The sequence below is a fragment of the Motilimonas eburnea genome (assembly GCF_021295345.1).
GTDB lineage: Bacteria > Pseudomonadota > Gammaproteobacteria > Enterobacterales > CBDFNC01 > Motilimonas > Motilimonas eburnea.
In genome coordinates this window covers 113,633-171,303 of record NZ_JAIMJB010000008.1, presented here as the reverse complement: position 1 = coordinate 171,303, position 57,671 = coordinate 113,633, and the positions used below count along the sequence as shown (strand labels likewise).

Annotated in this window: 53 protein-coding genes, 2 pseudogenes and 1 CRISPR repeat array (1 of these 56 cut by a window edge); of the genes and pseudogenes, 22 read left to right on the top strand and 33 right to left on the bottom strand. The window is 41.8% G+C overall.

The annotated features are described in order from the left end of the window. A protein-coding gene (locus K6Y21_RS10175) for a zinc ribbon domain-containing protein (RefSeq protein ID WP_233071734.1) crosses the window boundary here: on the bottom strand, nucleotides 1-782 show its 5' portion. It extends 721 nt beyond the left edge of the window; only the first 782 of its 1,503 coding nucleotides appear in the window; it begins with the start codon at nucleotides 780-782; its stop codon lies off the left edge, out of view. Nucleotides 783-841: 59 nt separating this feature from the next. Further along, nucleotides 842-1,229: a CRISPR direct-repeat array (repeat unit 28 nt; unit sequence CTTACTAGCCACACACCCGATAGTGCAC). Between the two features lie 360 nt (nucleotides 1,230-1,589). Beyond that, entirely contained in the window at nucleotides 1,590-1,832 is a 243-nt protein-coding gene (locus tag K6Y21_RS10170) for a hypothetical protein (RefSeq protein WP_233071733.1), read from the bottom strand. Nucleotides 1,833-2,058: 226 nt separating this feature from the next. On the opposite strand from K6Y21_RS10170, the gene K6Y21_RS10165 reads away from it, so the two are divergent. Both K6Y21_RS10165 and K6Y21_RS10160 read left to right on the top strand, forming a co-directional pair. After that, nucleotides 2,059-2,205 (top strand): hypothetical protein, encoded by a 147-nt coding sequence (locus K6Y21_RS10165; RefSeq protein WP_233071732.1) that lies wholly within the window; start codon nucleotides 2,059-2,061, stop codon nucleotides 2,203-2,205. 124 nt (nucleotides 2,206-2,329) lie between these two features. Then, nucleotides 2,330-3,115: a hypothetical protein gene (locus K6Y21_RS10160; protein WP_233071731.1), complete on the top strand. Its 786-nt coding sequence runs from the start codon at nucleotides 2,330-2,332 to the stop codon at nucleotides 3,113-3,115. 312 nt (nucleotides 3,116-3,427) lie between these two features. Here K6Y21_RS10160 and K6Y21_RS10155 read toward each other — a convergent pair whose 3' ends face one another. From K6Y21_RS10155 to K6Y21_RS10140, 4 genes are all read right to left on the bottom strand, one after another. Beyond that, nucleotides 3,428-4,183, bottom strand: a complete 756-nt coding sequence (locus K6Y21_RS10155; RefSeq protein WP_233071730.1) for a hypothetical protein — start codon at nucleotides 4,181-4,183, stop codon at nucleotides 3,428-3,430. 67 nt (nucleotides 4,184-4,250) lie between these two features. Continuing rightward, nucleotides 4,251-4,787, bottom strand: a complete 537-nt coding sequence (locus tag K6Y21_RS10150) for a hypothetical protein (protein WP_233071729.1) — start codon at nucleotides 4,785-4,787, stop codon at nucleotides 4,251-4,253. An 87-nt stretch (nucleotides 4,788-4,874) separates the two neighbouring features. After that, nucleotides 4,875-6,176: a site-specific integrase gene (locus K6Y21_RS10145; protein ID WP_233071728.1), complete on the bottom strand. Its 1,302-nt coding sequence runs from the start codon at nucleotides 6,174-6,176 to the stop codon at nucleotides 4,875-4,877. A gap of 68 nt (nucleotides 6,177-6,244) precedes the next feature. Further along, entirely contained in the window at nucleotides 6,245-6,832 is a 588-nt protein-coding gene (locus K6Y21_RS10140) for a DUF2913 family protein (protein WP_233071727.1), read from the bottom strand. A 665-nt stretch (nucleotides 6,833-7,497) separates the two neighbouring features. On the opposite strand from K6Y21_RS10140, the gene K6Y21_RS10135 reads away from it, so the two are divergent. From K6Y21_RS10135 to K6Y21_RS10105, 7 genes are all read left to right on the top strand, one after another. Further along, nucleotides 7,498-7,758, top strand: coding sequence for a hypothetical protein (locus K6Y21_RS10135; RefSeq protein ID WP_233071726.1), 261 nt, complete (start codon nucleotides 7,498-7,500; stop codon nucleotides 7,756-7,758). A gap of 209 nt (nucleotides 7,759-7,967) precedes the next feature. Further along, on the top strand, nucleotides 7,968-8,945 hold the full coding sequence (locus tag K6Y21_RS10130) for an aKG-HExxH-type peptide beta-hydroxylase (protein WP_233071725.1): 978 nt from the start codon (nucleotides 7,968-7,970) through the stop codon (nucleotides 8,943-8,945). Next, a complete protein-coding gene (locus tag K6Y21_RS10125; RefSeq protein ID WP_233071724.1) occupies nucleotides 8,942-9,922 on the top strand; it encodes a YcaO-like family protein in 981 nt (326 codons plus the stop codon). The genes K6Y21_RS10130 and K6Y21_RS10125 overlap by 4 nt, the downstream gene beginning before the upstream one ends. After that, the gene (locus K6Y21_RS10120) at nucleotides 9,922-10,611 is read left to right on the top strand and encodes a GNAT family N-acetyltransferase (protein WP_233071723.1); all 690 of its coding nucleotides are present in this window, start codon (nucleotides 9,922-9,924) and stop codon (nucleotides 10,609-10,611) included. The genes K6Y21_RS10125 and K6Y21_RS10120 overlap by 1 nt, the downstream gene beginning before the upstream one ends. Next, entirely contained in the window at nucleotides 10,593-12,056 is a 1,464-nt protein-coding gene (gene tcuA / locus K6Y21_RS10115) for an FAD-dependent tricarballylate dehydrogenase TcuA (RefSeq protein ID WP_233071722.1), read from the top strand. Before K6Y21_RS10120 ends, tcuA begins: the two co-directional genes overlap by 19 nt. A 191-nt stretch (nucleotides 12,057-12,247) precedes the next feature. Then, entirely contained in the window at nucleotides 12,248-13,492 is a 1,245-nt protein-coding gene (locus K6Y21_RS21410; protein ID WP_233071721.1) for an HlyD family secretion protein, read from the top strand. Nucleotides 13,493-13,573: 81 nt separating this feature from the next. Next, nucleotides 13,574-15,664, top strand: a complete 2,091-nt coding sequence (locus tag K6Y21_RS10105; RefSeq protein WP_233071720.1) for a peptidase domain-containing ABC transporter — start codon at nucleotides 13,574-13,576, stop codon at nucleotides 15,662-15,664. Nucleotides 15,665-15,755: 91 nt separating this feature from the next. On the opposite strand, the pseudogene K6Y21_RS10100 reads toward K6Y21_RS10105, so the two are convergent. After that, a pseudogene (locus K6Y21_RS10100) lies at nucleotides 15,756-16,118 on the bottom strand (integrase core domain-containing protein); the annotation flags it as partial. Nucleotides 16,119-16,121: 3 nt separating this feature from the next. Between K6Y21_RS10100 and K6Y21_RS10095 the strand changes: the two are divergent. Continuing rightward, a pseudogene (locus K6Y21_RS10095) lies at nucleotides 16,122-16,443 on the top strand (IS66 family transposase); the annotation flags it as partial. On the opposite strand, the gene K6Y21_RS21260 reads toward K6Y21_RS10095, so the two are convergent. Next, the gene (locus K6Y21_RS21260) at nucleotides 16,433-16,561 is read right to left on the bottom strand and encodes a hypothetical protein (RefSeq protein ID WP_285229734.1); all 129 of its coding nucleotides are present in this window, start codon (nucleotides 16,559-16,561) and stop codon (nucleotides 16,433-16,435) included. The pseudogene K6Y21_RS10095 and the gene K6Y21_RS21260 sit on opposite strands and share 11 nt — an antisense overlap. Before the next feature lie 69 nt (nucleotides 16,562-16,630). Beyond that, complete coding sequence (locus tag K6Y21_RS10090; protein WP_233071719.1) at nucleotides 16,631-17,104, bottom strand: hypothetical protein; 474 nt, start codon at nucleotides 17,102-17,104, stop codon at nucleotides 16,631-16,633. A gap of 354 nt (nucleotides 17,105-17,458) precedes the next feature. Here K6Y21_RS10090 and K6Y21_RS10085 point away from each other — a divergent pair, with 354 nt between their 5' ends. After that, nucleotides 17,459-18,151: a hypothetical protein gene (locus tag K6Y21_RS10085; RefSeq protein ID WP_233071718.1), complete on the top strand. Its 693-nt coding sequence runs from the start codon at nucleotides 17,459-17,461 to the stop codon at nucleotides 18,149-18,151. A 267-nt stretch (nucleotides 18,152-18,418) separates the two neighbouring features. Here the strand turns inward: K6Y21_RS10085 and K6Y21_RS10080 are convergent, their stop codons facing one another. The 6 genes from K6Y21_RS10080 to K6Y21_RS10055 all read right to left on the bottom strand — a co-directional run bounded on the left by K6Y21_RS10080 (nucleotide 18,419) and on the right by K6Y21_RS10055 (nucleotide 26,694). Continuing rightward, complete coding sequence (locus tag K6Y21_RS10080) at nucleotides 18,419-21,613, bottom strand: efflux RND transporter permease subunit (protein WP_233071717.1); 3,195 nt, start codon at nucleotides 21,611-21,613, stop codon at nucleotides 18,419-18,421. 2 nt (nucleotides 21,614-21,615) lie between these two features. After that, nucleotides 21,616-22,818, bottom strand: a complete 1,203-nt coding sequence (locus K6Y21_RS10075) for an efflux RND transporter periplasmic adaptor subunit (protein WP_233071716.1) — start codon at nucleotides 22,816-22,818, stop codon at nucleotides 21,616-21,618. A 265-nt stretch (nucleotides 22,819-23,083) separates the two neighbouring features. After that, nucleotides 23,084-23,887, bottom strand: coding sequence for a hypothetical protein (locus tag K6Y21_RS10070; protein ID WP_233071715.1), 804 nt, complete (start codon nucleotides 23,885-23,887; stop codon nucleotides 23,084-23,086). Between the two features lie 15 nt (nucleotides 23,888-23,902). Continuing rightward, a complete protein-coding gene (locus K6Y21_RS21405) occupies nucleotides 23,903-25,072 on the bottom strand; it encodes a radical SAM/SPASM domain-containing protein (protein ID WP_233071714.1) in 1,170 nt (389 codons plus the stop codon). Further along, on the bottom strand, nucleotides 25,072-26,091 hold the full coding sequence (locus tag K6Y21_RS10060) for a radical SAM/SPASM domain-containing protein (RefSeq protein ID WP_233071713.1): 1,020 nt from the start codon (nucleotides 26,089-26,091) through the stop codon (nucleotides 25,072-25,074). Before K6Y21_RS10060 ends, K6Y21_RS21405 begins: the two co-directional genes overlap by 1 nt. Before the next feature lie 45 nt (nucleotides 26,092-26,136). Continuing rightward, nucleotides 26,137-26,694, bottom strand: a complete 558-nt coding sequence (locus K6Y21_RS10055) for a hypothetical protein (protein ID WP_233071712.1) — start codon at nucleotides 26,692-26,694, stop codon at nucleotides 26,137-26,139. Nucleotides 26,695-27,147: 453 nt separating this feature from the next. Here K6Y21_RS10055 and K6Y21_RS10050 point away from each other — a divergent pair, with 453 nt between their 5' ends. After that, entirely contained in the window at nucleotides 27,148-28,242 is a 1,095-nt protein-coding gene (locus K6Y21_RS10050; RefSeq protein ID WP_233071711.1) for a coiled-coil domain-containing protein, read from the top strand. A gap of 4 nt (nucleotides 28,243-28,246) precedes the next feature. Next, nucleotides 28,247-28,744, top strand: a complete 498-nt coding sequence (locus tag K6Y21_RS10045) for a hypothetical protein (RefSeq protein WP_233071710.1) — start codon at nucleotides 28,247-28,249, stop codon at nucleotides 28,742-28,744. A gap of 202 nt (nucleotides 28,745-28,946) precedes the next feature. Here K6Y21_RS10045 and K6Y21_RS10040 read toward each other — a convergent pair whose 3' ends face one another. The 5 genes from K6Y21_RS10040 to K6Y21_RS10020 form a co-directional block, all read right to left on the bottom strand. Further along, a complete protein-coding gene (locus K6Y21_RS10040) occupies nucleotides 28,947-29,282 on the bottom strand; it encodes a hypothetical protein (protein WP_233071709.1) in 336 nt (111 codons plus the stop codon). 127 nt (nucleotides 29,283-29,409) lie between these two features. After that, on the bottom strand, nucleotides 29,410-30,117 hold the full coding sequence (locus K6Y21_RS10035; RefSeq protein ID WP_233071708.1) for a hypothetical protein: 708 nt from the start codon (nucleotides 30,115-30,117) through the stop codon (nucleotides 29,410-29,412). 64 nt (nucleotides 30,118-30,181) lie between these two features. Further along, nucleotides 30,182-30,700, bottom strand: a complete 519-nt coding sequence (locus tag K6Y21_RS10030) for a hypothetical protein (RefSeq protein ID WP_233071707.1) — start codon at nucleotides 30,698-30,700, stop codon at nucleotides 30,182-30,184. 14 nt (nucleotides 30,701-30,714) lie between these two features. Further along, nucleotides 30,715-31,170, bottom strand: a complete 456-nt coding sequence (locus tag K6Y21_RS10025; RefSeq protein WP_233071706.1) for a hypothetical protein — start codon at nucleotides 31,168-31,170, stop codon at nucleotides 30,715-30,717. Between the two features lie 7 nt (nucleotides 31,171-31,177). Further along, nucleotides 31,178-31,861 (bottom strand): hypothetical protein, encoded by a 684-nt coding sequence (locus K6Y21_RS10020; protein WP_233071705.1) that lies wholly within the window; start codon nucleotides 31,859-31,861, stop codon nucleotides 31,178-31,180. A 537-nt stretch (nucleotides 31,862-32,398) separates the two neighbouring features. On the opposite strand from K6Y21_RS10020, the gene K6Y21_RS10015 reads away from it, so the two are divergent. Continuing rightward, nucleotides 32,399-33,499: a hypothetical protein gene (locus K6Y21_RS10015; protein ID WP_233071704.1), complete on the top strand. Its 1,101-nt coding sequence runs from the start codon at nucleotides 32,399-32,401 to the stop codon at nucleotides 33,497-33,499. 51 nt (nucleotides 33,500-33,550) lie between these two features. Here the strand turns inward: K6Y21_RS10015 and dsbC are convergent, their stop codons facing one another. The 4 genes from dsbC to K6Y21_RS09995 form a co-directional block, all read right to left on the bottom strand. Beyond that, complete coding sequence (gene dsbC / locus K6Y21_RS10010) at nucleotides 33,551-34,261, bottom strand: bifunctional protein-disulfide isomerase/oxidoreductase DsbC (protein WP_233071703.1); 711 nt, start codon at nucleotides 34,259-34,261, stop codon at nucleotides 33,551-33,553. Nucleotides 34,262-34,344: 83 nt separating this feature from the next. Further along, nucleotides 34,345-34,782: a hypothetical protein gene (locus K6Y21_RS10005; protein WP_233071702.1), complete on the bottom strand. Its 438-nt coding sequence runs from the start codon at nucleotides 34,780-34,782 to the stop codon at nucleotides 34,345-34,347. Further along, nucleotides 34,779-35,201, bottom strand: coding sequence for a hypothetical protein (locus tag K6Y21_RS10000; RefSeq protein ID WP_233071701.1), 423 nt, complete (start codon nucleotides 35,199-35,201; stop codon nucleotides 34,779-34,781). Before K6Y21_RS10000 ends, K6Y21_RS10005 begins: the two co-directional genes overlap by 4 nt. After that, nucleotides 35,183-36,217, bottom strand: a complete 1,035-nt coding sequence (locus K6Y21_RS09995) for a hypothetical protein (RefSeq protein ID WP_233071700.1) — start codon at nucleotides 36,215-36,217, stop codon at nucleotides 35,183-35,185. Before K6Y21_RS09995 ends, K6Y21_RS10000 begins: the two co-directional genes overlap by 19 nt. Before the next feature lie 526 nt (nucleotides 36,218-36,743). Between K6Y21_RS09995 and K6Y21_RS09990 the strand changes: the two genes are divergently transcribed. Next, nucleotides 36,744-37,511, top strand: a complete 768-nt coding sequence (locus K6Y21_RS09990) for a hypothetical protein (RefSeq protein ID WP_233071699.1) — start codon at nucleotides 36,744-36,746, stop codon at nucleotides 37,509-37,511. Nucleotides 37,512-37,515: 4 nt separating this feature from the next. Here K6Y21_RS09990 and K6Y21_RS09985 read toward each other — a convergent pair whose 3' ends face one another. The 9 genes from K6Y21_RS09985 to K6Y21_RS09945 form a co-directional block, all read right to left on the bottom strand. Beyond that, a complete protein-coding gene (locus K6Y21_RS09985) occupies nucleotides 37,516-41,700 on the bottom strand; it encodes a conjugal transfer protein TraG N-terminal domain-containing protein (protein WP_233071698.1) in 4,185 nt (1,394 codons plus the stop codon). Between the two features lie 16 nt (nucleotides 41,701-41,716). Continuing rightward, nucleotides 41,717-43,099: a conjugal transfer protein TraH gene (locus K6Y21_RS09980; protein WP_233071697.1), complete on the bottom strand. Its 1,383-nt coding sequence runs from the start codon at nucleotides 43,097-43,099 to the stop codon at nucleotides 41,717-41,719. A 70-nt stretch (nucleotides 43,100-43,169) separates the two neighbouring features. Then, nucleotides 43,170-44,162: a conjugal transfer protein TraF gene (traF, locus tag K6Y21_RS09975; RefSeq protein WP_233071696.1), complete on the bottom strand. Its 993-nt coding sequence runs from the start codon at nucleotides 44,160-44,162 to the stop codon at nucleotides 43,170-43,172. Between the two features lie 259 nt (nucleotides 44,163-44,421). Further along, entirely contained in the window at nucleotides 44,422-45,135 is a 714-nt protein-coding gene (locus K6Y21_RS09970) for a hypothetical protein (RefSeq protein ID WP_233071695.1), read from the bottom strand. A gap of 183 nt (nucleotides 45,136-45,318) precedes the next feature. Then, nucleotides 45,319-45,843 (bottom strand): hypothetical protein, encoded by a 525-nt coding sequence (locus K6Y21_RS09965; RefSeq protein WP_233071694.1) that lies wholly within the window; start codon nucleotides 45,841-45,843, stop codon nucleotides 45,319-45,321. Continuing rightward, entirely contained in the window at nucleotides 45,843-46,274 is a 432-nt protein-coding gene (locus tag K6Y21_RS09960; RefSeq protein WP_233071693.1) for a hypothetical protein, read from the bottom strand. The genes K6Y21_RS09965 and K6Y21_RS09960 overlap by 1 nt, the downstream gene beginning before the upstream one ends. Before the next feature lie 9 nt (nucleotides 46,275-46,283). Continuing rightward, complete coding sequence (locus tag K6Y21_RS09955) at nucleotides 46,284-46,616, bottom strand: hypothetical protein (RefSeq protein WP_233071692.1); 333 nt, start codon at nucleotides 46,614-46,616, stop codon at nucleotides 46,284-46,286. Nucleotides 46,617-47,156: 540 nt separating this feature from the next. After that, nucleotides 47,157-47,621, bottom strand: a complete 465-nt coding sequence (locus K6Y21_RS09950) for a hypothetical protein (RefSeq protein WP_233071691.1) — start codon at nucleotides 47,619-47,621, stop codon at nucleotides 47,157-47,159. A 126-nt stretch (nucleotides 47,622-47,747) separates the two neighbouring features. Then, nucleotides 47,748-48,845: a ParM/StbA family protein gene (locus tag K6Y21_RS09945; RefSeq protein WP_233071690.1), complete on the bottom strand. Its 1,098-nt coding sequence runs from the start codon at nucleotides 48,843-48,845 to the stop codon at nucleotides 47,748-47,750. A 623-nt stretch (nucleotides 48,846-49,468) separates the two neighbouring features. On the opposite strand from K6Y21_RS09945, the gene mobI reads away from it, so the two are divergent. Genes mobI through K6Y21_RS09910 form a run of 7 tightly spaced genes read left to right on the top strand, consistent with a single transcriptional unit; the run spans nucleotide 49,469 to nucleotide 57,442 of the window. Further along, a complete protein-coding gene (gene mobI / locus K6Y21_RS09940) occupies nucleotides 49,469-49,951 on the top strand; it encodes a conjugative transfer protein MobI(A/C) (protein WP_233071689.1) in 483 nt (160 codons plus the stop codon). Beyond that, the gene (locus K6Y21_RS09935; protein WP_233071688.1) at nucleotides 49,941-50,750 is read left to right on the top strand and encodes a hypothetical protein; all 810 of its coding nucleotides are present in this window, start codon (nucleotides 49,941-49,943) and stop codon (nucleotides 50,748-50,750) included. Before mobI ends, K6Y21_RS09935 begins: the two co-directional genes overlap by 11 nt. After that, nucleotides 50,747-53,161 (top strand): MobH family relaxase, encoded by a 2,415-nt coding sequence (mobH, locus tag K6Y21_RS09930; RefSeq protein ID WP_233071687.1) that lies wholly within the window; start codon nucleotides 50,747-50,749, stop codon nucleotides 53,159-53,161. The genes K6Y21_RS09935 and mobH overlap by 4 nt, the downstream gene beginning before the upstream one ends. Then, entirely contained in the window at nucleotides 53,158-55,050 is a 1,893-nt protein-coding gene (gene traD, locus K6Y21_RS09925; RefSeq protein ID WP_233071686.1) for a conjugative transfer system coupling protein TraD, read from the top strand. Before mobH ends, traD begins: the two co-directional genes overlap by 4 nt. After that, on the top strand, nucleotides 55,047-55,619 hold the full coding sequence (locus tag K6Y21_RS09920; RefSeq protein ID WP_233071685.1) for a hypothetical protein: 573 nt from the start codon (nucleotides 55,047-55,049) through the stop codon (nucleotides 55,617-55,619). Before traD ends, K6Y21_RS09920 begins: the two co-directional genes overlap by 4 nt. 21 nt (nucleotides 55,620-55,640) lie before the next feature. Further along, entirely contained in the window at nucleotides 55,641-56,330 is a 690-nt protein-coding gene (locus K6Y21_RS09915) for an IncC plasmid conjugative DNA transfer DtrJ family protein (RefSeq protein ID WP_233071684.1), read from the top strand. 14 nt (nucleotides 56,331-56,344) lie between these two features. Continuing rightward, nucleotides 56,345-57,442, top strand: a complete 1,098-nt coding sequence (locus K6Y21_RS09910) for a S49 family peptidase (RefSeq protein WP_233071683.1) — start codon at nucleotides 56,345-56,347, stop codon at nucleotides 57,440-57,442. The last annotated feature ends 229 nt before the right edge of the window (nucleotides 57,443-57,671 follow it).

The window sequence follows — 57,671 nt, the reverse complement described above, 5'->3', positions numbered from 1 at the left end:
TGAAATAGCACACTGACCATCAAGAAAAACCGCCCATCTTCGGTTGCAACTAATTTAGCCGTTTGCGCTTGACCCTTAGACAAGGCATCACGTTGTTTTTCAGAAAAAGAAAGAGGAACTAGCATACCTAAGGAGGTACTTTCTTGGCACCGCTCACCACTCTTAGTATCTATCATGTCCATTTGGATTTTGCTGGCACGCTTATCATGGCTGTTCCACAAATTAAGAAAAGCAAACAATCGGCCTTTATCATCTTGGTAGATCTTGAAACCATCACCTATGCGGTGTTTCTCGAACGATAGCGGTCGGTATTTCGAATAGTTTTTCATTGAGAGTGCGTCTCGTGCCTCACTCTCCCTTTCAAGGTCCACAGATAAAAGAAGCTGATTCAGCCAAAACTCATAATCAATGGCATGGCTTTCCTTTGATGGGTACCCGGCATTCTGACCAGAAAGTTTTAGTTCAACATAAGAACTGACTTGCTGCTTTACCGTTTCAATGACCGATGCTTTTAATGCGCTACCAAAAGGTAGGGGTTTCACTATAGCTTGTAGTTTTTTTTGCAGTTGACCAAAACGCTTATTTTTCTCACTCTTAGTCTCGAGCGTTAATATGTGGTTAGCATCTTCTTCGCAAAGCGCTAAGGCTTTGTAATAAGCCATGTCTGATTGGACGAAGGTTTTGTAAAGAGATCGTACCTTAGATTTAGACAAATTATGCAGCTCAAATCGGTAGGCCTTATATACGCTGACCATGCCTTTAGGCGTTTTAGTTCTCGGCATATACACCTCCCACACCCGATAGTGCACGTGAGGGGGATATGAGCAAAGTTGAGCCTACACTTACTAGCCACACACCCGATAGTGCACCGTTTTGCTTGCCGGACACGCTCACCATCATACTTACTAGCCACACACCCGATAGTGCACGCAAGTGGTGTTGGTGTAGAAAATTGCTGTAACTTCCTAGCCACACACCCGATAGTGCACACGATAATAATCCTATCTTTGGCGATGGTGATCTTACTAGCCACACACCCGATAGTGCACATTGACGTCGGGAGGCAATAAAAGCACACTGCCTTACTAGCCACACACCCGATAGTGCACCGGGAGTTTTCGGTTGACTTCATCACCATGTTCTTACTAGCCACACACCCGATAGTGCACTGCAAGGTTACAACGGCTCCATGCAAATGCTTCTTACTAGCCACACACCCGATAGTGCACTGAGTAAATTCACCAGAATAATGAGCTAGCACAGTTGGTTAGCTATCTATATCCAATTTAACCAAATTTCTAAAGTGATAGATAAGAACCTATAAATACAATAACTTAACTATCAAGATAAAAATATGGTTGTTAAAGAACATGCACTATATGGTATCAACTCGGCGGATTACGTCCTAAACCTCAAAGCATTGCAAATCGGCATTTCAAGTTACGGCTTTCTGCCCACTCGAAGTGTTGAAGTAGCGAACTATTCCAACAACATTCGATGCAGAACAAGGGCGGTAAGGTAAGTCAAAATGACCCGCGCCCATAGTGAAGTATAGTTATAAAATGATTGTAGTAGTAACCTGAAATCTGTTATTTGTACTTTGCTTTAGCATATCGGTTGGGAGTCTCCTGCGGCTTAGGGCGGCGTTCGACAAAAAAATTATCAGGCAAAAAGTCATGCTCAGACAGATAGCCACTAGAACGTTTAAGTTTTTGCGTGCGACCTCGCTCGTAGTCGTTAAACTCGTTCGAATCCTCTGGATAAGGATTTCGATAGGGAGTGTTTAAACAAGAGTTAAACCCTTCCTCAAATGCCTTGCTGGTTGCTGACATACAAGCTCCATTGGCTCAATAAGTGCCACATCGGCGGCGAAAACATCAAAGAGAAATCATATACACATTAGCCAGCGTATCCAAGAAAATTCCAATTTAATCATCATGTTTGACGCCAATCACTCAGAATCACTAAAAATCATTGAATAATCACTTATCAATCATCGTTGCCAATCTTCGAACCTGTATAAACTTACCTCATTCATTAAATGAAGGAGAGCAAACTATGAGCAACACACAAAACAACCACAAAGCAAATCAAGCCAATAGAAACAAAGGTACTTCTGGTCACAACGACGCATATCAGAAAGCGTTAGACAATCGAGCAAACCAGTTGAACCCTAATAATCCACGTTACAACGGCAAAAAGTAATTGCTAGTCCATGACTGGGCGATAGTTCACAACCTTTACGACCAGGATGGCTTAGTAGATGACTTAATAAGATACCGATGGTTAACTACCCATCGGTTTATTGTTTAATTACATATGGTTAATCATGAAGGAAACGACTAAAAAGTATAAGCATACGAGGCAATTGCTAAAAATTGCCAAGCAGGAAGGTGGTTATACAAACAAAGACATCGAAAAAAAAGCAGGTTTACAAGGGTCTTCCAGTTCATTAGCCTCTCGTTGGCTCAATGGACACGCATTAGCCACTGAGCGTCAAATGCGATACTTCATCAATAACTATGGCCAGCACCTTAAGCGTCAACTTGAGCACCTATTCATACAGTCCCTTGTCGATGAGCATGGAGTTGAGCAGAAGAAATATATGAAGTTTACTGGCGATATTATTTTCAAACATCAGATTAAGCTAAAGCTAATTACTCCATTTCATGGTAGATATAAGACAGCTAGCGTGGTGCGCGTAATCATTCTTGAAAACCAAGGAACCTTTAAGATACTACTGCAATGCCGAGCTGGTTTCCTTCGACTATCAACAATGGATCAGACAAATTTTCAAGAAAATACATTCGCTCCCACTCGATTTAGTGCAATAAATGGTGAAACTAGAAATTTGGAATGGAGTGATATTGAGGAAGCCAATTGGCATTGCATTCAGGTGACCGACTGTGCAAGCATCAACACCCTAGTGAAGGATTTTACTGCATTAACGAGTAGTCTAGCTGATGGGAACAACATTTTTGATTACATACTGGATCCAGAATCTGCCAAGACTAAATCCAAATTATTTAATAAGCATATACCAAATACCATGGAGTTTGCCTTCTATCAAAAAATAATGAAATTAGGCTTGCAAAGTGAATTGTTGCCATTTTAATATTCGATTTCCCCAATAGCTAAATTGAGGTGCTTAATCCTCAAGCCAGAGCTGTGTTCCAGCTCATGACATGGGTACCTTTCAATTTGAGCACCACCCCAACTCAACATAAGGCAGGGGTCGTGTATGGGTATCATTCGGACGACCTTGTAATCGGTCATAGACTAGGTGAAAACGCTGAGGCAAGTAACTGAAATGATTCAAGGTACACTAGGGTCAGGGGTGGGTAAGGCCGAACCATTATAGCTATTAAGCTATATCGTTCGGTCTTTTTACTTTGCAGGTTCATAACGCATAATCACATCTCGACACCTATTCATTTTTATAAAAATCTGCACTATCAATAGATGAGGCAGAGGTTGTATAAAATTGTTGAAGAACTTTTGCAAAGGAGCGAGAGTCCCTTTCTATTGAGTGGATAGATATTGGGGAGCTCTCGCAAGAGTTGCTTTTTTTATTATATTGTTTTATGTGGGCAACCTTATCATCATAAATAAACACATTCTTTGTCGGTACCTCATCAATAAATCTAACCGATATAGTATGATTTTTTTTCTGTGCTTCTGGAATAATATCCTCATCAAGCTTCCTCATTGTTAACTCTAGCTTTTTGTTATGATCAATCTCCCAGTCAGTCCTTGGTTGATCAAAGGGCCGTAAAAATAAAAAATCTATCTTTTCAATGCCATGGATAGCCTTTACAAAGTCATCTCTAAATAAAGCTGTATTTACCCTCAATGCTTGAACCTTAAGATTCTTACAAGCATTCATAGAAGCAACCTGTATATCAATATGGCCAGTTAGAAAAGAATCTTTTCTAGGGAAAACCTCCCTGAGCAATGCCTGGGTTACTCGAATAAGACCTGATAAAGTAAGGATACAAAACAAAAAGAGAAGCGACCAATTACTGAGAATATCGATAATTGGCTTAACGTCAAGCATAGGTAATAACGAGAAAAATGCAGTAAAAAAGTAAGCGACTAAGAATACAATAACTATCTTAAGGCAATCGCAAATCATCAAGACGAAGAAATTCCAAACGCTTAATAGTTCACTTTTTACATCCATTTTATACACCTATAAATCCAGAATATCCAAAGTACCCACACAGAGATACATGGCGAAGATAAACGTTTTAATACTCTATTCCATGCCTCTTATAACGCTCCGCCAATGTTTCAGGTATCCAATCCACTTTTACAATCCCTGCAGCTTTATGCCGTTGAAATGGGTCATCGCCATAGCACCAACCTTCAGGCATTTTGCTTCTCAATCCAGTTTGATCTAATTTTCTATCTTCATCTTTTGTTACAACTACGATGATGAGTAGCTCACTGAGCAGATCATCAACTTTTTTGGGGGTAATGCGTTTAATCTTAAGAAGCTCATTAAAAATAACAGTGCGAGGTACTAAATGCTCTCTAATTAATCCTTTGTATCGATCTCTCTTATTTATAGCCCCATTTTTTACATTTTGTTTGTAGGTTTTCTCAGCCTTACGAGAAAACCAAATTGCATCAGGTGGTAGATCGTCATTGGTATAAACTCGTGGGCGGTATCGGCCCCATAGTAATTGCTTTTCCAATATGTTCTTTTTCATATCCATGGACCAATCCGATTTGATCACATCGCAGATTACCATTGCAAGTTCACCTTTTTTGATTGAGCTCATAATTGAATGGCCTTGAAGTGTCATTAATTAAAATCAATATATCAATTTTTATATCGACACGTATGGATTTGAATCACAATAGAAAAGTCATTTTTTATGCGATCGGCGCCTACCCATGGCATTCTTCTGCTGGAGAATGCCGCGGCCATAGTAAGTGATCATACCGGCATCGGCCCAACGTCCGGCCATTTGCACATCAGGCACTAACTCACCAGCGGCCAGTAAGTCTTGGCAAGCGCCTACACGCGCACTGTGGCCTGACCATGGCTCAGGTGGCCGCCTAATTTTGCCCACCAATGCGCCAACGGGTAGATTTTGTCGGTAAATGACTTTATCCGCATTTTCATCAGTGACCTTTTTGGGATCATTGAACAAGGCTAACCAGCCCTTTTGAAAGATCTCATCAACATAGTCGGCATGGATGTGGGGCCGCTGCGGAAGTTGTTCAAACACTTCGGCGCCAGTGGCATCCACGCCAACTGATTTTGCTTGGATTTCTAATGTCGGCCGCTTGTGACGGACAAACAAAAATCCGTTATCATCCAAGCTTCTGCCTGACAAACGAAGGTAGGCTTCAATCAAATTAATACAGCGAGTCGATAATGGGGCAAAGTCCATTTCCCCTTTTTTCTTCTTAGTTTCATAGATAACAACCCGCCAATGCTCAACCAATTGGCCGTCCTCATCTTTCTCAACTTCACTGGTTATATGGGGGATTTTTATACGCACCAACTCACTTTCCCGGAGCAGCGTTTCATAGGCCACGGTCAGTAAAGTTAGGTTACGCAGCGTATAAATATGGGTGCTTTCGTGCCAGAGTTCATGCAAGGTATCGAGGTAGATTTCACGAAAAGGGGAGGCTTGGTCTGCATCAAAAACCTGCTTGTTGCGCACTCCCACTGCGTCAATATTTTCTTCTGCTCTGCGCTGAATAGCGATATTTTTTAGTAACTTGCGTATTTCTATACTGGCTGTCGGATCGGGTGCGCCCGCCCATTGATGCGCCAATGAAATCATCCAACGATCACGGCCAAGGGTCGCCTTTTTCACATGTTGGCCACGGTATTGTAAATAGTTTTTCACTGTTCCTGTGGTCGCGGGTAACCATGGTACATCCAATTCATCGCAGTATGCTTGAAACAAACCAAGCGCCGATTTAAACGCACGCAGCGAATTTGGCTCAAGGCCAGAATGGATGATCGAGGCATCAAAATTGCGCTGGTACAGTGCCACCAGTTCAGGTATATCACCAACATCGCCGCCTTGTTTGATGAACTCATCAGACATGATCCGTAGGCGTTCGACATTGCCTTCTTCGGCCAACCGGGTCATTAACTGGCTATCAATGACACCGTTGCTGTCTTGTTGTGACACTACCAATTTTGTCATATTTCGACCTCATGCCTTAAATCGACATTCCCTATTTCTGCTGTCAGATTTCCACATCACCTACAATGTCATAACGTGACAGTGGCGGGATGCAGTTGATAATGGGCTTGCTTCGCCTGCTGATTTTCTTCCACCAAACCCACTTTAAACGCCCCAGCACCTTCAACTAACCTCATGATTTCACGATGTTTTCTTGATTCGAGCAACACTGATATAGGGGCAATTTGGTTACTCGCGTCGTCAAAACAATGTTCGATATGCTCGGGCAATAGGTATAACACATCGGCTACCTTGGGCGCCTCAGAGTCCTGAACCAAGTCCGACTGGATCCCATACTCAATGTCCATCTTTGACAGTAAAGCATAGAGGCGATCACAATCATTCAGCTCACTCTTGGGGTGATAAGTTTGATAGAGGGTCAGCAATTCTTTTTCTGCATTGGCGTTAGCACGCCGGCACTGAGCCAACAAAGTTCGACCGCTTTTCTTCACCGGTTGGTAAGCTGACTGGGCTAGCCTTGTTTTTAAAAATTTAATGATGATCGTATTTCGTTTCGCCATCGGCACATAACCATGGCTGCTGGCCACATCCAAATACAAATGAAGCAAACAATTCATCACAAGCTGTCGCATGACTTCAAATTGGTGATCGTTCACAAAGACCTCAAAGGTGCTGGTGGAAAATTGGATAACAGATCGGAGATGGCTGACCGGCACACACGGATTGCCAAAAACAAGCCATTATACCCAAGTCTTTAAGATAGCACAACTTTACCCCTGATAAACACCATTATCAGGGGTAAATTAGATATGAAATATAGTAGGGTAGTTATTCTGGTTAACATTACAGATTTCACAGAAATCACAATCTATACACTGTGGATAGATAACACCTGAGAGGGAAGGGCAAGTAATATCAGGGGCAAGCCACTAACTATACACTGTGGACAAGAAGTGCTTATCAAGCTACTAATTTATCATCAGGGAAAACAACTGCAAAGGCTAACTAAAATAAACTATCCTGCTGTTAAAAGTTAGAACAGAGCACATTGTCAATCAGCAAGGTGGCGCGCTATGTGGTTATTTGCTTTTTAGGTGTTGCGTGCATTGCTACGGTGTTGAGCGATTACAGTTAACGAGCAGAGGCTCTGCAGCAGTAGACTTCAAATATCTCAACTAAAGGTGTCCGATTGCGTTCGACCAACACAGCACCAACCAGCTCCTCAATTGCAAGACCCACATTTGATAAATAACTCAAGCATTTACCATTGCATTGATCCAGAACAAATGATACTATTTTTTTGTAAATAAGTGATAAAACTTTGACACAAAATATTTTGTCACGCGTTTATTTTAAAAATGAAATATTAAATAGTATCAAGGTATATGGAAATATGAAAAAAATAAATAAAGAAGAAATCCAAAAAGTTTCGGGAGGCTTTGCTTCACAAACCGTTTCATCAACTTCTGATTATCAGATACAGTTTGGTAATAAAGTTGATTTGTCATCAGTTGTGGCTGTTGATTTTGTCAATTTAGACTCACTAGCTACCGCCCCTGCTGTAAATATGCAAGAAGACTAGCAATTGAATTTAGGCACTACCAAGTTGGTGCCTTTTCAACTTTAATTAGTGTCTTTAATTTTGTTCAAATTAGAAAAGAACCTTTAGCCATTTTCGCATGCGTAATACCTTTCATACCCACGCTTCCCATTTTGGAATTATAACAGTTTCGAAAACATCCTTTATGTGTAAAAAACTACTTTTATTAATTTTTTAGGACTTTGCCAATAATGGAAATTTTTACTTCTATACCAAACCCTAAGGCAAACAAATCAACAGCAAGGAAGCTTCGTGAATTTCAAGTTGACTTATGGAAGATCTACACTTCGATGTGTGAAACCAAACTGGGTTTAGAATTATCGGATATAAATGAAATACTCGATTCTATCGTTAACGAAAAAAAATTGTCACCGAAGTTCATTTTTGCATTCTATGAATTGTCATGCTCCATGAAGTCTGGTGACATTACAGGAATTCTTGATTCATTATCAAAAATTAAGATTGCAATAGGAAACGAGATAATAAGTGAGAAAATTGAAATATCAAGTATTTGTTCAGAAGATTGGGAGTGGAACTACATAAATTACCTGAGGAGCTATGAGCGAAAAAACATTAGGAATGAATCGACAATCGTTAGACCCATATTAAATAATTCCGAATTGGACTTTCACAAAAAAAATATTGAAGTGGCCTTGAATTTGATAAAGGAGCAGACACCATGTATTTATTCTGAGGTTGAAGCTTACCTAACCGACATAAAGATATTTCAAGGCAGGGTCCTGCGGGGAGATACTTCATCAAAAGTATTCGGTGCAATTTGGCTTAGAGTTCCAGAAAAAGAAGACGATCAAGTAGCTTATTGGATTGAACATATAATTCATGAAGTGTCTCACCTCAAGCTTGAGGCATTATTTCATCTTGATAAACTAACCTTAAACTGTGACGATGAGAAAATATTTAGAGCACCAATCAGGAACGAAATGCGTCCACTGCGAGGAGTGTTTCATGCAACATTTGTATTATCTCGAATGGTACGTTTCTTTAAAACCGCATCTTTAAATGGTTATGATAAAAGGTTTAGAGACAGGTTACAGTTATGCCGCCTACAACTAGAAATAGGGATTAATGAAGTGCTTTCAGATAAAGCAAATTTCACTGAGAATGGCAAGAAGATACGAGACTCCTTTAACGAATGTTCAATGCTATGAAGAGAGTAGAACTGATATTTTATGGAGTCCCTATTGTCTCGTTTATTTATAATCACCCATCAATAAGTAATCTTATTATTGTTGATAGCACTGCTGCAATTACGATTGATAAAAAAACAGAAGCCTTTCATGGTCATTCAGAGGGATACGATGAAGAAAAATGCATTAAAATATCATCGTTTGAAATCCTTGAGAGAATGCTATCGCATGAATGTTTTTTTTCACCTGAAAGGTTATCAAAAGGTTTTGAGGGTCGATGTTATTACTCTGGGTTAAGTGTAGGTTTTACTCCGGCTTCGAATATTTTAATTAGGCAATTTGATAAAGATGGAAAAAGGATAACCTCTGCTAATGGTTTGGCCATTCACGAGGATAGAGATTGTGCCATTGTAAATGCACTCTTTGAAGTTATAGAAAGACACCTGCTGTGTGAAGCTTGGTACTATGAAAAAGGCCTCTACCTAATTGATACTGAATATATCGCACACAACCAAGTTATTAACTATTATATCATAAATGAAAGCATACCTTTTGTAATTGCTTGTTTTATTTGTGATGAAAGAGTATATTTTGGCTCATCTGTGCGAAGTAGCATTAATGAAGCAATGGAAAAATCTAAAGCTGAATCTTTGCATTTATATTGTAATTTTTGCGTAAACATTCCACGAGCTGATCACGGGAACAATAATGAATCATTATTGAAGTTAAATAGAATTTTCGATTTTGAGAGCTCTAAAATACTGCTTGAATTAGATAAGAAAATTAGAGGAACAAAAAACAATGTCGATCGCCACATTGATTTCAATGCAAATACAATTTTAGAAAATACATTCTCCTCCAAGCCAAACATCTCTATCTATGACCTATTTGACAATGAAGGTTTATACCTTTGCAGAGTGAGAATTGCAGAAGCTGAGGATAAGCTAAGTTGTAGGAGAAAGTTTTCTAGATTTACAATTGAAGATCCATTTTGCTAATGAACAAATTACTCAACAACCGTTATTATAACCCTGATGCTAGCCGACTTGAATGGCCACTGAGCGAATCGTTAGTTAGGCATCACAAAAAAAACATAATTATACATAGAGATTGCTCTATAGAAGATCTAGAGAAATGTATTAATATTTTCGCAGTTAATTTTTCCGCTATAGAGTTTCGTGTTGATTTATTAGACTTTGTTTCAGAAAAACTAACCAAGAACAATATTAACAACATTTCAAAGAGTAACATAAAAATTTTTCACAAAAATATTGAAATAAAAAATCATAACAAAAAAGATAACAACTTAGATCGCTCTAAGATTTCCTTAGTAAGAGCATTTTACAATGATGTTTTAAATAGAGAAATAAGTGATATTGATGCAATCAAAGTGCTACAAAAAAACGAGAATGACTTTATATTTTACGAGGAGAAGGGAAGAGCCATTAGCATGGCTGCAGCAACGCGTAGCATTTTTAATTATAGATGTATCAGCTATGTTTATACTAGCCCTCATCATAGAAGACGTGGGCATTCTTCAATTTTATTACAGGAGCTATGTGATAGGAGATTAGCAAATTTCCTACACGTTGATGCAAGAAATGAAACAGCTATTAATCTATATAATAGCTTTGGTTTTATAGAAGTCGGTGAGTTTGTAAGGTTAGAGTGGTCAAAGCAAAAATGATAAAAACTATTAGTTGTGATGTAGTTGTTATTGGTGCTGGTAACGCGGGTTTATGCGCAGCAATTTCAGCTGCACAAAAGGGTAAATCTGTTGTAATTCTCGAAAAAAGCCCTAAAGTAAACAGGGGTGGTAACAGTAGCTTAACAATGAACTTCAGGTTTACTCATTCTAACTTGTTTGAACTATGTGAGTTAACTGATTGCCCAAAGCAAACAGAAATGCTTATTAAGTCGAAATATTACCCATACTCGCCAAGTAATTTTTACGATGATATTATGAAATCCTCGAAGGGTATGGCATGCCAAGAGCTATCTAAAACGTTATCGGAACACTCCTACAATGTTATAAAGTGGTTATATTCTCTCGGCCATAGATGGGAAGTTAAACCGAATATTCTCGAGGGAAGTGTTCCTATAAGGATTAAAGGAGGAGGAGCAACTTTACAAGAAAAAAATTTCTCCGTAGCTGAGTCATTGGGAGTGAAAATATTATACGAAAGCAAGCTTAACAATATCATTTTCGATAACTCAACCATTGCTGGAGTTTCATTTTCAACAAACAACACCATTATTGAAAATAATATTTTATGTAAATCAATAGTGCTTGCGTGTGGTGGTTTTCAGGCTAACTCATTAAAGGTTGCAGAAAATCTTGGTTTTTTGTGGTCAAATGTTCCGGTTCGAGGGGTTCCCTTTAACACAGGCGAAGGGATTTACGCTGCTATAAAAGCCGGGGCAATATTTTACGGAGATAAAAAGGGTTGTCATTCAACTCCCCAAGGAGTTAATATTTCGCCTTACTCATTACCAGGTGATCATGAACAAGTTCAACTCAACTCGAGGTATTGTTTTAATTTAGGAATAACAGTCAACCAAGTAGGTAAAAGATTCTTTGATGAAGGTGAAGATAATCCAAATTTCCTGTATGCAAAACTTGGTGGTGAAATTTTAAAGCAGCCAAATAGAATTTGTTATCAAATATTTGACAGTAGAACAGCCGCCTTACTACCTAAGGGGTATTTTGTGAACAGTGGGATGGTTTGCTCTAATGAATTATCAAAATTAGCTAGTCATTTTGGTATTAGAGAAGATACCTTAGCCAAGGAGATAGATGAGTTTAACGCCTCAATTGAAGTTGAATCCAGTGAGTTTGTGAAGAAAGACGGACTAACTACAAATGGGTTACTTATCCCTAAGTCAAACTGGTCAATAAAAATCATTCAACCTCCTTTTTTCATATGTCCCGTAGTTACAGGGTTAACCTTCACCTACGGTGGAATAAAAATAAATGAACACGCTCAAGTATTATCTTCAAATAACACTCCAATAAAAGGACTGTATGCGTGTGGTGAAATAGTAGGAGGGGCACACTATCATAATTATGCTGGTGGCACCGGATTAATGTTAGGCTCTGTATTTGGGTACATAGCAGGTAAAATTTGCTGATAACCTTACCCCCTTGAGCCTAGGATATGGGATATGGTTTGTAAGATCAGATGGCGAGTATGCAGTTAATACGAAAAATACAGAATAAGGACTCTTGCAATGATAAACATCAAATGAAGATATAATCAAGAGGCAATTTAAAACCTTTATCAAACAGTTAAAGTCACACCTTTTTTCAGGTAGTATACCCTGTGTCATTATTTAGAAAAGAAGTCAGTAAAAATCAGCATGACAAACTTTGGGGCGACGTCAATTTGGCTCAACCTCTAAGTTACAAAGTATTTTTTCTTTTGCTTGTTGTTATGCTAATTACTAGTACAGCATTTCTTACAAGCTCAAACTATCATAAAAAACAGAAAGTCAACGGATACCTAATCCCCAACCAGGGGATCATCAAAATCTTTGCTCCAGGTAGCGCATATGTTTCCCAGATGTTTGTAAAAGAAGGACAGCACCTAGAGGCAGGCCAGCCAATGTTTAAGCTAGAGTACCGTCACCGCACAGCTTCCGGAGATGATCTAAATAATTTGCAAAGAAATGAAATTCATCAGCAATTAGCTATCATTCAGGCACAGCAAAATAAACTACTACTTATTTATCAAAAGCGAGCAAAAGAATACGAAAAAAGAATAAATAACCTGAACACCCAAATCCAGCTTCACCAATTACAGGCTCAGCAAACTCAATCAAGACTTAAACTAGCAAAAAAACAATTAAATCGTTTAGATAATTTGCATGCTGATGGCTTTGCAAATAAACAGATGGTTGAAAACCAGCAGGACCTTTTGCTCTCTCTGGAACAAGAGATCTCGAAGTTTCATTTGAATCAAACAAGATTAGAGCTTGAGAGACAAGAGCTCAACCTTACAACTGAACGATTACCACTTGAGCTGGAAACCGAGCTTCAGAAATTACAATTGAATGAATCCAAAGCTCGGGCACGGCTAACAGCTTTGACTGGCCAGAAAGAGGTGATCATTTCTGCGTCAAAATCCGGGCGGGTTACAGTACTTGATGTTAAGGAAGGGCAGCTACTCAAACCACAGCAATATATGGTAAGCCTGTTACCCGAAGGGGCTGAATTGTACGCTGAGCTTTTCATCCCAACCCGTGCATTTGGCTTTATTGAAGAAGGGCAAGAGACAAAAATCAAACTTGAAGCCTTTCCATATCAAAAGTTTGGCATGCTTGATGCGAACATATTTGAAACATCAGAGAATATTTTACTGCCCAACGAAGTCACATTGCCAATACGTTTTACAGAGCCAGTATACCGGGTAAAAGCAAAACTCAACAAGCAAGGCATTCAGGCCTATGGAAAGGTGATGCCTCTTCAGGCCGGGATGTTACTGGAAGCTGAAATTCTTATTGATAAGCGCTCGCTGGTTGAATGGCTGTTTGAGCCACTGCTTAGTTTACGTGGCATATTAGTTTAGCTGGGCAGGCAGAAAGTGCTGAAATAGCATCAAAAAACAAAGCATTGGAGCAATACCAATCGTATTAGGAAGATTACCCAGTTGAAAACGATTCTACAATCCGAAGCCGCAGAGTGTGGCCTGGCTTGTCTCGCGATGGTGGCAGATCACTACGGTTATAAGAGTGATCTGATTAGTTTAAGACAGCAACACCCGCAAACCTTAAAAGGCATGCATATGCAGCAGCTGATGGGGATTGCAGATGCTCTGAAGCTATCCGGCCGGGCATTGAAACTTGAGCTAGACCAATTAAAACAATTAAAACGGCCATGCATTTTGCATTGGGACATGAATCACTTTGTCGTTCTGGAGTCTGTTTCACGCAGCAAAATTGTTATTCAGGATCCGGCAATGGGAAGGCGTGTGCTCACTCTGGAAGAAGCCAGCAACCACTTTACTGGTATTGCACTTGAGCTTACACCTGCGCCAGGGTTCGAGAAAAAAGATGTACGGAAGCAGATGAAACTGTCCCAGTTTATGTCAAGGGTAACCGGGCTTAAGCCAATATTAATTCAGTTACTTCTGTTATCTATGATCTTACAAATTTTTGCATTGGCTATGCCGTACTACATGCAGCTGGTGCTAGATGAAGTCGTAGTAGGTTATGACCAAAGCCTGTTGACTGTATTAGCACTTGGCTTTTCTATGCTGCTTCTTTTCAATGTGGCGACAACGGCTTTTCGTGGTTATGTGGTGGTGCATTTGGGCGCCAGCCTTAATCAACAACTGGCATTTAACTTATTTCATCACATGCTCCGGCTGCCTCTGGATTATTTTGCTAAACGGCACATTGGCGACGTGGTATCCCGCTTTGGGTCATTACAACACGTAAAGCGGATGATAACCAATGCAATGGTTGAAGCTATCATAGATGGGATGATGGCCATCACTACATTATGTATGATTTTCATATACAGCCCAACGCTTGCTTCGGTGGTTTGCATAGCAATGGGGCTATATTTGGTGATCCGTCTTTGCTGGTATCGCCCACTCAGGGCCTTATCAGAAGAAGTGATAGTTGCGGGTGCAAAAGAGCAATCAAACTTTATGGAAAGCGTGCGTGGCGTTCAAACGATCAAGCTTTTCGGGATAGAAACGTCGCGTCAGGCTTTGTGGCAAAATCACTATATGGAGGCCCTGAACCTGGGAGTACGTATTGAACGCCTAAACATTGGTTATCGTATTGCTAATTCTCTGTTGTTTGGAGTAGAAAACATTTTAGTGGTCTATCTCGGCGCACAGCTTATCATGGCAACTGACACCACACAGACATTTTCGGTTGGAATGCTAATGGCCTTTCTGTCATATAAGGGACAGCTTACTCAACGTTTCTCTTCATTAGTCGACAAGCTGATAGAGTTTAAAATGCTGGGTCTGCACCTGGAGCGATTAGCTGACATTGCAATGACAGAGCAAGAGAAACATCTGGAAGCGGTGTCATCACATACTCTTCAGGGAAAGCTGGCGCTTTCTCAGGTGAGTTTTCGTTATGCCACCGGTGAGCCATGGCTGTTTCAAAATATCGACCTTAAAATCCGTGCGGGAGAGTCTGTCGCAATTGTAGGCCCCTCTGGTGGAGGCAAAACCTCCCTTATGAAAATAATGCTTGGACTTTATCAGCCTTCAGAAGGAAAAGTATTACTGGATGGCCTGCCAGCCAATCAGCTGGGACAGAGACAGTACAGGCAGCAAATAGCCGCAGTTATGCAAGATGATGAGCTTTTATCTGGCTCAATCGCTGAGAATATTGCCCAGTTCGATCCCGGCCTTGATATCCAGCGTGTCATCCATTGTGCCAAGATGGCTGCATTGCATAAAGATATTCAGGCAATGCCAATGCAATATAATTCTATGATAGGGGATATGGGAGCAGCACTATCAGGTGGTCAAAAACAGCGACTTTTACTCGCCAGAGCTCTGTACCAACAGCCCAGAATATTGTTCCTTGATGAAGCCACTTCACATTTAGATATTAATTCCGAACAGCGAGTGAATGAGGTTTTGAAGAGTCTAAATATCACCCGTGTGATTATTGCTCACCGACCGGAAACGATCCGTTCTGCCGACCGGGTTATTCGCCTGGAAAGTGGTGAACTTCAAGAGGTATCGAATAAAGCTGAAGAGCTATACTAGAGCACCGAATGGATAAAAACTAACACTGCTAAACTGTACTAGCTCAGACTTGATCTGACAGTTACCCATTTTTAATGGTGCCGTTGTCAGCTTAGATTTGAGCCAAATTCTTTTCTGCCCAAATCTTTTTACCATCAAGTAATGTTTCTAGTGGCGTTCTGCCACAACATACTTTGCCCTGATGTGTGCGTTCATTATTGTAATAATTCATCCACTCGTCCAGATCCTTTTGCAGCTCTTCGAGTGAGCCATACAGTTTCTTACGGAATGTAACCTGATAGAACTCTTGCAATATCGTCTTATGAAAGCGCTCACAGATGCCATTGGTCTGTGGTGACATTGCCTTCGTTTTTGTATGATCGATATCGTTAATTGCCAAATATAGCTGATAATCGTGATGTTCAACTTTACCGCAATATTCGGTTCCTCTGTCAGTGAGAATGCGTAGCACTGGGCAACTCAACAAGTGATAGAGTCTAGCCCGCTGGGTAAGGCGATAAAATACACGCTCGGCCAATGGCCGTCATCCGCTATATCGATGACGGCCATATATCGATAGACAACAACCGCGCTGAACGCGCAATAAAATCGCTGGTCATTGGGAGAAAGAACTGGCTCTTCTCGACCAACCCTAACGGAGCTGAAGCGAGCACAGCATCGTTGAAACCGCGAAAGCCAACGGTCTCATCCTCTACGACTATATGGTCAAGTGCATAAAAGAGCTGGCAAAAGCGGAGTCAGATATCGATTTACTTCTGCCTTGGAACTTCAAACATTAGCAACATCAGCCCGTGGGATCATGGGGCGTTTACTTTCGGCTGGTGTGGTTTGCTCTGAGCAAGCCACTAGACTGGCACCGAATAATACGGCAAGGCTTAATGTGGTAATCGGCTTCATAATTCGTCCATTGATGATAGCTAAATAAATATGTTTATCCAGCCCAGTCTGGACAGACTCAAAGTGTTTTTAATTTGGGCGAACTTCTCGCTTTTTAGCTTCGGCTACTGGTATACCTACATCACTCTGAACAATGGATATAGACTCAGCACACTCTTTATCAGACATACCTTCGAACGGGCACCCATTATAAAGTTCAATCAAGAATGAACTAGACTCTTTTGCACTTTCGTAGAGCAGATTGCAATCATCCCAACTCCTAAATGAGCTAGTTATTACACCTTGCATATTAGAGTTATGATTTATCGAGAAAGTTTCCGGTCTAGAATTTAACCTAACGCCGCTGTCGGTTTTGATGTTAGCTTTAAACTTAAGGTTGTTGTCTGTGTAGTTTGTTATTTTATAGGGCACATCACAGAACACTTTCCAATTGCTAACTCTTTGATATTGAATTTGAAAGGGGTCAATAGCTATCTCAACCTTACTTCCTCCGCAAGAGGAGAGAGCGATAGGGAATAAGATAACAAGTAGCGTTTTATTCATAACTAATCTCAGCTTGCGTATAAGGCCTAGGCGACAATCTGAAAATCTTAGACGCTATTTTTGTTGACGTCGATGACTTTTGTCACACTTTCTAACCTGCTTGGTATAATACCTAATTTCCTCAGATAAATAGATAAGAAACAAACCTTCAAGGCCGCCAGTCAGTGATGTGATGACGATTGTTATTACATTCCACCGCAGTGGCATACGCGTAAACTAGCTATGATGTTAAGCCTACCCACATTCCTACCCTAGCTTTTTATCTTTCCTAGAATAGCCCCCCGAAACTGTCTAACTTATCACTGTTTGATATTTTTTTTATGGTAATTTATGCCTTTTCACTGGGAGTTTCTGATGAATAAACCACTGATGCTGGCGCTAAGCCTGAGTACCTTGTTGTTTGCGAACAAGGCCATACCCGCCACCATGAATGCGTATAAAAAGGTGACGATAAATAGCACTCAGGTATTTAGTCTCGACCAGTTCCCTTATAAAAACTACTTTGTCTGTATTCGAAAATGGGAGAACGGCGAGGGCTTTTCTGACTATCTACAACACGACCGCCTGTTTCAACAGGCGCTGAGAAAAACCGCCGGAGAAGCCGCAGCCCGCCAATATCGTTACCTGAATGAGCAGCCGGCCAAAGAAAACATAGCCGCGACGGCGGTTAAAAACGACTCCTTTTACAAGAAAGAACAGGTGCCCTTCATCAATGACCAGCGCTATACCTACAGCTGGCACTATTTAACGCCTCGCAAATCCGATTACCAATACGCTACCCAGACCATAGGCATGCTGAAAGAGCGATTTGATTTTAAAACCGAAAAAGGTCGCCACTGGGTGATCACTGAGCCAACCTTTTACCGCCGCAGCTCAGACTATGAGGTAAAAGAGGACAAACGCTTCTCCGGCCTGTTTATTCTGCTCTCAGTAAATGAAAAGGCCATCAAACAGGCCAGCTCAGAGCAGGCGGCTTACCAACAGGCTTACCAGCAGACCAAAGCTTATTACTTTGCTGCTGACCCGGACAACTGCAGCAAGCGTTAGTTTGCACTCATTCTTCTACGCCTTTCCATGAATGTCGCACTTATTATCTGAAATCGGGCTTTTTGGATGATAAACTATGAAAATAAAAAACTAGTGTCTATTGCGCTCTCACTTTCTTTGGGTCTGACCGCATGTGGCACTGAAAGCGCTGCTAAAGATGACACCAGTAGTAAGACTCCGACATTAGGGGATACTCCAACTCATAATTAGAAAAAATTCAATTTCAGAAAAAACTTTAGCTTGAACAGTGTATCTACAGAATTAGATTCAGTGACGCTCTAACAACCCATCTTCTTGATTTTGCTCTGGCTTAATACCACGAATACGCCTCGCAACCTGTTTGATGTCATCAATAAACAGATACAAACAAGGGATCAGGAACAAGGTCACCACGGTTGAGAAGAGTACACCGTAGGCTAGACTGACCGCCATTGGGATCACCATTTGTGCCTGCATGCTGGTTTCCATCATGATCGGCATTAAGCCGATAAAGGTGGTCAGCGAGGTGAGTAAAATCGCGCGAAAACGACGACAGCCCGAGGCCACGACGATGGCCGCCAATGGTTGTGTCGATGTCCGATCCACATGGCGATTCTTGTTTATATCATCCACCATCACCAGCGAGTCATTCACCACTACCCCCGCCGCGGCAATAATGCCAAACAAGGATAACGAGCTTAAATCTATGCCCATAAGCTGATGGCCCGCCACCGAGCCAATAATGCCAAACGGGATCACCGCCATTATCATCAAGGGCTGGGCGTAAGACTTTAAAGGGATAGCGAGTAAAGCGTACACCAACAGCATAGACAAGGCGAAGTTACGCAGCTGCTCATTGGTATTCTCAATTTGCTGAGCTATGCTGCCCGCGACTTCGGTGCTCACCCTAGGGTATTGCAACAATAATTGTGGCAGGAAGTTATCGCGTACATCTTGCGCCAGTTTAAACGGTTCGGCTTGGCTGGCATCAATTGACGCCCACACGCTGACGGTTTGGCGGCCATTCTCACGACGAATTTGGCTTAAGCCATCAACAAAGCTAACCTGCGCCACCTCAGACAAGGGCACTTGCACCCCTTGAGCGGTTTGGATCAAGACCTTGTTAACATGGCTGATGCTATTACGCTGCTGTTCAGGGTAGCGCAACATAACACGTACCTCATCCCCCCCGCGGATCACTCTTTGCAGCTCTAAGCCATAAAAGCTTTGATTCACCTGAATGGCAATATTCGCCAAGCTTAAGCCTAGGCTATGAGCTTGCGGTTTAAGGGTAAACAGCACTTCCTGACTGTGGCTTTGGCTACTGTCGTTTACATTGTTAACCCCAGCTAAGCTGTTTAAATGCTGCTTTAGCTTGGCCACCACCGCATCCATTTGTTGCTGATCTGTGCCTTGTAAACGAAAGCTGATATCACCATCATCGCGCTCATTACCAAATAAGTTGTCTTCTATGGTGAGTGATTTCATCCCCGGCAAGGGCGGGATGGCTTGATGCCAGCGCTCAGCCAAGGCAAAGGTGTTCATGGGTCTTAGCTCTGGCTCAACCAAGCGCACTAAAATCTCGGCTTGTGTGCGGCCACGTAAGTCTACCTGCATGTCAGAGATCATCACTTGGCCAAACTCGGCTTCAAGGTCTTGGTCCACCTGCTTCAAAGCTTGCTCGATTTTTAGCGCCATGTCTAAGGTGGCTTGCTCCGAGGCATCGGCGTTCATGGTCAAACTGATAGTTGGAAAATCATGGGGGATTTTCGGCTGGCCAACAAAGCGCACCACGCCGCCTTGATACAAACCGGCACACACTAAAATCAGGCTGATAAACAGCATGATCAAGGTATAGCGGTAACCGACCGCACGAGTTAAACAAGGGCGATAAACATCGGTTATCAGCCAATTTAGACCCAGATTGACCTTAGCTTGCAGCCAGTTTACCAACAGCCTTAACCAGTCCAAGGGATTACGCGAGCCGGGACGCACTTGCTTCGGCGGTTTCATTGCGGCCAAATGGGCAGGCAAAATTAACTTAGATTCCACCAAGGAAAACAGCAAACACAAGATCACCACATAGCCGATGGCTTGACCAAAGGCGGCAGTCGGGCCGTCATCGAGCACCAAAGGCAAGAAGGCCGCAATCGTGGTTAACACGCCAAAGGTCGCGGGCATGGCCACACGTTTTACCCCGCTGATCACGGCGTCAATATGATGACCATGACGCTGGGTTTCACTGTGGGCACTTTCGCCCATCACGATGGCATCATCTACCACCACACCCAATACCAAGATAAAGGCAAACAAGCTCACCACGTTAATGGTGACGTCTATCATGCTCAAGGGCATTAAGAATAAGGTGCCCAAGAAACAAACCGGTAACCCCATCATCACCCAAAATGCTAAGCGCACCCGCAGGAATAACGCCAACATCAAGAACACCAGCACAGCACCACTTTTCATGCTGTCGAGCATGAGCTCTAACCGGCCCTCAAGGTAGTAGGTCATGTCCACCCAAGGCGCTAGCTCAAGGCCCTTAGGTAACTGAGTTTGCTTGGTTTCGATATAACGTTTAACCGTATCGGCCACCACGGTCAGGCTTTGATCTTCGGCGGCGCCCACGTAAAAGGTGACCGAGTTATGGCCGTTAAAACGCGAATAATGTAGGCCTTGGGCTAGGCCATCGGTGATGTCAGCTACATCACCTAAAGTCAGCACTGAGCCATCACGGTGAGTCAGCAAGGGAATATTGCCAAAATCAGCCGCGCTATAGGCTTGATTGGCAACACGTAAATTAATGTAACCATTTTGCGCACGAATGCCACCCGCCGACATATTGCCGGAATGACTACGCACCGCATTGGCCACTTGATTGAAACTTAAGCCGTATTCTCTGAGTTTGTCCTTACTCAAGGCAATGGAGATTTCATCCTCCAAGCCACCATAAAACTCGGTAATGCTCACGCCCGGCAGTTGGCGGATTTCATCAAAAATCAGCTTACCTGTGTGCTTCAACTCACGCGGGGAAAGATCGCCAAACAAACTGATATACATGACATCTTGGCGCATCTTAATGCGCTCAATTTGCTGGCCTTCCATCTCCGTTGGAAAGTTAGACACGCTATCAAACGCCGCCTTCACTTCGTCCAACACTAAGCTGGCATCATAGTCGTCATTGACCTTGATATAAGTGGTGGCATAACCCAAGTTGGCATAGGCGATAACGCGCTCTAAACCCTGCACTTGCTCGATGGCATCTTCAAATTTGGTGATGATGCCTTCTTCCACTTCTTGTGGCGCGGCACCGGGTAAGGCAGCGGTGAACTTGATCCAATTCACTTCGATTTGCGGAAAGAACTGCTTACGTATCGTGCCCGCTGTGAGCAAACCACCGACGACAATCATGATCATTAACAGATTGGCTGCGACACTGTTACGGGTAAACCAAGCAATGACCCCTTTGTTGGTGTCTAGCATGCTTAACCCTCTACCGTCGTTGCACTGGCGGCATCGCCCGCGAGCTTAGTGTTAGACTCTGGGTTTGGCTCCACCTGCTCTGCACCGCGCTCAGGATCATCGACCCAATCTAGCGCCATGCCCGGTAAGGCATAATCGAGTGCCGAGTTAATCACTTTATCGCCCTGCTCTAAACCTGCGGTGATCACGGCTTCACCGGCATTAAAGCGCAGCACCTCCACCTCACGATAAGCCAAAGTACGCTCCGGCGTTAATACCGCCACCTTGCCGTCGGTCACCAAATGACGCGGCAACACGCTCACCATACCCGCGTTGATACCTTCAATTTCGGCTGTCACATAGCTACCAAAGGGCAAGCTAGCTCCCCCCTTGCTGCGACCATAAGGGTCGGGGATTTCTGCCACCAAATAGGCCATGCGACTGGAATCATCGATGACGCCTTCGTTGCGCACCACCTTGGCATGAAAAATATCCTGACCTAAGGTCAACAGCACTTGCGCGCCCATCCCTTGATTGTCTAAGAAATTAAATTCTTGTTGTGCTAGCGGTAAGCGCACCTCAGCAAACTCGGTGCTTAAGATACGGCCCAATAACGCACCAGGCGCAGCATAACCACCAGGGCCAATATGACGACTGGCAATTAATGCATCGTAAGGAGCACGGATCACGGTGCGGTCAAGGTTACGCTGAGCTTGTTTGAGACTGGCCTCGGCTGACTTTAGACGGGCTTTTTCTTGCTCTAATTGCGGTTTACGCAGGCTCAACTCGGTTGGTAATTTGCTTTTAATATCTGACCATTGCTCCTTAGCCACCTTACCATAAGCCACTTCTTGTACTAACGCAGCTTTAGCGGCGGCCACATTGGCTTTGGCTTGAATTAACGCCACCTCATAATCACTGGGATCAATCTTGGCAAGCACTTGGCCCTGCTGCACCAAACCACCACGAATAAACTCAGGGGCAAGATAAGTTAGCTCACCGCCCACCTGCGCCACCAAATCGGTTTCATACTTGGCTTTAACCACACCGTAAGAGGCAACCGTTAGGGTCATAGGCTGAAATTGGTTTTCAACCACACTGACTTGCACCAATTTGGTTTCCGGCGGCTTTTGCTGCGGCGGTTGCTGCAAAGAAGCGAGGCCCATATAACCTGCAATACCTAACCCTAACACCACAATAGGTAAAATTATCTTAAGCTTATTCAAAACCTTGTCCTTTAACATTCTTACAACAGCCAACCGACAGAAGGAACACAGCAATAAAACCACATTACGGATCAGGGCGTTATCGCTGCTAGGGCAAACACGCGAAAGAACTTAGCGGTTAACGATCTTTTAAAACCCGGCTATCGGTCTCAAGAATGCGACAGTTAAGCCATCACGGATGATTTAATGAAGAGGTGTTACCAAGTCCGCTTTGGTGGTTGTTCATTGTGCATTTAGAGCTAATCAAGGCTAGTGGTAATAAAGCCTAATACTTGCTCAAATCCAATTCAAAACTACTTTGCGTATTCATTGCTCCACATACTCCGCATTCAAGTTCATCTATGTTTATAGGAAACGAACAACGGGAACAATGGTGACTCGAACATCTAATGACTTGATTTAGGTTTAACCTACCAAAGAACTTGGCACTTAATGGTTCTTCATTCAAGGTTGCTAACATTTGCTTCCACTGAAAAATAAACTCCGAAATCATTACTTGTGCTGATGGCTTATGGAAATCAATCGAAACATTTTGAAATAATTCACAACATTTAACAAGTCCAATTTTGTCAATATAAAATTTACAGAAAGAACCAAATTGTAAATCTACACGTACATCATGACGTAAACCATGATATAAACGATTGTTAAGCAAAGTTTCCATTGGTATCAACTTGCTACGAGACATTATCTCTCTGCATAGGTTATGCTGATTGAACCCCAATTTCTTTTCTCTAAAAGTCCAATCAGCCAATGCAACAGCGATACCTTCATTAAAAGCAGCCAAAGGACGGAACCCCAATAGTGAGTTGACTAGCCAATGAATATGCTCGTGCTTTAGCTTGTATGCAATGCTATCGATATCATCATCTAAATGATCAATGCCAATAGTCACTACATTATCAACATACTGACAATTCTTTCCCTCACAAAACAAAACATTAGGAAATGGTTCATTACTAACAACCACATCAAAGGAGAGTGAAAAATCATCATAGAATAACTCGTATGCACATCTAACTTTTTCGGTATACTGCTGGGGCACAAAGTCCAAACTTGAAGTTTTCATTCGATGCCTCTTAAGCTATATTGCGCTATGAAAAAAATTAACATCTTCATTTTCAATTAAGGAAAAATACTTCCTCATATAATTGCAATAACCACTTTTATCATTAAAGGTTTCCAAACTATTGTTTTCCGACTTGTAAACAGGGCAACCCCCATTACAAAATTTATAAAAACTACACTTAAGACACTTACTTTCATTTCTCAGATTGAAAAAAACTTCCTGCAACCTTTGATGCTTTTCGCCAAACATTATGCCTTCAACAGACTCTACAGCAATATTCCCAATTATAATACTTTCAACTTTATCATCAAAGTTTCTAACAAAAGAGTCACATGTTCCATAAACATCACCATTCGTGTCGATCGACCACATGTAGCTATTACAAAGTGATGCGTGATTGTGGCATGACGATGCTGAATATTCATTGCTTTGGATGTATCTTTGGAGGTAAAGTGATTCTCGAATATACACTTTATCTTTTACATTCCTTAAATTATGCTCATACTGAAATTTAAACATTTCCTTTAAGAAATCTATGTACAAATCACCTTTACTGCTAATGCCAAAGTCAAATACGTGTGAGTAATTAAGTTGGAATGCAATTTTCCTTATTCCTTTCTGAATTAGTTTGTCAAACATTTCTCTTGGAGATATATTTCGTTCAAGATCTACTGTAACAAGAACACCAAAATCCACAGCATCCTCCACCAGTCTATCAATGTTATTCTCTATCTTATTAAAAATAAGACGAGACTTTTTCTCTGGCATTTCTTGAATAGTTTCAAAGTAATCTAAATACACATCGTAACTAATGGATAGGTCAAATACATCTGAAAAATCTGATAAAGCGGAAAACCAACTTTCATTGAGTAAAGTACAATTAGATTGAACCCGATTAAAGACTTGAAAGCTGTTATCAGAGTACATTCTCGATAGATCAAATATGTCTCGAAAATACTTAATCCCCGGAAGGGTCGTCTCTCCTCCAATCCACTGTAACTCTAACCTTTTATAGCCGGCATCACGAAACTTTTCGATAGTTTTTTTAATTATGAGTAAAGGCATCATTCTCGGATAACTTGATCCTTTTGATACACCTTTTTGGTAACAATAACTACAGTTAAGATTGCAATCAAAGGTTGACTTCATAATGACGCAAAATGTATTTCCAGTTGAAAAACCCACTAAGACCTCTCCAAAAAATCATTTCTGATACGCTCTACAGACTCCACCCTTTGACTACATATTTCATTTTTTTTTATACTTTTATTATCGCATATGCAGCCACCATTACATGATTTTGATATTGAACATCCCTCAGTGCATTTGGCTCTCTGAGACTGAAGCTTTTGCAAGGTAGACTTATATCTATCCGAATCTAGAATGGTTTTCAAATCATCTGAAAACATATTTCCAATCAAAAAATCTGTATCCCCAATTAATTTGTCACAACAAATATATATATTGCCATTTACATCAACTGAAAGATAATCTTTCCCACAGAAATCGCTTTGATAATGACAAAACCCTTTTCGTCCTACCGGGGAAAACATTGAGATAAGTGTATCAACTTCTCTAATATACGTACTGCAGTCACTAGAAAGCTTATAGGAATATAAATCAAAAACTAGGTTGCTATTTATTACTATTTCTGTAGCATTGAAATCTGCGTTAAGACTGATGCTATCAGGGCAAAAACCCTCAATGAAATCTATCACATCATCCGCAGCGATATCTTTATCACTTACAACACTTACAACGCATAATGGAACATTCCTTTCTCTAATCTTATTTAGATTTTTAACTACCCGGCCTACAGAGCCCTCACCAGACAATAAAAGCCTATTCTTGTCATGCTTTATAAGTGGGATATCAATGCTAATACCTAAGTCAACCCCCTCTTGAATTAATAGATCTAAAAGTCTATTTGGGATTGAAACTAAGTTCGTTTGCATTTTATTGGTAAACTTAGTTTTCAGTTTATTTTGAGCAGAAAAAACAGAACTAAAATAGTCAGCACCAAGCATTGTTGGCTCACCACCATGCCAAATCATTGTTACTTCATCTTTTCCTATCTCATCAATTTGTTTAATTAGTCGAACTATGTTTACAATCGATATTGCTCCCTTATCATTAGTATCTCTATAACAATAGGAACAACTTAGGTTACATTCATTAGTGAGCTTAACAATGATGGTCAGCATAAAAATTGGGGGCAATATATTGACCCCACTCCATATGTATGAAAGTTATGAGAACAAGCTACTAAAATAATTTTTGAACTGATCAAATAAATCAGGATCTGGATTTACTTTATTTGGGAAGTGAGCACCATGCTGTGGCCAAATCGTGTCCGTAGCAGCATACTCGGTAATCACCAACTTACCTGTGTGCTCATACACGATTTTTTGAATATAGTTATGAATTTCCGTGATTTCTTTACTGAAATCTTGCTCTTGATTTCTTTCTAATAATAAGTTGTGCGCATTGCCAATCGTTTGACTTAAGAGCAGCTGAACATTGATATCTTTATTTGAAAATTCAGTAGACACAGCTTCTGTAAATCTCGCAAGAAAATCTTTAGTCATCTTTTCTTTACTTTCATCTGTTGCATCTTTCCAGCTGGAAATATAATCCATTACAAATGAAGCATTAGTTCTTGAAAATTCAAACACTTCTTTTTGTTGCTTCAGGGTATATCTTTCAATAATGTTGCTTGAAAGACCTGACTCCACAACTGTCGTTGCTTGCGCCGCTGTCAGTCCAGTCAAAGCTATGACGCCAGCAATAATTGATGATGCTTTCATATTTTCTCCATTTTTTAACATTAATGTCAACAGTGTTCGCTACTATAGTGCGACCCACTCTACCCACCCTGATCTAAATCAACTTATCACAATATTATAAAATTTTAGTGAAATATACTTAGTGTTTTCGCACAATATAGTCAGTACACACCTAGAGAAGTTGATCAGGCACTTACAGCAATCGGTACAATTAAGCTTGTACACTAACGAGAATTGTGGGCTTGGTATTGCCTTAAGTTCCCCCCCCGTCCTGCAAAAACCACAGAACCTAACACTATGTTTTGTATTCAGTTTGTAATTGGCGTGCAAACTGTATTGTTCCTAAACAGCTTAGCTACCTTCTCTAGCAAGCTAACACCCCAAAAGAACGAACACTGTTCGTTCTTGTTCTATGTTCGGTGATGGTGTATATTTTGTCATAACGTGAATATCTTCCTTCAAGGCAGGCCATCAATGAGTGACAAACTGAATTCGGATACGCTGCAAGATAAAGTAACCTCTATCTGTAACGATCTGTATAGCCAGGGCACGAAGCCAAGCGTTCGACTTGTGCTCAATATGATCCCAGAAGTCAAAAGCACCAGTACCATTCATAAATACTTTGCTAACTGGCGTGATGAGCTGGAAGCTACTCAAAAGTCCCTCTATGACAAACTCGGTTTTTCGGCCACATTCACCAAATCATTCATGGAAGAAATTTCTCGCTTCAGTGTTGAAGCCGAGCAGCGATATAAAGATAAAGCGGATAGTGCCATTGAGCAGCGCGATGCCGCCCTTGATGATCTGAGCAAACTTGAAGATAAACACATCAAGCAATCAGCTGTGCTAGAGCAAAAAGAGAAAACCATCGTCGAACTTGAGCGAGAGCTGCAACTGATGGCTGCCAAGGCCAAGCAAGATTTAGAAAAAGAGCGAGAAGCCAACCAAGCTACCGTTAACGAGTTACGCCAACAACTTAATGAAAGCAAAGCAAGCAACCAAACGCTATCTCAAACAAACGAGCAGCTTAGGACCGAGGTTGCTAAGGCAGAATTGCGAGTTGAAGGAAACGAAAAATACGTTAACGAGGTTAAGCTTCAATCTGAGTCTTTAATGTCACAGAACAAAGCTGCGAACGACACTATAGCCTCGCTGAACAAAGAAATTGCACGATATGAGGCCACGCTTAAGGGCAATCAAGAGCTCATCAACAATTACAATGAGCAACAAACCAGCTTGCGCGCAGCATTAGCCAAAGCGGAGCAAGCCAGTCAGAACGCCAGCAATGAAGTAATTGCACTGCGAAAAGATCTGGATAACGCTAAGAGTAATACTGCATCTTTGATGTCCCAGCTTAACAGCGAAACTAAGCAAGTTGACGAGCTTAAAGCCAAGCTGACTGAGCAGGTACGGGAAGCAGATAAAACCATTGCCCGTTTTGAAACAACCATTGCCGGCAATGAAAAGCTGATCAAGCAATTGGAGTCAGCCAATGATAGTGCCCGCGATAAGATTTCAGCCTTGGAAGAGCGCCTTACTGACCTTGCTAAACAAAGCAAGGAGAGCTAGGTAAATGCATTACTGGCACGGCAATGGCAAGCTATCCATGCTCAATGTTGACGAAATTGATGTCGCTTACAGCATCATTAGCAATATGCTGATCAATGTCGGTGTGCGTCGAAAGAACCACGGCCGGGTTTATTATTACAAACCTGAGTTTCGAGACCGCTCAGACTATTTACTATTTGAGCCCCAGTCAGAGCTTAAAGCTGCTTGGGATAAACTCATTAAGCACTCATCAAAGCGGCAACGTGACGAGCCCGCACTGGAAGCAGCTTTGGATGACTTTAATGGATTGCTCTACAAATACATGGAAGAAGACGGATGGCGAGAAGTTCGCAAGCAGATAGCCAGAAAACGGGTAAAGCTAACGAAAAAGACGATTGAAATCAGTGCAGAAACATACGCCATATTGACAAAAAAAGTATCTCAATATAACAAAGCAAATGACGAGTCACTAACTTTGGATAATTATCTTATCAAACTCATTTCAGAACAAGCCAAGAATTGATACACATATTAGTAAAGCAACCAAAACAAGTTAAGCCCAGCTACCCCCCCCCAAAGCATTACCAGCAGGCCCATGACGAATGAAATTATGATCAACATTGAATTTAAAAAGGTTATAGTCCCAATTTGAATAGTGCTCCAAACACTAAACACCACGATGATTGCACCTTGAAAAACTGTTAATATACAAAGTTCCATTTTTGCTAACTCTCTAACGACTTTAAACCTTTTAACCAGAGAAAACTATTTTCACAAACAACCGTCCCATAGAGGTTATCAATGAGATGGTGGTAGTTTTCATCACCATTTTTCTTTAAAAATTGAATAGAATATATGTAAATTGGATCGTAAAATTTAATATCAGCCTGAGATTTAGTTGATAACTCCAGTCCGCATTTTGCATGCCTAATAATTACTAGCTCCTTATCCAACTGGTCACACTTAGCACACTCTGGCTCGAAACGATGGTTATCCAATGGATAACCGGCAACAGCAATTGACGACATAAGCCCTAGCAACAAACTAACTGAGAGATTCATAACAAAACTCCGTAATTTATTGATAATATTTACTCATATTATATATACAAAATAATTCAGTCTTGTTGTTTCAATGGCATAACTATTTTTGGCATTCCAAGCAATAATAAAGTGCAACTCTACACCATTAGGCTACATACAAACTCAGTGATTCTGATTCTTTCAAAATTCTCGAGTTTACTATTAGTTGCCACTCCTTTATACCAGGTAATACTTCATCCGGGTCAAGCTCTATCGCTCTAGCACAAGCGTGCATATTAGCCAAATATACTGAATTTATATACAAAGCTAACTCATCTTTATCGTAGTCAATTAATAGCCTGGGAAGCACCTCGACCACCGCATCAGCAAAAGCGTCTACCAAATTAAATTTGTCAACTACGCGCTTATTACGCCTTATCCCGTTCCAAAAAATAGTGCACTTTCGAGAAGTTATTTTGTATGTTATGAACCGAGCTTTCGCATCGCTAATCAAATCTTGATGGCTATGCAAATAACAATCATTTGGTAATGTTGAATATATTCGGCTCCATAATTCCTCAAGAAATTCTGACTTCGAGACATAACACAACACTTGCTCACGCTGCACTACGTTTAGTGAAAGAGCCTGAGCAATCAACTCTACAGCAGCAATGACGGATGAAGATAATCCCAGGCGCGACACGGAAAAAGATTTCCGAACTCGCTGCGTGCGCTCTTTACCTGGCTTTATATCAACCGATATCTCCGCGGAAACGCGCTTGCTATCGTTATGCGTTTTAACAAAGCAAACTCGAAGGTACTTAACGCCAAATTTCTCATTCATCGATAATACTGGATTTAACTCAGCACTCATATATCACCCACTATATCAGGCAAGATTTTTGCCTTTGATAAAGATGAAAACAATACATTATTTATCAAAAGGCGCTACGTGATGCTAATCCATTATCTACTTGTTCATTGAGAGCAAAACCCCTTAAATCAGATATTTTCAATTTTCGGTTGTGTAGCCATTGCCGGGCTAATACCAACTCTGCAGACAGTTCCTGTATATCTACTTTCCTTATAGGCCACCCCCTAAGCCTTACCTGCTCCCCAACTTGTTCAGGTGTTAAGTAATAAAGGGATAAATTAAGTAACTCACACTCATTACCACTAACACTGTCAAGTTGCTCAAAGCTATATCCATAGGCAATGCCATATTCGTGTTCTAACTCGCCTTGAAACTTTGCGACAATATCCAGTAACAACAAAGTACGCTTTGGTGGCTGCTCAACAACTTCTTTAGGGATATCCACATCAACTAACTCGAAACTACTATGGGCCCCCTCCTTATCATGACTGAGATGTTTTTTGCTTCGGCTGTTATCCTGTGACCGAAAATATAGGGCGATTAAAACAAGAGGGATAGATCCAATTATTATCCAGATATTCATTACCACTCCTTACATTATTTTTTGGTGTAAGATTTAACCAAACCATAACCTTTAACATTCTCAAGCAGCGAGCCATCAGGGCTAACCACAAAATGTCTAATCCGTGATGACGTTGAGATGGTCAACTCATAACCATCAAAATCAATCACAGCTGAGCGATGCGCTCCTTCAACGATATAAGTCAATGAGCCGTTATTTTGTAACGTGAACCAGTCAGAATTATCTTCATGGTTAGACCATGACCCAACAAGATCTGCTATAGCCATTTTGTGCATCGATGCAACCGGCGAAGTATCGAAACTAAGTAATCGTTCTGGCCCGAACTTGTACGCAAGACCAAGAACCAAGAAAACAGTGCTAAATAGCAATAGGCACACAGGCAGCGCTGTCAAGCTTTTAACTGAAGACTTGCATGAGCTGGCACGGTACTGAATCGAAGATAAATCGGTTCTCTTGTGAACATATGACATAAGCACCTCAATTATTTGCAGATAACATTAGAAATGTTGGAGATGTAGATAAAGCAGCCGACATTAAGCTACTTAACCTGCGCGATGCAGCAATAATCTGATCTTGGTAAAACTGTTCATATTGCAGCTCCATCAAATCTTTACTTCCAGTAAATGATTCGTCATCGATAATGCTAAGCAATGCTTGTGAGTCCATGGCTATTGCGCTTGGAACAATCGACTCCACATTTACATTTAGAGGACTGTGCTTCTTAAACGCCAACTTGTAAGCTATGTGTAGTCTTTGGTTATTCCGCACAACCCTACCCCAAGTATCATTTGGTAAACGCTCATGACCATCAAATATGAGCGGGTCATGTAAATCTGACATTGCCAACGAAGCCATGGCCAAAACCATAACAAGCTCGCGATCCGTTTCAACCATCTCGATACAATTACTTGCAGAAATCAAACGAGTTGAAGCTTGCTCTTTTGTACTAAGCAAGAATGATGGGCGGCATACAGAGCCTACGTGTTGCAACTCATCGGCTATGTGAAATGTTAAAGGCCGATATTCTTGACCTCGCTCAATACCAAGCATATTTACCAATACAGTAAAATCACTCGCGCCTTTTGGTGCGAGCACGCTGGTTGTATTAACCAGTACAGTCGTAGAAATTTCATTCAAAACTACAACAAAACTATTTGGCATAGACTTTACCGCGGACTCAGTGATCGAGACTAGAGACCAACTTGGCCATGCACTCACTTTAAATGAACAAAGCAATATGACTAGAACCTGAAGCACCTTAATCATGCTTCCATACCCACTTCATAGATGATGACTTAGATAGTACAGGGCTGGTTGCACAAGCAACTCTAATAATCAGAAGAAGAATCAAGCAAGGATTAATCAAACTTACCATCGCCTCCAATAGCTCGATAGTGGACACACCGAAATAACTGTCGGGATAGCGGAACAAGTCAACAATCAATACAGCAAAAACTGTAGGAGCTAGCCACGTTGCCAGAAAAAAGAATATGCCTCCAATCCACTTTAGAACGTTAACTACATGCATCATATGTAAATCCAAAAAACTCAATCAATAACGATAGCCTACCTCTGAATGGGACATTAAACTTGCATTAGAAGGCCCGTTTTTGGCAAGCCAAGTGATTTGTACCTTTTTATCGGTAGCGCATCTTTTTTTAGCGGTTAAGATAGACAATATTAAAGAAAGGAGAGCTTATGTTTAGATCATTATGTACATTCTCTATTATCAGCTTCTTTGCAGTCCATAGCTTAGCGGCCAACGCGGAACCACACAAAGCGGAACCACACAAAACAGTTCTCGTTGAAACTAACTACTACGCCAGTGAAAGTGAGTCCCTAACGCAAGCTAGAAATAACATCCTATTAAAGATTCGCTCGCTAGCTGTTGAAAAACTTGGAGTGTATATAGAGAGTAAAAGCCGTCTGCGTTACAACGAAATGGATAGTGAGCTAATCGAAGATATTATGACAATTAGCAGCAGTGTCACTAAAGCAAGAATCATTAAGGAAAATATCACTCCTGTTGGAAGTGCGTTTAAAATTGATGCAGTGGGTGAAGTACAATTAGACGAGCAGAGCTTTAAAACCCAACTTGATGCCATTTACAACAACAACGATGCAAGAAAACAGCTTAGCCTCGCCCGGCGGCAAATTGAACAACTCTGGCGGGTTTTGGAAAATGAAACCGTTCAATGCTGCAACAAAGAAGGTGCTGCCAACGTCCTCAGGCTAAACAGCAAAATTAGTGAAATCTATCAGTTATCTAGCAAGGAAGCTGCCGCCGGATCTCTATTAGATCTTGCCAATAACACTAATTCTGCCCTACGCATTGATGTCGCGAAATTCCACACGAATCTTATCCATGGCTTAAACCAGCATGTTAAGTTGGTCTATTCACCAATTGAAGTTGAAGAAATGTTAAACGGCTTTTACAAAGTCGTATTTGATGTAAGTTATCAATTTGATGTACCTAAGCTAACAGCTTTTGAGCAACTAAGCTTGCTGCCTAGCCCAAAAAATAACGAAATCGTGTTTTATGGCCGGGCTGCCCGCCCCGAAGCAAACTACTTTCGCGAATACATCCACAGTAAAAGTTTTTATATTGATATTAGACTGGGTAACCATAAAAGTAGGCACAGTTTGACAGAATCTGATATTAGCTCGGGTGGCATGATTAGCTATTCATTCTCAACCAAGGGCTCTTACAGAGCGACATTCTTGAACCTAACAAAGCGTGATCTTGCCGTCATCAAACCTAAGCCAATAACGCGGATTGTAATGAGTGAAAGAATTTAGCATTTGCCCAAACAGACGGTAACGCCCCTGGCTATGCCAAGGGCAACATAATCAGAGGTTCTGTTTTATCATTGATAACACTTTTTGAGGAGGGGCGTAGCCAGGAACTAACTTGCCATTCGGCATTATAACCGCAGGCGTCCCTTGTACACCTAATTTAACACCAAGTTCGTACTGTAAGTTAATCTGATTATCGCAATCAATTGCGGCAATACTCCCACCACCTTTAATACGATCCATCGCTTCGTTTCGGTTATCGGAGCACCAAACTGAAACCATGTCTGAATAAGCAGGACTGTTCAGCCCCCCTCTGGGGAAAGCGAGGTACCGGATAGTTATTCCTAAATCATTATAACCCTGCATATCAGCATGCAGCTTTTGACAATAACTGCAACTGCTATCCGTAAAGACTGTAATCTCATATCGCTCATTAGGGGCTGGATATTTGATGGGGTCCAGTTTCTCATTATAAACCTCGTTCAATGTTAACTTACCTCGCTTGGTTGCTGATAAGTTTTCAATACCGCTGTTAGTAAATTGAAAGAGATCGCCAGAAAATACATATTGCCCATCTTCTGAAACATGGATAATAGAACTCCCGGTATTTACTTCGTAAATACCGCTAACAGCAGATTCAGATACCGAAACTACAGATAGGTCAAGTGTTGCTAAATTTTTTGATATACTTGCTGATACAGAGGCTAAGTCCATCGATAGAGCAGGTAAAGAAATCAATGCACAGGCCAAAAACGACTTTTTCATAAACAAACTCCTATGAAAGAAAGTTAAAAGATTACTCGAAAAGTCAGCGACACAATTTCAACACAAACCTTATTTTGGATTGTTTAGTGAATATCTGGACCGCTAGCACCAAAAATCTCACCTGTTTTAGATACCAAGAAGCCTGACCTTAAAATAAAAAACGCAATGATTACGTTGTTAAATGACATACAGTATTCGTCACGATAAGCACCTGATAAACAAAGCTGTATACCATCCGTGCTTCCTACGTTGATAGTCATCCCTTTGTAAACACGAAAACCAAACAGACAATGACAAACTGACAGGATACCTTCGTCTATCCTGATCTCCTTGGTGTAGCTGGCACAAACCACAATAATCAAACCGAGTACAACTGCGGGGGATAAAGTAAACGACATACCATATAACCTGTAAGAGTTCATAACCCCTAAAATAAGTACAAAATCAACGATTGAAGCTAAAATCACTAAGTAGCGAGCCCAGACACAATCACGGAGTAATCGCCAACAAAAACAAATCATACTGTGACCTCCTTTTCTTCTAATAAACCAATAATTGTAACGATTAGGTATTCATGAGACGTGAGTAGGGAGGCTAAACTCGATATCATCATTTCACGACCAATTAAGTTACAAAGCGACTCATCAATCTCGCCCAGCTTATCCAACAACAACAGCATAAACTGCGCCTTTTTCCCCTCGCTATCGACATGACCAAAAACATCAAACCGTGACGATGCAGCGCAATCAACAGTTAGTAAATGTCTATAGCCGGGCTCACATACAGCAGAGAACTCAAGATGATTTGGTTTAGTGAAGATGCTAAATGTCACCTGATTGAGACTCATTTCTGCGCACTCGAAATAAGCAAAAATGGCTATATGTAACCTGAATAAACGGTTAGAATCTAAGCTCTTGATCATTACCTTTGCTGGATACAAAGCTGTACTCCTTTCGCCGCCAACTCATTACATATAACGTCGGTATCAACAGTACCTTGTAAAGCACGCAGCACGACAAATTCAACAACATCCTGTGCGGTCATATTGTCCGTTGAAGCATCCAAGGTAACTTGAGCTACAGGCATAGATGAGCCCTTCCAGGCCTCTAGTAATCGCTCTGCTATTTCAAACAATCTCAAGCTTCCAAAATTTATTAAATTCACACAAGGCAAATTGGCAAACCTTATAACCGGGTCGCCACTTAACGCATAACAGGGATCGGAGTAATGGCAGGCTCGGTGAATATAGAGACACGGCATTCCAAAAGACAGTAAGTAAATCGCGAGAAGGAGGTGGCTGGTAACCAAAGGTTCAGACTGAGATTTAGTATTATTCTTATGTCTTCGAAACAATATTGGCCATGGTTCAGGATTTACAAATTTAGTGGAAATCAAATTCCCAACATCAAACTTAGCCACTTCATCAAGCGAAATATAAGCCAAATTTAATCCAAACTTACCAAAGAATGGAACCACAAAAGAAGGCTCTAAAATCGATTTATATTCACCACTACTGTTGTGCCCTGGTGACCATCCTCCTATATTCACATGGGGGATTTTTTCGGGTATAGCCCCCTGACTAACAAGCGTTTGTAGATACACAGCTTCTCTATTTAAGACGTTTTTCAACGTTTTTAAGCGAGACCAAAATGCATCCGCTGTAAAGCACCATGCGGGTAATCGCTCACTTACTGCATCACACAGTGAGCGCAATGCAAACTCACTGGTAAACCCCAAAGCCAAGTGAAGATCAAATAGAGACCAGTTACCGCAGTTGATGCACGTAACATCCCCGCGACCTTTATGATGATGCATTGTTTGACCACAGGAAGGACAGTCAATCGAACACTCACTTTTATGAGGGCTTCGAATTAAGGGTTTTAACGCAACAAGCTGATAAATATGAATTTTTGGGTAAACTTTGTCGCGTAAAAAGTTGTCTATATCTCTACTCATATCATCCCCTTAGACTCGAATGAGATAATAAAGTAAAAAAAACAAGCAAAAGCACATTAGAACAAGCATTATTGCTTTGCCAATGAAAACTGGGTGTAACTGCGCATGTAAAATGATTCGAACGACAATAATAATAACAAAAGAGGTCTATATGATTGAAACCGAGTGCTCTTACCTTACAAACAACGTAGCCAATATCCGAAAAGCATTAATCCGTTCTAAACAGGCTTTCGTTCAGATCATTGTTGAACCAATAAACAATAATTGTTTCAAATCATATGTTAAAGTCGGTGGGACAACGTTCCTTTGGCCATTGCTTCACAAAAGCGAGAAGGAGGCTCAAGAAAAGCTATTGAATTTTGTGAACAACCCTAAAATTACTATTAATTTAAGCCATAATCAGCACACTAAGCTATTATAATGTATGTAAAATATAGTGTGAAACGGTACAAGATTTGACACAAACAGCCTCAGGTTGATTGCTTTTGAGGCTAACATCTTTTAGCCAAAACGGGCTCATTGGCTTATGACACAACAAATTATAAGTAAAAGAGCGAAAAAACTAACGCTCTCCCAGCTTCGCGATTACTGCAAAGAACACAATATAAATTCAGTTTCAAAGTACCGAGCATGGGTTAAGGATGATAGCTCACCCAGCTTCCTTCCTTCCGATCCTCCGCGGTGTTATAACAAAAAAAATACTACTGAGCAGTGGTCAGATTGGAACGACTTGTTCGGTAAAGTAAGAAAGGAGTTTGTTAGTTACCGCGCAGCCAAATATTTTGTAAAGTCCAATAAAATACACACATTTGAAGAGTGGGTTCAATTCTGCAGGGAAAACAGAAGGCCCAATCACATCCCTTCCAACCCCAACTTATACTACCGAGATGAATGGGAAGGCTGGAAAGAATTTTTGTGTGATAAACCGAGTCAGTACCTACCTCTAAATGAGGCTGTGGAAATCGTAAAGCAATTTGATTTAGCAACAGCGACGGACTGGCTGAACTTTTGCAGGCAAGGTAAACGGCCCAGTAATATTCCATATAAGCCCGCGGTATTTTACCCCGATTGGAAAGGCTGGAACTATTTCCTAACCGGCAACGTTACGAAAAAACAACATCGCTATTATGAGTACAACGAAGCGAAAGCGTGGGCACACGAGATGCAGATAATAACGCTAAGAGATTGGAAAGAAGCAAACCTTGAAGGTAGGCGCCCAGACTATATCCCAGCCAATCCCGATAAATTTTATCGGAATAATGGCTGGCGTTCTTGGTCACATTTTTTGGGGTAAACACCTAGAGGCTTTGGTATTTTGTGCCTTCATCTGTACCTGATCGGTTTAATTTATTTGCCTCTCCAGCTCCAGAATTATTCAACCTAACTGCATCCGAGCCATTTGCAGCGTCTAACTTCGTCGCTTGATAGCTTTGGCCATCACTAAATATAGAAGCGACGCCAAAGCCCTCCGAGTGATCAAATTTACCGCTCGATACATCTGTTTCTGAAGATGTTCGAATTCCTACTGGTTGCTCCCCAAGTACGGAGTCTGAAAATTCTGATGATTTAACATGAGACTGGGACACCGCTAGGGTATTATCCAAACTAGACTCTGTATTCACAGCTTGAGATGGCTGGGACGCCGAAGGAGTATTACCTAAACTAGACTCTGCATTCACTGCTTGAGATGGCTGGGGCACCGCTAGAGTATTATCCAAACTAGACTCTGCATTCACAGCTTGAGATGGCTGGGACGAAGCAGGGGTATCATGAATATCCCGCCCCTCAAGAGTGTTTGCAACAACAGACGCGCTTGACAATATCCCCATATACCCTGACGAATCACTTATGCCCTCTGTAATTTTTCCACCATATTGCGAAATCAACTCAAAATTCATTCTGTCACCTTCCGTCATTCGCGAATTTGGAACCCATGCACCGCTATACGTAGTCGTGCCAGCCTGTTCGACTCCTTTGATAAACCGTTCCGCCTCTACAGGGGTATTCCCAAGCTCAGTTAACCTATTCTTCAGTTCGTCTGGGGATAAATATTCACCTGATTTAGATGTAAATCCATTGGATAAATCCATTGATTCAATGTTTTGAGCGACCTGACCCTGAACAGCATTTTGCTGCGAAACAAAAGACTGAATTTGGTCCTTATAATGAGCTAAATCATCTTCAATAACCTTCAAACTAGCTTGGCCGGTTGGTGTATTTGCTAAGCCACTGTTACGGTAAGCTTCAACAACCGCATCAAATGAACCATTCTGTATTTGTTCATTCAATTTAAACATCTCTTCACGAGCTTCGGCGCTTCGGTGATAAGTACCATTAGTTGCGAGATTTGTTGTGATGGCCAGGTTACTCATATTCGACAACAGCTCTCCGCCTTCTTTGTCAACACCCACCCCCAGAAGCGCTTGGGCCGTTCTTTCGCTAATGGCACCTTGCTCTTTCATGTCATTTATAATCTGATCTTTAACAAGCTTATCTGCAGCCCAACCAAGAGGAGCTTCAACGAGACCATCAACCTTATCTTTCAGGCTACTCATAAATACGCGCTGAGTGTCAGAAACCCCTTGAACACGTTCTCCTCCATTAGCAGAATCGAATTGCTGCAAGTGTTTAGATTGAGATTCATAGGCACTCGCAACCGTATCCTTGCCTTCTAAGTAGGCGTTATGAGCCTCTGTATTCCCCTGTTGAGCAAAGACTTGAGCAGCTTGGATTCGTGAAGCGGCCATACCTCCAATCTGACCTTCCCGTGCACTGATGATGCCTGCATTCTGATTGTGAAAAGCTGCTCCCTCTTCGACCTTTGAACCAACAGTACCATCGGGATCAATATTCGAGTTAACAATCCCATCCTTACCACCAATCGCCTGAAATGCACGGCTCGCGGTATCAAGCTGTAAATTCATACCTTCGATACGTTGGCTCATATTGCCAAACATTGTAGCCATTACGCGAGAATCGGCTTGAACTTGACTGGTACTCTCTCCGGCACTGCTCGACACACCTTGGAACAGTTGAGAGAAGAGATATGTTTGAGCTGCTTCCTCTCCATTTTGATAACCAGCAAGGTCGTTGTTTCTCTTTATGCTTGCTATTTGACGATTTAAGCCCTCTTCAAGAGATTCATTTTTATTGAGAAACCCTTTCTCCTGTAACCCTGAGGTAAGCCTGCTCATATCTGCTTTTGATACACCATCAAAAGCCCAGCCAAGGCCACCATCTGCCTTTACAATTGCATTTTCCATATCCCTATCTGAAATAAGTCGACCGTTATCCAAAGTGATCGAGCTTAGAGCCCCAGCCGCTGTTGATGCCGCTTTTGCGAATGCCTCACTCTCCTTTAATGATTCAGAATAGGTTTGAGCGATTGAGCGGGCCTCAGCGGCTGACTCCGTATTTTTACCTGAGAGCGTAAACGAATCCGATCTAGCAGCCCTTTGTATGATTGAAAGTGCTGCACTAGAACCTTCAGAGGTATTAAGAGAGCCCTCCAAACGTCGGGATAAAGCTTCTTTATCAATATCAGTCATTGAGATTTTGCCAGACGCATTAAATTGTGCGCCAATTTTCGATAATGCAGCGCCTAATCTCCCCCCCAGTTGGCCACCAGCTGAACCACCTAACTCTCCAGCTAAACCAATTAGTTGTGCCGATTCAACACCTAAGCTTTTCGCAAATGCCTGTAATTGTTTCCAGTCAGCGCTACTGGTTTGGGTTCTTCCACCAGCCGTTTCACTTCCAGAAGACATACTGGATTGACCCGCAGCTTCAGATGACACTATTGAGTTAATAGTGTTACTCAATTGACTTTGCATTGATGACAATTTTTCTTGATTGTTCGCTCGTGTTTGCGAAGCACTAGCATTAAAACCTTGCGACATAGATAACGCTGGCAAACTGGCAGCGAGGCCAGAGTGAGAGTTATTAAGAAGACCACCAGCGCCATGGTTGAAAGTGGCAGAAATATCTCCTTGATTAAATTTACCGTCCGTTGCGGGCGACATCATTCTCGGGTTGGCAAATTCAGTATTCACATTGGTATTCGGAGCCATCTTATTAGCCATTCCAAGCATACTGTGCACGTTACGATATAACAGAAACATAGTTAACATTGGAACCAAGGTAGACAAGACAGAACCAACTGAAAGATACATTTCGATGGTTTCATACGTTGAGTTTATATTCCCATAATTAACTGCGTTGCTCATCGTGCCAGTGGTATGTAACCGTCCAGTGATAGCCATCGACAAATATGAGTTAGTCATCATGCTAACCAAGGGCCATGTGTTAATAAATACCAGCAACATAAAGTAGCTCATGAGCGCTTTCAAGCCATACATGCCGAACAGCAGCATGATAGACATAACGGGCACGATAAAAAAAACAAAGCCTTCTAATGCGCTAAGCAACCCGGGCACCATTTCTAAAAACAGATCACGATCACTTGTCATTTGAGAATAGCGAGATTGTTTTGCTTGCCACTGGGCATATATTGCAGGGTACTGAACCGATGTTTGCTCTAACCCTTGCTCGGTAAAATATTTTGTGAATTCAGCGATGGTTAGCGTATAGGCATCTTCTGCACCACTGTACTCAGACACATTGATATTAATGAATGAATTCAACGCAGCAGAGTCAAGTCCGTTTGCTTTCATATCCAGCTCTAACTCATCGTTAAATTCATTGGAACGGAGCATTTGAGCAACGACATAATGAGCCGCGGGACAAGACATTTCAACCAGATCATACTCAGGGGTCGAAGTAACTGGAGAGCTGGCAATATAAGAACCAGCTGGCACTGCGTATGTCATGCCGGGAGGGACGCTTAAGGTAGCAAACAACAACTCATTATTCGTAAACATTCTATCCCAGACTGCCGACGGATTAGCGCTTTCAATCCCCTCAAAAGTAACAGCACCAGTTCCGCCTTGTTGAATATCAGGAGCTAGACAGCTTCTTGCATAAGTCGACATACTCTTACCCACTATACCAAGCATTCCTGATGCAGAAGGTCTGTAGTGTCGTAGTGAGGATAAGGCCCGATAAGGGTCCATACTCAAATTTTCCAGTGGATTAGACCCATCGACATCCGAGAATGCTTGCGCATATTTATCAATTAGCAAGTATAGAAAGCTCGTCGAGATCATAGCCATATATGATGGTAACAGTGGCAACCCGTCAACATTGCGAGCTTCTCCAGTTCTGACGTTTTCAACCGTTACATCAACGGTGTAGAGTGGATTTACAAACACAACATATAATATTAGGCCAAAAAGCCAGTTTTTTATGGCGGGGTACTCTGGCTCTGCTAACCTCATGACAAACCCACCCATTAAGGCCAAGATTGTCGCGCTAGCAGCAAAAATACCAAGCGTGTACTGATTTTCATACAATCGGGCCACGCCATTAAGCATTGCCATGGTAAATTCCATGTTTCCGATACTGTAAATAACAGTTGATGCCATAATTACGTTCCCTTAATTAGTTGCCGGAGCCAGAGTCCCGCAAAATGCGTTGAGAATCTAACCAGTTTGTTAGAAATTGCATTCGGTTTTGCATTTCAGTTTCAAAGCCACGCTTTTCTGCATTTAACGCCATCGCCCGCTCTTTGATACTTTTTAAGTCTGCCGGCTCAACAAATTGCTTGTCTGTTTTCGGTTTATAAAAACCAAGCTGCATAATCTTGGTATTAACCATTGATAGCCAGTTTGAAGCTATTTGATAAGCCGTAAGCTCGGCATACATTTCTGCCAATTTGTAGGTATTGGTGGTCGCCTCACCATTAAATAACGTTTGTCTAAGGGAATGAACCAAGCCGTTTCCCGAATGGCTTACAAAATTTAATGTATTTGTGTCCATGGCAACATTTCTACCTTGGATGTATCCAATTACCGAAGTTGAAGAAGGGGTAAAAGGGTCTTGCCCCCAAATAATTTCTAAAAACAGTTGTTTCAAACCCTTAAATTCGACGTCAACACGTTTCACAAATAGACAATTGTTTTCCCTATCCGTTGTGTCTGGATCCGAGCATTGAAGCATTTCGACACGGCCATTATCATAGCCCTCTGCTTCAGGCCCAAGAATAAACGACTTAAATTTCAATGTGCCCGGGTAAACCTTGCTTACACTGCCATCATCAGTATTGACATTTAGTACCGTGGAATCACCACACAAAGCCTGGTCAAAACATGTCACAACTGTGCCGGTCAAAGACATCATGATTTCCATGAATGTTAAGCTATCCACCCCATCGATCTGAAAGTCTTGTTGATTGGCGCTGCGCATTGCGTGCCACATGATGTTGTATGACGCTTCTTTTTCCTTACCGGCGTCTTTTATATCTTGAGCATTTGATGGATTAGTTTCATTTTTACCCGCCATAAAATCATCAAACATACCTGTTGGGAGAAGATTAGGAAGTATTGTTGCTTCACGTTTAGCGCCTTCAGCCTTTAAGCCAGACATAAAATCTGTACTAGCAATTTTCTCAGCAGCATCCTTGCAGGACATAGATGCAAATTTATTTAGCTCATTGAGCCACTTATTAAGGTGTTTCATCTCTGCTGCACAAGATGGGCACATCGCATCGATTGCGATCCCAAAGGCATAGGTCGCGGCGCCTTGAGCAAGAGCTCTTGCAGACTGAACCAATTGTTCACCACTGATCATTGAAAATGCCCCTGCAAAGGCATCAATCCCCCCACATGACGCCCTAATTCGAGGAGGTGAAAATGTGACTAATCTAATCTGACGAGATTTATAGCGAGCTTGAAATCCTCCGAGGTTATACCCCTGCCTAGTTGCAGATTTATAGCCTCCGGGGGATTCGGTGCTCACCATCGTGTTATAAAAAATATCTTTCATCACATTCTCTGAGTGGGCAGAGGTACTAAGCCCAAGACACAATGAAACAATACACGAGAGAGCCATATGTCTAGTTTTCATTAATCAACTCCTCTTTAGAAAGTGTGAATGGGTTGGCAGTAGATGGTGAGTTCCCTACACGGCTTTCAATTAATTCGCTTAGCGCGGCAGGATCATTAAGCAGTTTTTCTTCATCAATACTGAGCAAGCCGTCATTTCTATCAACCGTCAAGTGGTCCTTTATTTCGCTAGCTGTATTGAATTGCTCATGTGTTATCAGTGACGCTTCCCGAGCGACTAACAACACCCTTTCTTCCATTTCTTGTGCACTAACAAGCCTTTGAGTCACATTGTAAAACTCCATCCCATCTTTGGTTACCAGGTACACTGTAGGAGCAGCTGTAATCTGCAATTTAGTGGCCATCTTTCCGTTGGGGTCATACACAAAATCTGGGTACTCGCCAGATACCAAACCTCGACCATCGAGCGATACAGGGAGAACTTCAAAATTGAATTTTCGCTCTAGGATCTGGAGCACGCTCGCCATTTTTTCACAATAGGGGCAATCGGATAAGAAGAAGAACCAAAGGCCAGCTTTGCCTTCTACTTTATCCATTACTGACTTTCGACCTCGTTCAACTTCATCTGAGTATGAAAAGAGTGCAAAATTGGATGTAGGCCTTCTTTCTGACTCTGATAGTTCCGGATTAAATTTAAAAAACTCTGAAGACCGACTGGCAAACCGAGTCCCCATGTCGATCATTAATCGTTGAGCACCGTAAAAGTTACGAAGGTTCTGATCTGTAGGGCTTTCGATTGCCTTATCTCGGAGTTTGGGCAAATTTTCTTTTAGCCAAGCGACATTGAGTTCAATTTCTTTTGAGTTCTGGATTTCTTCTTTACCCTGCATAGGTATTGGTGTTGGTGTAGGCTCTAACGCTTCAACCTCTTCCACTTCTTCATACCAATGCCACCCTCTCACCAGATTATCATCATCGTCATTACTACCAGCTAAGGCTGTAATCGAACAAAACATGATCCCTAGCATTAATATCTTAAGCACGGAAATTCCCCCCCAGATACAAAGCTATATTGTGACTCAAGATCACCTAAGGGAATTTCATTACAAGGCTTATTTTTATGGTTCTAATGACATTTCCTATCCATACAGCCACGCCAGCCTTTGACAGAATTATCTAATCTTCTCATCAGAGGGGGGCGACTTAAGACTGCTTTACAGGAGCTCCAGTTAAAGGGGGCATCATGTCGACAAAAATGAAAAAAGCCTCCATAAAGTAGGCTTGAAAAAGGAAGGAATTTTTTTAATTAGGGGAATAATAAAACGGATTTACCTCAAGCCTACTTACCAAATCAGTTCCTTTTACCATTGATGTTGGGACCAAAAAAGCGACCTCTTTATATTGATTTTTTTCGTTGTAACCCAGGGTAACGGTTTGAGTAGAACCAAATAGAGACACGTCAGCGGCAGGGTATCTGGAAAGAAAAACACAAGTTAGATCAAATGCATCCTTCGTGAATCCAGCTGAAGCTGTATCAGTAAACCAGACATTTGCTAAGTCTATATTTTGATTTAAGCAAGTATCAGTAAACACACCAAACGACGCTTTTACTGGCTCTTCAAAGTCTAAAAGAGAAACAGGAATTGCCAACTCTACTGCGCTAGGTTGATGAAGAGGCATTGGCTTGCCTTTTCTTGCTAATGCCTGACGCTGCTTATAATTAAATGATTCTACTCGTTGTTTTTGAGGTTTGGTGATATACATTCCACCACTCATGTAGCTTTCAAACAACGGAGTAATTAAATCATTAGGCGACACTGACGATGAAAACTTTATGTTGAAAACAACTTCTGTAACGCCATTTTTCGAAACGCCAATTTTTTGCTCGTAAACATGGAACTGTATACTTGCTAAATAGCGATCCAACGAGTCTACCAGTTCTGCTTCACTTTGCTTTGCATAAGAACCAAAGGAACAAAGTAACGCAACCACAAAGACAACTGATTTAATCAACATATGCACATCTCCTGAGTCAATGATGAGCAAAAGACAAATATGGAAATTAGCAAGCCACAAAAAACGTCATAGGATTACCTTTTCAATATCCTAATAGTAAGACATCATCGAAACGATGGCAATAAGATATCAAATAAAAAACACTGCAAACAGTTTGCCGTGCTCACATCTCCACTTTGTTGATTACAGTTCGGGGTTGTTAACGGGCTTAGACTTACTTTTCCCTGCTGAAATAAACTTGCATTTTACGCAAGTACACACAACTGAATCATCCGATCGTAAGAACGATTCACCACAAACGTTGCATGTCGCTTTACAAAACCGTCCTTCTCGTATCAAGTCAAACAAGACAGCAACACGATTACAGTCAATATCTTCGGAGGTGCCGGCATGGTGAGGCAGTGATAATCGAGCGAACTTTGTTAGAGCCAGAAGTGTTTCAGGCTTTATTTGTCTTCTTGCATCTGCATTATCAGGCTCTAAATATGCCAGCCGATTATAAAGAGAATTTGCGATCAAGAGGCCATCTGATGATAAAAACCTTCTAACCCCACCTCTCACAGGAGGTGTTTCAGGCTCTACCTCACCAATGAGCTTTGCAATATGGGGGGATGGGAAGAAGCGTTTAATGATGTTATTTCTTGCACCGAGGCGCAGTAAGTCTTCATACACCGTCAAACGTTGGATTCGAGAGTTAATAGCCATCATTACACCGCCAAAACTAAACTAGAGTAATACCAACGCTCCTCACAGTCATGAGAGCGTCTCAAAACAAGCTGATTTCTGTCGATTAGATCGGCTAACTTGGACAGGGGGGAATTAGGTCTCTGGTACCTAAATGGTTGGTGTTGAATACTCAAAAATGAAGCAGGAATTTCGGATAGAAAATTATGAATATCTACGGGGTCCAGTTTTGCAAAATCATTTACTTCACTAAGAGGAACCTTGAAAATAGCTGAAGTCATTTCAGGGTCTGCATTAGCTAACTCGTACAAATGAACAAAATATGATTGCTGAACGCGCTGGACAAATTCTAGTAACTCTGCAACCCGTGGGTTTTCCGGATGGGCTTTTTTGCCGTACAAATCTTCATCATCTGAGAACAAGCTTATGTGGTTATGTAAAGCGATGGCATTCATGACAAACTCCTAATGCTTGGAAACGGTTCCAAGGCTGGGTAAGACTGAATCAATATTTAGTGAATCAAAACAAGACACATCTTCAACAAACTTTTGCATATGGCTTACGTTACGTGGCCGACTTTCTGGATGAGCCACAAATAAAATTGGCAGAGACATCGCACCAAGGGCTGCAACCAGATCAGACCGTGGTAAATCTGCAAATCGTTTTATATCAGAACTATTTGCAAAAAGAAGATTTTGCGCTAACTCGCTGTCATGTTGTGAGATTTCTTGCATAGCAACTAAAAACTTCAGCTGCAACTGTTTCAAAGAATTTATTGAATCATCGAAAGTCTTCATTTTACTCCTCCAAACCCAAACTTAATAACTGTGTGTATTTTATGCCTACTTTTTCATCTACACAAAAAATAATTTGTCTCTCTGTGACAATTTTTGTGTGTTTAATTGACAACCAAAACCGATACAAGCGATGTTAATGTATCAAACTCCGAATTTTAAAAACTGAAACACCACACAAAGACAAAAAAACAGAATTTATAACCACACTTAACAAATAAAATCGAATTTGCAATATTGAGAGATTCTTCACACTTAGAAAAATCTATTTTAGACATTTGGGAGCTTCTGTTGTGTCAAAATTTGCAGTAGGTCACATGAATTCCGCATAATACAAGCTATCGAGCTACTTGAATTTTTAATAGAGTCAATAACGGGCTACAAATTCTCAAACTTACAAGCAAAACACCTAGCTACTGACAAACCGGAAGCTCTTCTAATAAGACGGTGATTGATGCCAAAACCATCTCTCTTTGTAACATAAATGCAATAGTATATAGATGTAACATAACCTGCCTCAATATTGCTGATTGATGCCAATATTCAGGTGAAATCGAGTGCATCAACATCGATTTTGTCAACGCAAAGCTTTTCCACGCTTGCGCTACTTTGCCCTGAACAGCCTGCATCTAACTCAGTTTGTTCGTCGACAACACTTACAACAAGGGGGGTTTTTGTACTTTCCTCTACCCCACCAAGAATAGCTAACCTAAGCAAAAATCGAACGTACTCAGCCCTTACTTGAGGATTAGTTTTGGACAAACGCTCGAATAGCGTAGGGGTTACAGCCGCAGCAATGCATAAATCAGTACGAATGAGACACTGTTCTGTGTGAGTTTTTGTAACCCCTTGCTCTTTCAAAGCCTGAGCATGGCCACACAACGTACTTTCAAGAATTTTTTTTACCTCATAAGCCCTCACATTCTTTGCGAAGTTAGAAAGAAGCTCATGAATGTCTGGATATAGTTCTCTTTTGATTATGAGCTTCATTTGCAACTGTTCTGACATCCCCCCCTCCTGACAAATTTAAGAACAACCATAACTTGATACTTTCGTGTATTTGTTCAACAAGTAGATAAAACATAGCCCCCATATCAGCTTATGGTTGTTAATTTCAATTCATGGTTGTTTTACCTAGGCCGCAAATAACTTATCTGCTTTTTGTACTGCTGCTTGGTGAATCCCTAGCGCATTTGCAACTATACTGTTCGGCACTAGCTCCACTGCATGAAGTGGGTACAACTCTGAAATTGACTTAAGATAAACTTCAGCGGGCCCACCTGTGACAAGGATCAGATCGATATCCTGACCATCACCAACATTGTTTCGCAAAGAATCAGAAGCAGAATCAGTCACACGCTTAATGTCTGCACTGAAATCAAATGAAATCGGCTTGTTGCCAAAGAGCGCCGGTGTACCATCTTGGAATTTACCTTCACACCTTGGGAAAGGATACTTACGTCCAGCTATACTCAGCACTTTGTGCTTTTGATAAATAGCTCTATCAATTGTGTCGTACAATAAATCCAAACCAAAGACAGGTTTAGCTGCATCGGATACCGCAGAAAGGATTTTGTTAAGACCGTATTCATTGGAACCCGAGCGTCGTTCAAAGACATTTAGACCATGGCTCGTTAGCCAATCGAAAGTTCCCATCCCTGGATCGCATGTCAATATCCGTTTATTAAGCAAAGTCGACAACCCCTCTTTTGAGTTGACACCATAATACAGCAACCCCCCAAGCGGTTGCGCAACTGTCCAAGCCTCACGTATGACAACTTGAGATCCATCAGGTAACACATGTGTACTTTTAGCAAAATCGTTCAATTCATCCCTTAAATGCATATTGTTAACAGGCAACCCCATTGCCAAAAGATCGATAACCTTGCTCCCATTCTCATCCAAAGGAAGGTCAGCCATCATAGATAACGAAGCTAGGAAAACTGCTTTGTACTGTTTTGACTTAATAAATGTACTATTAAATACTCGAGATTCATTTGCACCGTCAACAAAACTGTAGACATCCTCTCCAACTGCATAGCAAACACCGTCAACATCAACTTTAACAACATCACTACGAGAAAAGGCCCCTGCCGTAATATCCGACTTTCCCTTTTCTAACGGAGCTGCAATACTTGGAAATGTACGATATTTAAACTCCTTACCCGATTGAGTTACTACAGTAGATGTACCAAACCCCAGATCAATAGTCCTCACAGTTAATGCTGTCATAACCCCTCCAGTCGAAATTATATAAATGATAAGTACAGATAGCGTTAGTTTTGATTGCTTGCGCACTCTCAAACTTCTTTACCTAACCCTAGGCGCTCTATAAGGCGAGCTCTCCGCCCAACAAGGCGCCAAGCCTCCCAAAGGAGGGTTAGATAAACCATCTCCAGCTAAAACGTGACGTCTCGTAGGTCGTGTCAACGCCCCCTAGGTCGCCAGTGCGCCCTATAAGCCGTCCAAGCAGACTCATTCTAACGAAGAGCAAAGAGTGCGTTTCGCATTAGATCAGCAAAATTTCGGCTTGAAATGAATTTTCAGTTCGTAAGTCTGTGCAAAAATGAAGTGAATTAATTTTCTATTAAAGCTAATCAGTAAGTTGAAAATTATTTCTTTACACAAGAACAAGTGTAAAGAAATTTTTTTTTGGAATTTAAAACTCCAATAGATGAATAAAAATGTTTTTACACAGATATGTGTAAAACAAAAAAGTTGATTTAAATCAGGTCGAACCTTGATTTTGCGTCATTAATTTTTACACAAGATTAAGTGTAAAAGAAAATTAAAAGGAATGGCCTCAACAAGTGTGTCAAAAACCTTTTTTTTTTACACAGATAAAGAGGTAAAAAATGATTAAAACGAGCGCCGAGGGTTCATTACTGAGCAGCATTAATGCGGTCGAATCCGAGGTAAGAAGCCAAGCAAAAGTACAAGTAGATATGTATTGGGAGGCATGGAAAGCTCATAACTCGATACATCTGGCAAAAGGGGATCTAAAACAATTAGGACGCTTTGCACCCTTAATGAGAAAGACTAGCACTGGTCACGAAGATATAGACTGGCGAGATTTTGGTGAAGCATTTTTTCGTAAGAAAAATAAACACTATTCAAAAAGAGTTAAGCCTTATAAGGATGGCTATCGATTAAGTCAGTTCCGACGTCAGGCCCAGGACTGGGAAATTGAGCTCATAAACGAGTACCTGGAGCCATTGAACAGGTTTAGAGCTGAGCTCAAGGTTTATCATGAATGCAGGGTGTTATTTAACCGTTATCAACGAAAATACATCCAAAAAACCTCCCCACAAACAGAGGAAAACAATAATGAGCAATAAACAGGTGCCTTCTAAAAAAAGACAAAGCCGCAACACAAAACCACGTGTTGTACGACACAAACTAATGCGAATTGAAATGCCATTCACGTCCGAAATGCTATATGCATTTATCGACCGAAGTACAACGCTGGGTATACGGGCAAATCCAGAAGCAGCCTTTCGAAGACTGGGGGTTATACACCACATGATCATTCGCGATAAGGTTGTTAAGCCAATAGTCGAAGAGTGGTTTAATCAAGTTATTTCCGACGCAGCTACCAGCTTGCAAGAAATTGAAGCTCAGAATGCCATGTTTGGACAAATTCCAGACAGCGGGTACCAAATTACTGTACCAGAGTCATTCAGGTTAACCGTTGAAGCAAACCATCCTATTTACCTTCAGCTGGCCAATTTACTCCACATTGCTGACAAGCAAGCTTCTTTCGCTGAAGATCTTTGGTATCAAGGCGTAATGACAGATGAACAAAAAGAGCATTGCCGGACTCAAATCGAGCATGTTTTCAGCCGCATTTCTAGCCGAGTTGCCGCTGCAACAAATATTACAGGGCGAAATGGCGGCTCCTACTCACCACAAGAGTTTGTAAAGGCAGTTCGTGAAGACCGAGTATCTTTTGATGAAAAAGTAACAAGCGCTCAACTAAACAAAGCTCTACAAAATGCACAAACCGTCGACGGGGAAAAAGAACCTAAGCAAGAAAGTGACACGGTTGCTAGCGCCGTAGAAGAAGCTGAGCAGAAAAACCTCGAAGACGCTGGGAGTACCAAAGAAGAAAACGAAAGCGAGGATAAAGCAGCATGAAAACGCGGGGGGAGAAGTTCGCAGCTTATTTACACAAAATTGGCTTTTTGCCATGGATAGCTCGTTACTATGGCTTAATTGAGGTCAATAATGGAGAAATGCTGACTGCCCGAGAACTCATGATGTACCCCCCAGCAACACATGGCACTCCAGCACAAAAAGTCGATGAAATTATCATGGCAGTTAAGCCAATGATAAAAAAAATCCAGCATGAAGCAGGAATCGATGATCGTGAATCATTAGAGTTTAATTTTGGTAACCTGTATCTCGGCGTTATTCGTCAATACATAGAATATATCCACCTACTTCCAGCCAGCGAGAACTGGCACCACAGCGAGCATGGAGGGTTGCTTTATCATTCATTAGAAACGTCATGGGAGGCGCTTAAAGCATTCAACAACTCACACTTCGAGCGAAATTCAACCGCGGATATAGAAGTGCTGCGATATCCACGTTGGCGTTATGCAACGTGGCTTACCGCACTATTGCATGACGCAGGGAAGCCAATATCAGACTGTCGTGTAATTTGCATGAAGAGTGGCCTTATTTGGGGGCCACATATGATGTCGCTCATTGAATGGTGTCAGCTCCACGATGTGCAACGATATAAAGTTCAATGGAAACCAGAGAGATTACACAAGGGTCATGAATCCTTAGCGATCCACATGCTACCAAAAGTTCTCACTGATGAAGCAAAACGCTATCTAACGAACGGGCCTGATGATGTTTATGAGGAAGTTGGACGAGTATTGGCAAGCTTAGAGCACAGTCCTTCAGGTATTGCCAAGGCTGTTCGTACAGCAGACTCACGTTCAACATCGAGAGATATCCAAAAAACTTGGGATCGTCAACTCGGAGAGAAAAACACATCAACGGTTATGTTAATCGTGAAAGGACTCAGAGCTAAGTTATCAGAGTGGATTATAAACGAACCAAAAGGCCATGTGTGGATCATAAACAAAGAAGTTTACCTTGCTTGGCCCAAGGCAATCCAAGAAGTAATTGAATACCTTCGCAAGAAAAATGTTGCTGTACCGGCCGACACAAACACAGTTTACAACATGCTTTATGAAAATCACATCATCAGGAACCCAGATAAAGACTCAAAAACCACCCTCTTCCTCCCTGGCATATACACCGAAGAGGATGCAAAAAAAATCCGAAACAAAAATATCTCAGTTACTTGGGAGTTCCTAGTTCGTGTGGTGTGGGCGGATTATGTGTTTGAAGGGGTCCCCATGCCAAACAGTATGACAGGAATACTAAAGCTCAATCGTAACTTCGACATGGTACTAATAAAAGAGAGTGGCATTGCAGAGTTGCCAGCACAGTCACAGGCTAACAACTCTCAAGCTTCGACATCACCAGCACAGTCACAGGCTAACAACTCTCAAGCTTCGACATCACCAGCACAGTCACAGGCTAACAACTCTCAAGCTTCGACACCACCAGCACAATCACAGGCAAACAATTCTCAGCCTGGGACACCACTAACACAGTCAAAGGGCAACAATTCTCAAACAATAACATCACCGGTGAAACCAAAGAATGCAAACAAGCCAGTCAAAGAGGCAAAAGCATCAGCAACTCAAACACTAAAAAAGCGCAAAACAAAAAAAGTTGATGCGGATGAAACACAGCCATTTAACCCAGTACAAGGGACAGACTTTTCACAACTGGTTGCCGCTCCAGAAGTCAAAAACTCCCCCCTTCAAAATACCGTGGAAAATGAGCAAGCACCCCAAGTCCATACAAATAACGGAGAAAGTGAATCCACCTCTGTATCTAAGGATGAATACAAGCCGAGTAAAGAGCTGTCGACCATAAAAAGTTACATAGACCAAAATGGAAGCGCAGAAATTTTGATTGAAAGCAACGGCCACTTGTATTTTTCACCCATCAATGCGCTACGACTTATCCCTTCACTTGGCAGTCCAACATCAGTAATGGCGTCATTACAAGACAATCAAGAGCTAGAGAGAAAAAGTCCTGAATTAATCGCAGCTCATGACGGAGCAAAATGCAATGTAATACGACTCACAAAGGCTGGCGCCCAATACATTTCAAGTAAAAATTCGGAGCCTCCAGCAATGAATAAAACAGAGTCACAGCAAGACAACAAGCAATCAACTCCTAGCATGCCATATAACTCACAGAAGGTGGGAAGCAGCATCGATGAGCTTTTACATCACCTGGCGAAAAACGCAGACAAGATGTTGTTCGATGAAAATCAATTGTACCTCGAAGTCGGTTACATCCATTCCGTCTGCGCCGATGCAGGAAAGATAAAGGATTGCCTAAAAACACTGGCACCAGCACTTGGCGAAACGATAAGTAAAAACGGCAAAGCCTACGTTGCCATCATTAATGAGTACATTGACCGCTTTGAGGCGGTAAGGGGCGATAAATGAGCAGTAAAGCCGAAAGACTTCACCCGGGGTATATCGAAAACCTGTATCGGCCCGTCTATGAATTAGATGCAGGCAATCTGAATTTGATCGCCGCAGGAATCATGCTTGCCGTTGGCGGAATCGAACTAAGTGTGAGCACAGGTTTGGCGTTCGGCGCTGGAGCAAATGCAATTCGACGTTACGCACAAGCGATGCCGCTGTTGCGCAAGCAATTGAGATTGTTCAAAAACAAAATGAATATCGTCTCACCAGCACAACTGAGAAAAATGAATAAAGCCATAGATACACTGAATTCACGTATCGAGCCAGGCAAAGGAAAAATCTACCTTGGAGAAGGTTTTGAGTGGGACTCAATCTGTGCTCAACGGGCTTATCAAATCCTGGACTTAAGTGCGGACCAGCAAGAAATATCGCTTCCATGGTTGCTTCGTCCTTACCAGTGGTATTGGAAGAAAGAGGCGAGGAAATTGGGGGGGCGCACTTGGATCCAGGGAATGGGTGAAGAAAAGCGTATCATGGTGAATGAGGAATGCTGGTATGGTCATACCATGATCACTGGCAACGTAGGTACAGGTAAAACCACACTTCAAAAGCTGCTCTCACTTGGCGCCATACACATGGGTCATATCGTGATTGTCATTGACCCCAAAAAAGACCAAAGCTGGCGCAAGTCACTAAAAGCCGAAATGAAAGCGCTTGGAAGAGAGGATCAATTCTTTGAGTTTGATGTCTCTATGCCACAAACCTCGGTGCGAATTAATCCAGTTGAAAATTATCAAAGACTGACAGAAGTGCCCGACCGAATAAAAAACATCTTTGCCAGCACAGAGCATGAAGATGCCTTTTCCAACTTCGGTTGGCAAGCGGTGTACCAAGTAGTGATGGCGCTGACTTATGTCGGTGAGACCTTAACACTGGTAAAAATCTACGATGGGCTGATGAACGGCAAGTTTAAGTTATGCGAGCGGGTGCTTGAGAATTACTTTGCTGAAACCATTGGGAGTAATTGGGAAGTCACGCGAGGCGGCCAATTGAATAGCCTCAAAGGAAGCCGTCAAGAAAGACTTATCGCTTATTACGAAGGGTTGGTCAATGCAGGTGAAGTAGACCGACACGAGGTTGTCACAGGTATCGTGCAGCAAGTTGTCCACGATCAGGCTCACTACTCAAAAATGATGGCCGGTCTATTGCCAACCTTTTCAAACCTATGTGCAGAGCCACTTCGAAGCTTGCTGTCACCAGCGGCCAATGATGATGATTTAAAAGTTAACTTTGGCAACCTGCTTGAGACAGGGGGAGTGCTCTATATCAGTTCTGATGCAGTTGGTGATATGACTACCGCAGGGAATATTTCCAAGCTTATCCTTGGCTCAATCGTGAGTGAAGCTGCCAAGCGTTATAACTATGGCCATGGCCAAGCGAGAAACGTCAGCCTATTTATCGATGAGGCACACTCATCTATCAATGACCCGATGGTCAACCTTTTAGCGACCGCTCGCGGCGCAAATTTCTTACTGTATATCGCGACGCAAACCGTAGCTGACCTTATTGCTAAATCTTCACCAGCGACAGCAGAGCGGATCTTAGGCCTATGCAACAACTACATATCAATGCGCGTCAACGACGTGACGACAAAAGAAACCGTCTCATCAAATTTTGGAGAAACCAATATTAAATCAACCACAATATCATCCCAAAGCCAATCCAGCAGTGCTACAGGTGTGACAGATTACTCTAGCGGGTATGGTGAGCGGATTGAAAAAAGCAGAGAGGCAACATTTCCACAAGAGTTGCTGGGTGACTTACCAAAATTACAATTTATTGCCCGCCTAAGCGATGGACGGAAAATTAAGGGCCGCTTAGGTGTCATTACAGAGGAAGCAGCATGATTTACAGTAAAGACGATTACATGAAGAAAATTAAAGGCTCTAACTCCGGTATCAAATTGCTGACACCAGCGTTATCAACTAGAACAAAAAACCGGATAAACAACGTAAAGTTATACTCGCCCAGTGCCACAGACATTATTGATCGTCTGGCCACCTACTTAAGTGTCTTCTTGGTCGATTCCAACGGCAAGACCGTGGCCGAGCACATATTGGAGCCAGCACTAAGTGCATGGGAGCGACATCAGCATAAAGACCTTAAGACGGCATACGATAACTTTGCAATAGAAATCATCCGGCATTTACCTCTAATTTTGGGCTTTAAAGTCGAAATTGAGCGAGTCATTCAGCCGCGATGCCGCCCTTCTCTCACAGTGTGGGATTGTTTGACATCAAACTTGCGAGACTGGGTTGAGCAATCTGATTGGAAGACATTTCAAGTTACTGGCGAAATCAATAAGAAATGGCTTGAAAATGAGCAAATCAGTTTTGTTTTAGCTCACTTAATACTGCCACCTTCAGCATTTGTGCTGGTGGGCATTCCTAGTCTCTCAGACAGACATGCCAGTTAGCATCACAGAAGGAAGATAACCATGGCTGATAACATCTTTGATGATGCGCTACTTGAAGATCAGAGCATAAGAGACGACAACGATAAGAGACCCGTCCTTATCTATGTCCTCTGCCTCATGTTCTTTGGCTCAGTGATATTCAATGTCTTCGTACGGTCGAATGAAGACTTTAGAGCCGGCGTCCAAACGGAAATGCGTGACGCCCACCCGGTTCTAGGCGATCAGTCATGGAAGGACGTAAAGTCACGCTCTGACATTTGGTACAAATTCACAATGAGACAAAGCGGAGCAGAGCAATATCTCGATTACACACTCGCTGAAAAAAACAAAATGTATGAGAGCGATAATTTCAGCAAATTCCAACAATTCACGATAAAAATCGTCAACAACATCAAGTTCACGGTGTACCAAACCATATACCGCCTATCGGTATTCACTTACTGGTTGCACCTTGCCATTCCATTCGTTTTGGCGGTACTCGCTGACGGTTATTACGAACGAAAAATCAGAAAGTATAGTCTTGGTGGTATCACCACCAAAAAGTCACGCATTATCCTGAAATCAGTAATGCTCTTGTTCCTATCGATTTTTAGCTACTTCGTGGTGCCGTTAGAAATGTCCAGCATATTTCAGCTCGTTCCGCCAATCGTAATTATCTTCATGGCCATTCTATTGAGGCAGGTCATCGCCGAATACCAAAAAGGCATTTAAGAAAGGAAAACATTATGTCAGAGCAAGACAACGAACTAAAAGAACTGGCTAACCAAATGGTCACCAGCCAAAACAACCTCAACACCAGTTTGAAAAAGTTTTATCGGGTATTTAGTGTTGGCGCCATTATTAAAACAGCTTTGTTGCTAATCGCCTTGGTAACAGTTATTTCCACTAGCCTTGGTGACTTTCTCAAGCCAGAGTTACCAGCTCGGCATATCGGCGTCATTCGCATACAAGGACCAATTCAAGAGGGCTCACCTACAGGATCAGGAATGGTGTTGTCACAGGCGTTGTATAATGCTGTCAACAATTCGGACACCAAAGCCATTCTAATCCTTGCTGACTCTCCGGGGGGGAGTCCTGTTCAATCAGAGTCATTCTATGAAACCATCATGGATTACCGCCGCTCTGCCCCACTTAACCCGGAGGATGAAGCCTGGCTTAATCAAAAAATAGGCAAAAGCCTGTTCAAGAAAGTCTCAGACTTACAAACAAAAGAAAGTAAGTGTGAGACAAACTGCGAGCAATATAGAAAGCCAATCATTGTCTCTATAGGTGACACCTGCGCCAGTGCTTGCATATACATGGCCTCGGCTGCGGATAAGGTCATTGCCCATGGCACCAGCATTGTTGGGTCGATAGGTGTGCGTATGGATACTTGGGGGTTTAATCATCTACTCGAGACTATTCAAGTTGAACGCCGCACGTTATCAGCAGGTAAATTCAAAACGCTAATAGATCCATACCAGCCAATGAACCCAGAAGCAAAAGAGTTCATCGAAGATAAGATGATCGAGCCTCTATACCAACAGTTCGTCACGGCCGTTAAGCAAGCGCGAGGAGGCAAGCTTGCAAGCGACCCGAGCATCTTTGAGGGATTGGTATGGACAGGGCCGGAAGCAATGGAGAAAGGGCTGGTGGACGAAATAGCGACCACCTTCCAAGTCTATGACGCACTGCGTCACAACTACCACCTAGACACATTTCGAGAATACAACAGACAGAAGTTTAGCTGGAGCTCAATGTTTGAAGCGAGCTTAGAGCACGTGGTGCAAGCGGTATTGAAAGATGTAGCAACGTCTAATAGCAGCCCAAAGCCGAGTTACTGAGGATGGTTTGACTGTGGTGGTTTGTCCAAACTAAAACCACCCTTAGGTTATTCATAAGCACACATTATTTCAGGAGGATAAGTTGACTCAAATAAATTTAGAAGATGACGTTGAACATAGGGATAAGCGTGCTCCTCCAAGTGCGTTGCAATAGCGTCCGAGAGTGAAGCCACCCTTTAATAGATTGATGTGCATAAAAACAATGGATTAACAGTGGATTGCATAGTGT

Bases quoted from the DNA above. Each gene is read 5' to 3' on its own strand.
- K6Y21_RS10170 (WP_233071733.1), bottom strand. From the start codon at position 1,832: ATGTCAGCAACCAGCAAGGCATTTGAGGAAGGGTTTAACTCTTGTTTA.
- K6Y21_RS10165 (WP_233071732.1), top strand. From the start codon at position 2,059: ATGAGCAACACACAAAACAACCACAAAGCAAATCAAGCCAATAGAAAC.
- K6Y21_RS10160 (WP_233071731.1), top strand. From the start codon at position 2,330: ATGAAGGAAACGACTAAAAAGTATAAGCATACGAGGCAATTGCTAAAA.
- K6Y21_RS10155 (WP_233071730.1), bottom strand. From the start codon at position 4,183: ATGGATGTAAAAAGTGAACTATTAAGCGTTTGGAATTTCTTCGTCTTG.
- K6Y21_RS10150 (WP_233071729.1), bottom strand. From the start codon at position 4,787: ATGAGCTCAATCAAAAAAGGTGAACTTGCAATGGTAATCTGCGATGTG.
- K6Y21_RS10145 (WP_233071728.1), bottom strand. From the start codon at position 6,176: ATGACAAAATTGGTAGTGTCACAACAAGACAGCAACGGTGTCATTGAT.
- K6Y21_RS10130 (WP_233071725.1), top strand. From the start codon at position 7,968: ATGGAAATTTTTACTTCTATACCAAACCCTAAGGCAAACAAATCAACA.
- K6Y21_RS10125 (WP_233071724.1), top strand. From the start codon at position 8,942: ATGAAGAGAGTAGAACTGATATTTTATGGAGTCCCTATTGTCTCGTTT.
- K6Y21_RS10120 (WP_233071723.1), top strand. From the start codon at position 9,922: ATGAACAAATTACTCAACAACCGTTATTATAACCCTGATGCTAGCCGA.
- K6Y21_RS21260 (WP_285229734.1), bottom strand. From the start codon at position 16,561: ATGAAGCCGATTACCACATTAAGCCTTGCCGTATTATTCGGTGCCAGT.
- K6Y21_RS10090 (WP_233071719.1), bottom strand. From the start codon at position 17,104: ATGAATAAAACGCTACTTGTTATCTTATTCCCTATCGCTCTCTCCTCT.
- K6Y21_RS10085 (WP_233071718.1), top strand. From the start codon at position 17,459: ATGAATAAACCACTGATGCTGGCGCTAAGCCTGAGTACCTTGTTGTTT.
- K6Y21_RS10080 (WP_233071717.1), bottom strand. From the start codon at position 21,613: ATGCTAGACACCAACAAAGGGGTCATTGCTTGGTTTACCCGTAACAGT.
- K6Y21_RS10070 (WP_233071715.1), bottom strand. From the start codon at position 23,887: ATGAAAACTTCAAGTTTGGACTTTGTGCCCCAGCAGTATACCGAAAAA.
- K6Y21_RS10060 (WP_233071713.1), bottom strand. From the start codon at position 26,091: ATGCTGACCATCATTGTTAAGCTCACTAATGAATGTAACCTAAGTTGT.
- K6Y21_RS10055 (WP_233071712.1), bottom strand. From the start codon at position 26,694: ATGAAAGCATCATCAATTATTGCTGGCGTCATAGCTTTGACTGGACTG.
- K6Y21_RS10050 (WP_233071711.1), top strand. From the start codon at position 27,148: ATGAGTGACAAACTGAATTCGGATACGCTGCAAGATAAAGTAACCTCT.
- K6Y21_RS10045 (WP_233071710.1), top strand. From the start codon at position 28,247: ATGCATTACTGGCACGGCAATGGCAAGCTATCCATGCTCAATGTTGAC.
- K6Y21_RS10040 (WP_233071709.1), bottom strand. From the start codon at position 29,282: ATGAATCTCTCAGTTAGTTTGTTGCTAGGGCTTATGTCGTCAATTGCT.
- K6Y21_RS10035 (WP_233071708.1), bottom strand. From the start codon at position 30,117: ATGAGTGCTGAGTTAAATCCAGTATTATCGATGAATGAGAAATTTGGC.
- K6Y21_RS10030 (WP_233071707.1), bottom strand. From the start codon at position 30,700: ATGAATATCTGGATAATAATTGGATCTATCCCTCTTGTTTTAATCGCC.
- K6Y21_RS10025 (WP_233071706.1), bottom strand. From the start codon at position 31,170: ATGTCATATGTTCACAAGAGAACCGATTTATCTTCGATTCAGTACCGT.
- K6Y21_RS10020 (WP_233071705.1), bottom strand. From the start codon at position 31,861: ATGCCAAATAGTTTTGTTGTAGTTTTGAATGAAATTTCTACGACTGTA.
- K6Y21_RS10015 (WP_233071704.1), top strand. From the start codon at position 32,399: ATGTTTAGATCATTATGTACATTCTCTATTATCAGCTTCTTTGCAGTC.
- dsbC (WP_233071703.1), bottom strand. From the start codon at position 34,261: ATGAAAAAGTCGTTTTTGGCCTGTGCATTGATTTCTTTACCTGCTCTA.
- K6Y21_RS10005 (WP_233071702.1), bottom strand. From the start codon at position 34,782: ATGATTTGTTTTTGTTGGCGATTACTCCGTGATTGTGTCTGGGCTCGC.
- K6Y21_RS09995 (WP_233071700.1), bottom strand. From the start codon at position 36,217: ATGAGTAGAGATATAGACAACTTTTTACGCGACAAAGTTTACCCAAAA.
- K6Y21_RS09990 (WP_233071699.1), top strand. From the start codon at position 36,744: ATGACACAACAAATTATAAGTAAAAGAGCGAAAAAACTAACGCTCTCC.
- K6Y21_RS09985 (WP_233071698.1), bottom strand. From the start codon at position 41,700: ATGGCATCAACTGTTATTTACAGTATCGGAAACATGGAATTTACCATG.
- K6Y21_RS09980 (WP_233071697.1), bottom strand. From the start codon at position 43,099: ATGAAAGATATTTTTTATAACACGATGGTGAGCACCGAATCCCCCGGA.
- K6Y21_RS09970 (WP_233071695.1), bottom strand. From the start codon at position 45,135: ATGTTGATTAAATCAGTTGTCTTTGTGGTTGCGTTACTTTGTTCCTTT.
- K6Y21_RS09965 (WP_233071694.1), bottom strand. From the start codon at position 45,843: ATGATGGCTATTAACTCTCGAATCCAACGTTTGACGGTGTATGAAGAC.
- K6Y21_RS09960 (WP_233071693.1), bottom strand. From the start codon at position 46,274: ATGAATGCCATCGCTTTACATAACCACATAAGCTTGTTCTCAGATGAT.
- K6Y21_RS09955 (WP_233071692.1), bottom strand. From the start codon at position 46,616: ATGAAGACTTTCGATGATTCAATAAATTCTTTGAAACAGTTGCAGCTG.
- K6Y21_RS09950 (WP_233071691.1), bottom strand. From the start codon at position 47,621: ATGTCAGAACAGTTGCAAATGAAGCTCATAATCAAAAGAGAACTATAT.
- K6Y21_RS09945 (WP_233071690.1), bottom strand. From the start codon at position 48,845: ATGACAGCATTAACTGTGAGGACTATTGATCTGGGGTTTGGTACATCT.
- mobI (WP_233071689.1), top strand. From the start codon at position 49,469: ATGATTAAAACGAGCGCCGAGGGTTCATTACTGAGCAGCATTAATGCG.
- K6Y21_RS09935 (WP_233071688.1), top strand. From the start codon at position 49,941: ATGAGCAATAAACAGGTGCCTTCTAAAAAAAGACAAAGCCGCAACACA.
- mobH (WP_233071687.1), top strand. From the start codon at position 50,747: ATGAAAACGCGGGGGGAGAAGTTCGCAGCTTATTTACACAAAATTGGC.
- traD (WP_233071686.1), top strand. From the start codon at position 53,158: ATGAGCAGTAAAGCCGAAAGACTTCACCCGGGGTATATCGAAAACCTG.
- K6Y21_RS09920 (WP_233071685.1), top strand. From the start codon at position 55,047: ATGATTTACAGTAAAGACGATTACATGAAGAAAATTAAAGGCTCTAAC.
- K6Y21_RS09915 (WP_233071684.1), top strand. From the start codon at position 55,641: ATGGCTGATAACATCTTTGATGATGCGCTACTTGAAGATCAGAGCATA.
- K6Y21_RS09910 (WP_233071683.1), top strand. From the start codon at position 56,345: ATGTCAGAGCAAGACAACGAACTAAAAGAACTGGCTAACCAAATGGTC.